Source organism: Streptomyces sp. NPDC051364 (genome assembly GCF_040682115.1).
Lineage (GTDB): Bacteria > Actinomycetota > Actinomycetes > Streptomycetales > Streptomycetaceae > Streptomyces.
Genome location: NZ_JBFBAH010000001.1, coordinates 506,795 through 563,215, shown reverse-complemented (window position 1 = coordinate 563,215; position 56,421 = coordinate 506,795). Strand labels below are relative to the sequence as shown.

Here is a 56,421-nt window from a genome sequence, read left to right as displayed (position 1 = left end):
TCGGGCGGCCTACCGGCAGCGGTGCCGACAGAGGCATGCCTGAGCGACACAGATCACCGCACGCTCACCTACATTGCGGCGCGGGGAATGGGTAACCTCAAGCCTTGACTCAATAAGTTACCGCTTAGTAAGTCCCGCCCGAGGAGCCCTCCCCATGCAACTCGCCGCGATCATCGTGTCGCTGGTCCTGACCGTGGTCGGCGTCGCGCTGCTCGCCCGAGCCGTGGCGCAGATCTACCGCTTCGTGAAGCTCGGACAACCCGTACCGGCAGGCAGCCGTACGGACGATCCGAAGGCACGAACGCTCACCCTGGTCCGGGAGTTCCTCGGCCACAGCCGGATGAACCGCTGGGGCATCGTCGGCTTCGCGCACTGGTTCGTCGCGATCGGCTTCCTGACGCTGCCGCCGACGCTGGTCCAGGCGTACGGACAGCTCTTCCAGGCCGACTGGACGCTGCCGATCATCGGCGGCTTCCTGCCGTTCGAGCTCTACATCGAGTTCATCGGCATCATGACGATCCTCGGCATCGCCGTGCTGATCGTCATCCGCCTGCTGTCGCTGCCGTCCCGGGCGGGCCGCAAGTCGCGCTTCACCGGCTCGAAGGCCTGGCAGGCGTACTTCGTCGAGTACGTGATCCTCACCATCGGCCTCGCGATCCTGACGCTGCGCGGGCTCGAGGGCGCGATCCACCACGTGGACTCGTACGAGCCGGCGTACTTCGCCTCGTACCCGCTGGTCCTGGCGTTCAAGAGCCTCTCGCTCGGCACCCTGCAGAACGCCATCTACTTCACCGCGATGATCAAGATCGGCGTCTCGCTGATCTGGATGATCGTCGTCTCGCTCAACACCAACATGGGTGTGGCGTGGCACCGCTTCCTCGGCTTCCCGAACATCTGGTTCAAGCGCAACGCCGACGGCGCGACCGCGCTGGGCGCGCTCCTGCCGATGACGAGCGGCGGCAAGGAGATCGACTTCGAGGAGCCGGGCGAGGACGACGTCTTCGGCGTCTCCCAGGTCGAGCAGTTCTCCTGGAAGGGCATCCTCGACTTCTCCACGTGTACGGAGTGCGGCCGCTGCCAGTCGCAGTGCCCGGCGTGGAACACCGGCAAGCCCCTGTCGCCGAAGCTCCTGATCATGTCGCTGCGCGACCACGCGCACGCCAAGGCCCCCTACCTGCTCGCCGGCGGCGGCAAGGACATGGAGGGCAACGAGAAGGCCACGGCGGAGCAGCTGGCGAACGTCCCGGCGGCGGCGCTGGCGGAGGCGGAGCGCCCGCTCATCGGCACGGCCGAGGAGAACGGCGTCATCGACCCGGACGTGCTGTGGTCCTGCACGACGTGCGGTGCCTGCGTCGAGCAGTGCCCGGTCGACATCGAGCACATCGACCACATCGTCGACATGCGCCGCTACCAGGTGATGATCGAGAGCGCGTTCCCGTCGGAGGCGGGCACGATGCTCAAGAACCTGGAGAAGAAGGGCAACCCCTGGGGTCTGGCCAAGAAGCAGCGCGTGGAGTGGACCAAGGAGGTCGACTTCGAGGTCCCGATCGTCGGCAAGGACGCCGAGGACCTCTCCGAGTACGACTACCTGTACTGGGTCGGCTGCGCGGGCGCTCTCGAGGACCGCGCGAAGAAGACCACGAAGGCCTTCGCGGAGCTGCTGAACATGGCGGGCGTCAAGTTCGCGATCATGGGCGGCGACGAGAAGTGCACCGGTGACTCCCCGCGCCGCCTGGGCAACGAGCCTCTGTTCCAGCAGCTGGCCCAGGAGAACGTGGCCATGCTGAACATGGCCTTCGGCGAGGACGACGACGACCCGTCGACGAAGAAGCCGAAGTCCGCGAAGCGGATCGTCTCCACCTGCCCGCACTGCTTCAACACCATCGCGAACGAGTACCCGCAGCTGGGCGGCGAGTACGAGGTCATCCACCACACGCAGCTGCTCCAGCACCTGATCGACGAGGGCCGGCTGACGCCGGTCACGCCGGTGGACGGCCTGATCACGTACCACGACCCCTGCTACCTGGGCCGGCACAACAAGGTCTACACGCCGCCGCGCGAGATCATGTCGGCCGTGCCGGGGCTGCGCCAGCAGGAGATGCACCGCCACAAGGAGCGGGGCTTCTGCTGCGGCGCCGGTGGCGCGCGGATGTGGATGGAGGAGCGGATCGGCAAGCGCATCAACAACGAGCGCGTCGACGAGGCCCTGTCCCTGAACCCGGACATCATCTCGACGGCCTGCCCGTTCTGCCTGGTGATGCTGACGGACTCGGTCAACGGCAAGAAGAACGACGGCCAGGCGAAGGAATCCGTCCAGGTCGTGGACGTGGCCCAGCTCCTCCTGGAGTCGGTGAAGGCCCCGGCCCCGACGGAGGCAGAACTGGCGGCCGAGGCCCTGGCCGCCGAACAGGCGGCGGAGGCCGAGGCCAAGGCGGAGGCAGAAGCCGCGGCGAAGGCCAAGGCGGAGGCTGCTGCCAAGGCCGAGGCCGAGGCCAAGGCTGAGGCCAAGGCTGAGGCTGCCGCGAAGGCCAAGGCTGAGACCGAGGCTGAGGCTGAGACCGAGCCGGCGACCGCCGCAGACGCTGAGGCTGCTGCCAAGGCCGAGACCGAGGCCACGGCAGACGCCGAAGCCAAGGCGGATACCGAAGCTGCGGCAAAGGCGGACACCGAGCCGGCGACTGCGGCCGCGGCCGAAACGGCCGCTGACGCCGCCGCAAAGCCTGAGGCCGAGGCGGACGCCGAGGCCGAGCCGAAGGCGTCGGCCGACGGCGGCAACGCCAAGTAGTCCGTCCGCAGAACGCGACGCCGGAACGGCCGGTCCCCGCTCAAGGGACCGGCCGTTCCGGCGTTCGGGGGCCCGGGGGCGCCAGCCCCCGGTTTCGGGAAGGGGCGGGGTGGGGGAGAAGGCCCCGCGCAGCGGCCGGCCCGGCCCCGGCCCGGCCCCGGCCCGGTCAGGACTGGTCGGCGCGGCCCCGCTTCAGCAGGGCGAAGCCCAGCCCCGCCGCCCCCACGGCAGCCAACCCCCCGCCGGCGGCAACGAGCATCGGCGTGTCACCCGTAGCGGCCCCCTCCGCCCCGGCCTTCACGCCGCCCTTCGGCACCACACGCTCCCCCGCCCCCGCCTTCTTGGCACCTGCACCTGCACCTGCACTTGCACCCGCGCCCGCCCCCTCGGCGGTGTACTTCTCGATCAGCTTCCCGTCGAAGTCGTACACCCAGCTGCTCCCGCCGCCCTTCCCGTCGATGACGACGAACTTCACGCGCTTCCCGTCCTGGACGATCCGGTACGTCCAGCCGTCGTTCAGCGCGCTCGGGTGCTTCAGGTCGACGGTCCCGAGCAGGTTCCCGTTCGGCATCGAGATCTCGACGCGCTTGCCCTTCGGGCCGTCGATCAGTTTCGCGATCCGACCGTCCGGCATGGTGATCCGGACCGAGCTCTCCTTCTTGACCTCCTCGACCTCGTGCTTCGGCTTCTCGACGGGCTTCGGCTTCTCCACCGGCTTCGGCCTCGGCTTCGGCTTCTGCTCCCCCTCCACCCACGAGGTCACGGTCCCGTTCGGCTGCAGGACGACGTGCAGGCCGTTGTTCTGCCCGTACGCCGGGTTGCCCCCCTTGCTGACCAGCGTGTCCAGCTTCGTCGACCCGGCGAAGATCTCGGCCTCGAAGTGGTTGCCGCTGATCTTGTAGACCTTGGCGATCGACCCGTCCGCGAGCTTGACCGTGGTCACAAAGGCCCGGGTCGGCTTCTCCGGCTTGACCGGCGGCGTGGTCGGGTCGACCGTCGGGTCCACCGCCGGCACGGCCGGATCCACCGGGGGCACAGGGTCGACCGGCCCAGCCGGATCCGTCGGGTCCGTCGCGGGCTGCTCAACCCCGGGCAGAACCTCCGGCCCCGGCACGGACGGCGAGTCCGCGAACGCGGACCCGACCGGGAGGGCCAGAACGGTGGCCGCGCCGGCGAAGACGGCGGCGGTGCGAAGGGTGGTGCGGCGAGTGCTGCGCATGTGGGGGCTCTTCTCGTAGCTCGGTGCTCGGTGCTCGGTGCTCATGGCTCGTCGGCGACAGACACGAAGCTACGGACCCGACATCTACGTAATCCGTAGGCAATGTAACGACCCCCCACAGACTCCACCGCAACCATGTAAACCCGACAATTCCCACCCCTCCTCCGTGGTGGGGACAGCCCCCGGGGTTCCCCTAGGGGATGTCACAGGTCAGCCGCAAAGGGTGCTTATTCCGGCGGCCCGCCCACCACCGCTCCCCGGACCAGGTACGTTCGATCACGTGGCTGGATTCAGGATCGGACGCGGCAGGGACAACAACCGCGCTCCCCAACAACCCCCGCGGCAGCAGCCGTACGGTCAGCAGCAACCGCAGCAGGCGCCGTACGGCCAGCAGCCCTACCCTCCCCAGCAGCAGTGGCCTCAGCAGCCCGCCGCCGGAGGCCATGGCGAGCCCGAGTACTTCGACCCGTACGGACAGCCGTACGGACAGCAGCAGCCGCCTCCCGAAGGGCAGCAGCAGCCCCCGTACGGCCAGGGAGGCGCGGGCGGCGGCTCGTACGCGAACGACAACCCGGGGCACACCCAGGTCTTCGCGTACGGCGAGGACCCGTACAACCAGGGCGCGACGTACCACGCGGGCGCCGCGGCGGCCGCGCCGACGGGCCCGCGGCTGCCGTGGAAGGAACTGCTCCGCGGCATCGTGATGCGGCCGGGGACGACGTTCCTTCAGATGCGTGACTATGCCGTCTGGGGCCCGGCGCTGATCGTGACGTTCCTGTACGGGCTGCTCGCGGTCTTCGGCCTCGACGACGCCCGCAAGGACGTCATGGGCGCCACCCTCGCCAACGCCGTCCCGATCGTCCTCAGCGCGGGCGTGGCCTTCGTCATCTGCGGGCTGATCCTGGGCGGCGTCACGCACACCCTGGCCCGCCAGCTGGGCGGCGACGGCGCGTGGCAGCCGACCGTGGGCCTGTCGATGCTGGTCATGTCCATCACGGACGCGCCGCGCCTGCTCTTCGCCGTGTTCCTGGGCGGCGACAACATGTTCGTGCAGGTGCTGGGCTGGGTGACCTGGCTGGCGGCCGGCGCCCTGTTCACCTCACTCGTCAGCAAGTCGCACGACCTGCCGTGGCCGAAGGCGCTGGGCGCGTCCGCGATCCAGCTGGTCGCACTGCTGTCGATCATCAAGCTGGGCACGCTGTAGGCAACTGGCTACGAGGGAGGGGCCCCGGCGCACAAGCGCCGGGGCCCCTCCCTCCATCCATCAACCCGGATCAGGCGTCGAGAACCTGACCCTCACGCTTCACGACGGGCGGCTCGACCGACCACGGGAAGTTGATCCACTCGTCGGTCTTCTTCCACACGTACTCGCACTTCACGAGCGAGTGCGACTTCTCGTAGATCACGGCGGACCGCACCTCGGCGACGTGGCCCAGGCAGAAGTCGTGGACGAGCTTCAGCGTCTTCCCGGTGTCGGCCACGTCATCGGCGATGAGGACCTTCTTGTCGGTGAAGTCGATCGCCTCGGGCACGGGCGCCAGCATGACCGGCATCTCCAGCGTGGTCCCGACACCCGTGTAGAACTCGACGTTCACGAGGTGGATGTTCTTGCAGTCGAGCGCGTACGCCAGACCGCCGGCGACGAAGACGCCGCCGCGGGCGATGCTCAGGATGATGTCGGGCTCGTAGCCGTCGTCGGCGATGGTCTGCGCGAGCTCGCGGACGGCGCGCCCGAAGCCCTCGTAGTTCAGGTTCTCGCGTACTGCGTCACTCATGCCTCGTGCCTCACCTGGGTGCGGTGGAAGTTCTGGAAGGAGCGCGAGGCCGTCGGGCCGCGCTGGCCCTGGTACCGCGATCCGTACCGCTCGCTCCCGTACGGGAACTCGGCGGGCGAGCTGAGCCGGAACATGCACAGCTGCCCGATCTTCATCCCGGGCCACAGCTTGATCGGGAGGGTGGCGAGGTTCGACAGCTCGAGCGTGACGTGCCCCGAGAACCCGGGGTCGATGAACCCGGCGGTCGAATGCGTCACCAGGCCCAGGCGGCCCAGGCTGGACTTCCCCTCCAGTCTGGAGGCGATGTCCTCGGGCAGCGAGATGACCTCGTACGTCGAGGCGAGTACGAACTCCCCCGGGTGCAGGATGAAGGGCTCGTCGCCCTCCGGCTCGACCATCCGGGTCAGGTCGGGCTGCTCGACCGCCGGATCGATGTGGGCGTAGCGGTGGTTCTCGAACACCCGGAAGAAGCGGTCGAGACGTACATCGATGCTGGAGGGCTGCACCATCGATTCCTCGAACGGGTCGATGCGAACCCGTCCGCTGTCGATCTCGGCCCGGATGTCTTTGTCTGAGAGAAGCACGTCCCGAGGATACGCAGTGCGCGCGGGCGTCCCGCAATCGAGAGCGGGCGCCCGCGCGCCTGTCGGACTATCGCTTGACGGCCGCACCGACGGGCACGGCATGCCTCAGCCGCGCACACCGCGGGCACCGCAGCAGCCGCCCGGGCCCGATCCGGCCGGCACCGAGGTGCTGCAGCGGGAATGAAGCGGTACTGAAAACGTGCCCTTCGGCACAACGGACGACGGTGTTCTCCATCGAGTCCCTTTCCCCAACCTGCTGTACTGCGACGAATCGCCACATTAGGGGATGATCGCGACCTGCTCCAGCCGCCACTCCAGCGGCCCTCGAGCACTACTGCGCACCCGCACGGTACGCCCCAACTCCCGTCCCCACGACCCTCCGTGTACCCCACACACGACGACGACCCCGCGGCCGATTCGCCGGGGGTCGATCATGGGGTAGAGTGTGCAACGCTACCGCTCCAGGCAACTGGAACGTTATGCGGATGTAGTTTAATGGTAGAACATGAGCTTCCCAAGCTTATAGCGCGGGTTCGATTCCCGTCATCCGCTCTTGCAAGAAGGCCCAGGTCAGCGACCTGGGCCTTTCTTCGTTGTCTAGACCTCTCAGGCCCTTCCGTGCCCTCCACGTGCCCCAACTCGCAGAAACGCCCTGCTCGGAGGGCTTTTCGTGCACCACCTGCACCACCCGGACGCGGAACCGTCTCGCATCGCGAGACGCATTTCATGTGACCCGCACCACATGGGCGCTCAGATTCGCCTGTTCGCAACCCTGAAGCAGCCCATCAACCACACCGCCCGCGCGGCCAAGTTGGCGACGGCGCGACACTCTCTCCTGCACCTCCGAATGCCGCCTAGGGCACTCCCCACCAAAGCGCAGGCAGGCCGGCCCCGGCTCAGCAGATGATCACGAATGGTGACAAGTAGGTGACGCGTTGTCAGTGGTGGGTGCTTTCATGGGTCCGGTGCGCAGGGAGGCGCATCGCGACTGGTGGGGGGATACAGCTGTGCCCTGGATCAATGACTACTTCCGGGCAGATGGCACTCGGGTCAAAGGCCACGTCCGGCTCCCTGCCGGGGCCCGGCGGGAGACCGCGCTGCTCGGCCTGATCGTCGCCGGAGTGATCGTCTTCGGGAACGGAACAACATCTGCGGGGGCCGGAGCAGGCTCGGGTCAGGAGTTACCCAGGCCGCAGTCGACGGTGATCTACCCGATCAAGTGGCCGGCGTGGGAAAACCGCCCAGCACCCCACCCCATACCGACGGTCTCCTATCCGATCGTCTTCCCCAGCACGGGGAAGGGCAGGTGAGCCCCCGCCCACCTGCGAAGAAGCGCAGGCGCACCACAGCAGCGCGGCGCCGGAAGGCCACCGGATCGGAGGAGTTGTGGCTCATCGGCCTGGTCGGCCTCGTGGCCCTCAGCCTCGTCGTGGCAGTGATGTCGTGGCTCGCTACCCATCCCTGGGTTCTGGTACTCGGCCTCCTCGCGGCCGGCGTCGCGGGCGCGCTGTGGCTGCGACGGCGCCAGGAGGCCGCCCGCTGGGACCAGATCCGGGCCCAGGGCCTGCGCTACGCCGTCGAACACCTCGACAGCCTCCACCACAACGACTTCGAATTCGCCGTACGGGACCTCATGCACCGCGACGGCTGCGCCGACGCCCAGAAGGTCGGCGGCCGGGGCGACAACGGCGCAGACGTCAAAGCCACCGACCCCTACGGCCGCCGCTGGGTCATCCAGTGCAAGCACCGCAAGGCCGGCTGGCAAGGGTCCGCGGTCGGCACCCCGGACCTCCAGGTCCTCAACGGCACCGGCCGCCAGATACACGGCGGCGACGTCCTCGTCATGCTCACCAACGGCCGCTTCTCCCGGCCCGCCCTCGACTTCGCCAAGTCCCAGCGCCTCCACCTCGTCGACCGCCACCTCCTCGCCCAGTGGGCCACCGGCTCCCGCCCCCTGTGGGAACTCCTCCACGCCGTCCCCCCACCCCGGAAACCGAGTTCGCTCTCGTGATATGCCTGGGCCACCTCACAGGACACCCGGGCCCGGGCCCGAGGTAGGCCCAAACACGCAGATGGGAAGAGCGCAGCATCCCGCTGCAGCCGCCCCGTCTGCTCTGGGGCCGAAGCGGATGTCGTTGAGGTCCGCCGGCCGCAGTTCGAGGTCGCGAGCGTCGTGGGATGGCGGCGATCTTCCAGCGCCACTTCGCCTGCTGGATCGAATGGGTGCTCGGGTTGCGGGAGGCGTACGCGAATACATTCGCAGCCGGCATCAGCAAGGCCGCTGCCAAGCGATGCGCTTCACCCTCAGCTTGTGGCCCGTGCAACACCGACTCTCGACTCCTCGGGTCGCATGCGTCACCCCGGCACGGTATGCCTGCGCCGAATCCCGTACCGGAATTCGTCACCCAAGGCTCCCGAGCACCGCCACCGCCCAATCGGGCATCACCCGGGCTGCCGAGCCTCACGACGATACGCGGCTCAAGCCCCCGTCGAGAGCTCGGGACGGGCATCGAGGGCTGTCCGACAGACGGCTTCTTGCACGTCCGTGTAGGCCAGCAGATAGACGATCCGGATGCGTGAGGCCGGATGAGCTTCGAAGTAGCTCACGGTGGCCGCCAGCAGGGTGTCTACGGTGCGGTGCAAATCACTGTTGCCCCCGCCGGTTCCCAGCAGCGGCAATACGACAGAGCGCAGTGGCTCCCCCGCCTCGGCGAGCCGGTCAATCTCAGCCAGGATGTTGCGGGCGCACCGCGCCAGGTCCATCACCTGGCGGTAGCCAGAGCCAGGTTCCCCCTCAACCGCGGCAACATGCACAATCTTTCGGACCTGATGGCTTTCCAGCAGCTCGCCTGGTCCGGTGACCATCACCTGGCCCGCCGACACGTGCTGCCGCCCATCCATCCGCTCGGCGAGTCCCTTGGCGATGACGTCGTCGACCATATGTCCAACGTCGTCCCGACGACCCCCGTGATAGCGGATCGCAGCGGAAACGGTCGGCTCGTCGACGCGGGACATCTCCATGCGGGTGTTCTCTGGATTGACCCACACGTCGACGCCGAGCACATCCGCGAGATTTCCCGTAACCACGCCGACCCGATGCCGCCTGCTGCCACGCAGGGGGACGTCGTACCGGGTGGACTGCGCGAGCGGACGCGGGCCTTCTCCCGTGGGGCGTTCGCCTGCCAGCTTCCTCCGCAAAGAAGTGTTCTCGCTCTGCGCCTTCTTCAACTGGGCAGCCACTTCATCTCGTCGGCGGGTCTTGGCGAGCCATGTGAAGGACATCAACATGAAGAAGGCGGCGAACCCCGCCGCACCGCTGAGGCCGAACCCCAACGCCCTGCCCTCCGTCAGCGAATCCGGGAAGATCGAGAACAGGAAGAGCGCCGCAGCGAGCGAGTACAGCAGAACAGAGGGGAGTTGGAGGGCGTACTGCCGCTCGGCCTGGTTCGGCGCGGACGACCAGATCTGCAGGGCGATCCCGGAAGCGGTGAGGATCACCGTGATGGCGAGCTGCAACGGACTCAACAGTGGGGTCCCCTCTACCTCGGGCCCAACACGGACCAATATGAGTATCGGCGACCTGTCAGAGATCAGCGAACTAGGACCGTTCAGAGGTGACTTAAAACAGTGGGTACGGCGGGAAGGCGCTACGGATGCTGTGCGCCTCCCCAGCCGCAGTGGTTGGATCGGTTCATGGGCCCTATCGACTTCGGTGACATCACCGACCTCAAGATCCGCCTCCAGGTCTTGGCCGAGGAGGCTGACCGACGCCTTGTCACCGTGTTCGGTTCGGGGATCAGCAGCGAGGTCCTCCCCAGTGTCCCCCAGCTAACGGACATCTTCCGGGACCATGTGCCGAGGGCCGGCCTGGCCAGGTTCGATGCGACTGTCGCAGATGCCTCAGACCCCGGAGTCAAATACCAAAGCGCGGCAGCAGTGCTGACCAAGCAAGCAGGTGAGCCCACGGTCATGCGGGCGATCCGGACAGCTGTGCTCCAGGCGTGCCCCGACGTGCCCGAGAGAGACGTGGCGGAGGTTGCCAGGGACGAGGAGCGCTGCCGTGAGTACGCGAGGACGGGAAACTGGATCGTTCCACGCGGGTACCAGCAGTTCGCACAGTTCTTCAAGTCGCTGAGCGGGCGGGTACGGGGCCCAATCATCACCACAAACTTCGACCCGCTGATCGAGATCGCCCTCGGTCAGGTCGGCATTCCAGCAGTCCCGATCCCCGTTCCCACCGACACTGCCCCGGCAATAGGGCAGCTGAACGAAACCATCGCCTACCCGGTACTGCATATCCACGGCTACTGGACCGGTCAGGCGACGAGCAACGTACCGACAAGGATCACCTCCGCCCGCCCTGGACTGGACGATCTACTGAGACGGCTACTCACCAACTCAGTTGTGCTGGTGGTGGGCTACAGCGGGTGGCTCGATAGCTTCATGAGGAGCCTGCGCAGCCAGATCCTCGACAACAAGGCCGACCTGCTGGAGGCCGAGGTGCTCTGGGCGGCGTATGAAACAGACGCCGCCTCTGTAGCGAGCGGCGCTCTCAGTGACTTCGTAGGTGCTCCCGGCTTCACCCTCTACCTCGGCGTCGACGGGCACGAGCTGTTCACCGACGAGTTGGAGCGAGACGAGACGGAGACCGAGCAGGCCTCTTCGTACTACGGGTACTCGCGGGTGCCGCGCACTTTGACTGACTCGGCCTCGTACCAGCCAGGGGCTTTCGCGGAGGGCAGCCAGCCTCTGTGGGCGGACGCCGCGCCGGGGTGCTGGCCCGTCCTCAGCTCGACGGTCTCCCTGGAGCAGAAGGTGGTCGAGTGCCTGCGGGTCGGCGGTGGTGGCGGTGCGGTGGCCATCGGTCCGCTCGGCGAGGGCAAGTCCCTGGCCCTGCGCCAGGTGGCCCACGCGGTGGCGGCCTCACGACCGGAGTGGAACGTGCTGTGGCGGGAACCGGGCGCGCCACGGTTGACCAAGGACTGGCTGAGCGACGTTCGCGCGGCCGGTAAGACCCTGATCTGCGTCGACGAGGCCGACCTGATCATGGACGACATGGTGTCCACGAAGGACGTCTGGGCAGCCGAGGGGTCGGGCATCGCCTTTCTGCTCGCCAGTCAAGACCGGCTGTGGTGGCAGGGCGCCGGCTCGACACTGCAACCGTGGATCGAGGACGTCCTGTTCCACGGCATCACTGATGACGATGCCAGGAACATCGCACTGACCTGGCAGGGGCTTGGACTGCTGCCGGACGGACCCCAAGAGATCGGCACCGTCGCGGAGCGCCTCGCGGCGTCGGCCGGCACCATGGCCGCCGAGAGCAACACGCTCTTCGGAGCGGTTCTCGACGTCCGGTACGGGGCGGGTCTGGGTGCGCGTGTGGAGGATCTGGTGCGCAAGCTGCACGAGATCAAGCTGACAGACTCCGTCGACCTCGGCGACATCTTCGGGGGCATCTGCGTAATGCAGCACGCGCTCGACAAGGACGGCAACCGCGGCAAGGGAGCCAGCAGGTCGGTCATCGCGGCCATGGTGGGGCTCGACCCGATCTTCGCCGACGGAAAGATCCTTCAAACGCTCGGCCGGGAGGCCGCAGTGACCTTCGCTGGCAATCGTGTCTACTGCCGGCATCCCTCCATCGCAGCAACAGTGGTCGACTACCTACACCGGGAAGGAACCGCCTCGAAGGTCTACGAACTCGTGGGGCAGGCTGGCGGGGAGCGCCTGGTGAAGAAGGCTTCAACCCTCGAGGGCTATCGCGACGCCTACCTGCTGTCCCGCTACCTGCCGGCACCCCAGGCAGTTTGGGCGGCAAAGGGGGCGGTGCAGGGCACCGGTCGCAAGATCCTCGAGTCACGGGTGTCCCTGCTGCGGGCCCTCCGTTTGGAAGGGGCGCAGAGAGCCGGTGCCTACGCTAGAAAGCTCGCGCCTGAACTTGCGATCTACGAGGACTACCACAGGGCGGTCAGGGCATTCCTGGTGGAGTTCTCGATCTCACTCCGGGACGAAGCGGAGGCCCAGACATCGGCCGGCCTGGCCGCTCTTGCGCTGGACGACCAGGTCGGCTTCACGCTTGACGAGGACCGGGCGGGCTACGCGCTGGTAAGCCTTGCCAAGTCAGCAGCGGCACTGAACGCCCAAACCCGCGACGCGGCCACCAAGGACGCCCCCGCCCTCTGCTCCATCCTGTTGGAGCGCGTCCGTGGAGAGGAGAACGCTTCGAAGTACCTGGGCCGCTACTGCCCCCCAGCGCACCACGAGTTGCGGCAGCTGTCGACCGTCAAGCTCTGTGGCCAGCTGGCAACGATGTTCAACAAAGCTGCTGCGCAGGCACTCCAGGCGACCGAGGTCGATCTAGAGCCGCGCGGCGTGCTGTCTTTCGGCACCCTGCGCCGCCTGGCTGACCGCCCTCGCTGGTCGGCCAGTCGATAACACGCACCCGCTGCTGAGCGGAGCAGGGTCTGGTTGCGTTCACCCCCGTCCCGGCAGGACCGCCCCGAGCGCTCCGCCGCGGGTCAGGACAGGCATGGCCTGCACCGACCCCCCGCACGAACGTTTGAAAGCGCGGGTTCGATTCCCGTCATCCGCTCTTGCAAGAAGGTCAGCGACCTGGGCCTTCTTCATTGTCTAGACCTCTCAGCCCTCGCCGCGCCCGCTGCGTGCCCCAAGCCCCGCGCATGCCCTTGCCAGATGACCATCCGCACACGTTCCGAAGCCCGGAACGGCCCGAGGTGTGAGCCCCGACCTCGTGGCCGGCGTCACTCCTGCGCCTGCCACCCGCCTCATCGCCACTGCAAAGGGCTTCCATGCATGGGACCCCACGCAGCAGGAAAGCGGTCGCCGCTCAAACCGCCAAACGCCTCACCCTCGATGCCGCCCCTGGCTAGCGTGTGACCTCATGACCGATGCCACACCTGGCGGGGTAGACCTGCTGTCGTGCCTGGACCGTCTGCAGTTGCGTTTTGATTCCGCAGCGCCTCTGGTCGCGACGGACGCCCATGATGACCCGGCGGTCCTGGAATGGAGCTGTCGCGCTGTCCTACCTCTGTGGGACCCGGACGATGACGAGGCCGCAGCCGAGAACTCACGATTGCTGACCCCAGGCGTTTCGCTCGCAGACAAGAACGAGGGTGACGGTCGGGAGCTAACGATCTTGGCCATGTCCGGCATCACGCTGGATCTCTGGCACATCGGCCGCATCTACGATTCGCTGGACTCGCGTGACGCCGACTACGAGCACTTCGCACCACTCTTCAACAAGTCCGGCGATCTTGGCCTCCACCCCGATCTGGAAGAGTGCCTGGTGAACGGCGCCCACGTCGTCATCATCGATCGGGCCCGGATCGCGCCGGCGTGGCGTGGCCTCGGTGGCGTAGGGCGGCTGCTGATCAGCCGCCTGCTCCGCTGGGTCGCCGGTCGGGCAGCGATCGTGGCAACACACCCCTACCCGATCGACATCCCCATCGACGAACGGGATGACGAGGCCAGGGAGGCTCGTGAGAAGGCGCCTGTCCAGCGCTGCTGGCAGTCCTTGGGCTTCGAGCCGTTTCGCGAAGACGTGTGGGTGATGCAGCCGCACCTTCGCGCGCACGAAGACGCAGTCAAGCGTCTCGAAGCAACGTTCTCCCCATACCTCTGAGCCCAGGCCTCACCAGCCGTGATGCCGATGAGAGGCGATCAGTACCCGATGAACGAGTTCACCAACCACAAGGCGCGGCAGCGGCTTGGCTTCCTGCAAGTCCTGCACTTGGAGACCCTGGACTTCTCGGGCATGAACCCCGAGGCAACACTCGCTGACTTCGAGCGCCACCTACGGAGGCGCGTCGAGGCCCTCGATGCCGAGCTGGAGGCCAACGAACAAGCGGCCAGGACAGCCGTGACGACCAAGCCTCTGTCAGGTCCGCTCGCTGATCCCGAACGCCTGCGAGCGTTCCTCGAAGACCAAGGGTCGGAACCACCGCGTGGTTCGGGCGACAACGATGGCTGGTGGAATCGGCGCAGAGACGTACTCGCCGAAATCAAGGCACAGGGACTACAGGACGCTCTGGACTGGGAGTGCCGGAGCTGTGGCTCCGCTGCCGGAATCGCCTGCCACACAGCAGGAGGCAGGACTCGCGAGCCTCATTTCCTGCGAGCCACCGATGCCGAGCTGCCCTATCGGCAGGCTTACGGCTTGGGGTGAGCGCAGAGCCCCCCGCCTAGGAAGCCGGTCGGCGAATGGGCCAGGGCAGCTAGCACGGCGCCCTGGCCCCAACACGTGTCCTCAGGCTTCCCGTGGCAGCCGAGGCACGTCGATCATCTTCTGCCTGGCCACGCGGACCCGCGCGTCGATGCCTCCGGCGACCTCCTGCTGGCGTTCGTCGTCGGAGTGCTGGTAGATCATCGCGGCCTTCTCCGAGGACTGGCCGGCGCGGACCATCGTGTCCTTGAGGGTCGCGCCGGACTGGGTGGAGAGGGTGTGGCCGGTGTGGCGCAGGTCGTAGAAGCGGAAGTCCTTCGGGAGGCCGACCTTCGCGCGGGCCTTGGCCCATTTCCGGCCGAAGGACGTGCGCCGGAACGGCGCTCCCTTCTCCCCCACGAACAGCAGCCCGTCGGGCTCCTTCTCCGCGAACCAGTCCAGGTGCCGCTTGACCTCCATGGAGAGGAAGGCCGGTAGGTGGATGGTGCGGACGCCCGCCGCAGACTTGGTGTCGCCCTCGACGCGGCGGCCGGTGTTCAGCTCCGGGGCCGCCTCCGTGATCCGTACGGCCAGAGGGTCCAGGGTGACCGAGGTCCGGCGCAGGGCCGCCTGCTCCTCCGGGCGCATCGGGCCGTAGGCGCAGAAGTACACCATCAGCCGCCAGCGCGGGCCCATGGCCTCGGCGAGGGCGTCGACCTGGGCGACGGTCGCGGTCGAGCGCTCCTTGGCCTGCTCGCTTCCCGCGCCCCTGATGCGGCACGGGTTCCGGCGGATCAGCTCGTCGTCGGTCGCCGTCTCCATGATGGCCTTCAGCAGCCGGTAGGACTTGGCCACCGTCGTGGCGCCGGTGGCGGCCAGGCGCTCGGCCCGCCAGGTCCGCACGACCGGCGGGGTGATCTCGTCCAGGTCGAGGTCACCGAAGCCGGGGAGGACGTGGAGGCGCAGGAGGCGGCGGTACAGCTCGTCCGTGGTGGCGGCGAGGCCCCGCTCGTCGACCCACTTGAGCGCGTACTCCTCGAAGTTGACCTTGCCCGCGTCGGGGTCGGTCCAGTGGTTGCGCTGGATGTCCGCCTTGGTGAGGGTGAGCCAGTCCTGCGCGTCGGTCCTCGTCGCGAAGGTCTCCGGGGCCTTGCGCCGGGTGCCGTCGGGAGCCCAGTAGCGCGCCTGCCAACGGCCGGACGGGAGCTGGCGGGTGGTGCCGAATTCGCGCCGCCGCTGCGGCTTGCGGGCCGCCATCAGGCCGCCTTCCCGAAGCGGGAACGGGCGTCGCGGAGCGTGGGGACGGTGCTCGCAGCGATGTACGCGGCCAGGACGCTGTCGGCGATGCGGACGTGCTTGCCGAACTTGGCGTAGCCGATGCGGCGTTCCTGGATGAGGCGCCGGATGAAACGGACGCCGGTGCCGAGGCGTTCGGCGGCCTGCTCCACGGTGAGGAAGGTGTCGGGGGTGGTCACCTCCTTCGCGGTGCGGAGTCGCTGGACGGAGGTGTGGGGTATCGCCTGGTGGCGCAAGCAGGGCTCCGGATTCTGGCCACAGCTGGAACGGGGGCGGCAACCCCCAGATCCGGGCCGGCGTGTCGTTCAGGGATGGGATGGGCGGTACGGCTGCCACCTGGGGGTTTGCGGGCCCAGGGCAGCGGGGTGGAGAAGTACGGCTACGCCTTGGGGGGCTGCCCGTACCGCTCCTCGTTGATCTTCATCACCTCGGCGGCGATGGCGTTGGAGACCATCACGTCGGCCTCGGTGCGGATCTCCGGGTGGTCGGCCAGGTAGGCGTCGAGCTCGTCCCGGGCCTTGGTGGCCTCGAAGCCGGCGCGCGCGGAGGCCCGGTAGGCGGCGACCACGTTGTCGATGAGCTCCATGGCGCGGCCCATGGCTGCCAGGCTCGGCGGCCCGACGAAGTTGCTGAGCGGGACGCCGAAGATCTCGGCGAAGCCGATGGCCTCGTCGAGGTTGATCCGGCGCTTGCGGTTCTCGATGCGCCAGACCGCGGACGGGTTCATGTCGAAGCCCGCCTCGTTGAGCAGGTCGGACAGCGCGGTGGTGCTCCAACCGCGCTTCTCCCGCTCCAGCTTGATCCGCACGGCGGCGTTCTCCTCGCCGCTGAGCAGCACCCCCTCGGGGGCGTCGCTCTCGTCCTCCGGCATCACCCCTCCCCTCTGTTGCTGTGGCGGCCACGGTTTTGCGGCATGCCAAAACCATACATCATCTTCTGCAGTTCGCATAGACCTCTGCCAACCGCATAATGTGTGGTACGGTTCGATCATCCCCAGAAGACCGCAGCGATCCCCTGGAGTCCGCGACCCCGTACCCAGACATGCAAAAAGCCCCCCGGTGGTCCAACACCGAGGGGCCCAAAGCGCAAACCTCACGCCGCCCATCCCTGAACGACTGACCTGCGAGGCCGGGATTGCCGTCCCATGTGGCCCGCACGTAGAGGAGCTTCTTGTCCAGTATGGACGACCCCCTGCCGAACCCGCCACACCTCGCCGCGATGGACATGACCGCCGTGCCGCCGTACGACGCGGACGCGGAGGCGGCCGTCCTGGGCGCCTGCATGCACGGCGTCGACGTCATCGACGCCGTCCGCAACCTGCTCGACGGGCCCGACTTCTATCGCCCGGCCCACGAGACGGTCTGGCGCACCATCCTCTCCCTGCGCAGCGAAGACCTGCCGACGGACCCCATCGTCCTCGGCAACCGACTCCAGGAACAGGGTGACCTGAACCGGGTCGGCGGCAAGGTCTACATGCACCAGCTGTACGGCGCCACACCATCGGTCGACGGTGCGCTCCACTACGCCGGCATCGTCCGCCAGAAGGCCGACCTACGTCGCCTGCTCGCCTCCGGCATCCGCACGGTGCAGCGCGCGATGGAGCCGGGCGCCGACCCCGACGCCATCCGCAGCGAGGTCGAGTCCGAGGTCCGGGCCGAGCGCGAGCGGGCCCTGGCCTCCGGTCAGGGGCGGCTGTCGCGCTACATCACCGACGGATGGCGGTTCATCACCGAGACCGGCGCCGACAAGGAACCGCTGTGGGGAACCCGGGAGCAGACGGCCTGGGCCTCCGGCGAGAGTCTGATGATCGTCGGAGCTCCGGGCGTCGGGAAGACGACGCTCGCGCATCAGCTGATCTTCGCCCGCCTCGGCCTGGCCGACAGTGTCCTCGACATGCCGGTCGCCCCAGGCAAGCGCGTGCTGTACCTGGCGATGGACCGGCCCAAGCAGATCGCGCACGCGATGGCCCGCCGGATCGGGCCTGAGCACGAGTCCCGCATGCGGGACGGGCTCGCCGTCTGGCAGGGCCCGCTGCCCGCGACTCTGGACAAGGAGCCCGACCTCCTCGCCGACCTCGCCGCCGCCCACCAGGCCGACACCATCGTGATCGACAGCCTGAAGGACGCGATGAGCACCCTGGTCGACGACGCCCTCGCGGTCGCGTACAACAACGCCCGCCAGCGGGCCATACGCAACGGCGTCGAGGTCATGGAGCTCCACCACCAACGCAAGGGCAGCGAGGGCATGCCGCGCGCCCAGCGGCCGTCGCTGGACCGCGTCTACGGCTCCACCTGGCTGACCTCCGGCGCGGGCACCGTCCTGTTCGTGTCCGGAGAGGCCGGCGACCTCGCCGTCACCATCCACCAGGTCAAGTGCTCCACGGGCGAGATCGGCCCCCTCCAGGTGATCCACGACCACGAGCGCGGCACCTCCCAGGTCGACCCCGCTCTGGATCCCGCCGAGATGCTCCGCAAGCGTCCCGACGGGCTGACCGTCCGCGAACTCGCCGTCATCCAGAGCGGCGAGAACAACCCGGACCGCGCCGCCACCGAGAAGGCCAGGCGGATCCTCGACCGCCTCGTGAAGAACGGCCTGGCGGCCAAGGCCGAGGGCGCGGCAGGCGGCAACGGGGGCGGCCAGCAGGCCCGCTACCGGACCTCCGTCCGCCACATCGGCGCCGTCTCCTAAGGCCGCCGTCCGGGCGCGCGTCCCGTACACGGGGGCGTACACGCGCCCTCGGGGCACAGCCCCAACCACGCTACCCCGCAGGCGTACACGCATCACAGAAAACCGCAGGTCAGGCGGTCACGCACCCGTACACGCCGTACACGTGCCGGAGCGTTCACGCGCGAGCCCCCCCTTTAGAAGGGGGCTCGCGTGTACGCCCCCTCCGTGAACGCCGTGATCGCCCCCTCCAACCCCCATCAGGAGCACCCCTCTGCACACCAACCCCATACCCCGACCCACCGCTGCGGAGGCAGCCGGGCGCTACGTCCTCGTCGCCGCCGGCGCCGTGATCATCGTCCTGACCGCCGCCGGGTTCTGGCTCTCGTACGCGCACCTGGCCGAGGTGGCCGGAGCCCACGGCCTGGCCGCCTCCCCCATCCGCCAGTGGGCGTGGCCGGCGACTCTGGACGCCTTCGTCGTCATCGGCGAACTCCTGATGCTGCACGCCGGGCTCCGCCGGGAGCCGGACGGGTGGGCCATCGCGCTGACCGCCACCGGCTCGGTCGGGTCCATCGTGCTCAACGTGGCCGGGGTCAGCGGCACCGGGGACGCCCCGGTCCCCGTCCTCGACTACGTGCTCGCCGCGGTCCCGCCGACTGCGGCACTGCTGGCCTTCGGGGTGCTGATGCGGCAGATACACCGCCTCGTCGCCACGCCCGCCACGTTCACGAACGCCACGGTGGCGGAGGCCCAGGAGCCTCGTTGGGCAGGCCCAGAGACTGTGGACAACCACAACGACGCCCAGACGGATCGAAGCGCCACGCCCGCGCCGGAGCCGCTCGTAGCCGAACCCCCTCCGGACCAGCTCGCCCGGCGGCCTGCCGTGAGCGCGGCGCCCGCCGACGAAGTGGCGATAGGCACCGAGAAGGTGGCGTCGCCCACGAAGCCGGCCAAGCGGGCCGACAGCCGGCTCCCCAAAGCTTCGATGGAGGAGGTTCTCGACATCGGCCGCACGGCCAAGCTCGGCCCGAAAGGCCGAATCTCCCGCCGCCATATCGAGGCAGCCGTCCGGGCCAAGGGATTCTCCATCAGCCGGGTCCGAGCACAGGACGCCCAGCTCCTTCTGCAGGCCGAACTCGACGGGACCAGCGAGACACCGTCCTGATCAGCCGCATCACGGCACCCCACCCCCGTACCGACTCACCCCACGCAGGAGCACCACATGCATGACCAGCAAGACCCTTCGCCCCTCAATCCGGAAGAGACCATCGCAGCTTCAGGCGGAGCAAGTTGGAGGTTCGGACACTCCCCCGTCGGGGATGCGTCCGAACCGAAGCCCGCCCCGGGGGTGGCGGACTCCGTCCCGCGCCAGGGGGCGCGGGACGGGGAGGCTGCTACCGAGGGCGGACCGCGGCCTGACGGGCACCGGGGCAAGCCCCGTATCCGCGCTGACACGCAGCGCTCCGCACGCAGCGTCCGCCTGAGCGAACCCGAGTACCTACGCATCGCCGCCGGCGCCAAGGCCGTCGGCATGAGCGTCGCCGGGTTCCTCGCCCACTCGGGTCTCGCGGCAGCCCGTGATCAACAACGAACGGCCGCCGCCATCGCCACCGAGCAGGACGTCCTCACCGCGCTTTTCGCACTCCGGCGCCAGCTCGGCCACGCCAACAACAACCTCAACCAGGCGACCCGCGCTCTGCACCTGGGGCTCGCCCCCGAAGACCTCGACGCGACCATCGCCGCCGTCCACCGCGCCGCCGATGGCGTCCGCCAGGTCACCGCCCGCATGACGAACCCCGACTAAGGAACCCAAGCCGCTTGATCCCCTCCATCCAGAAGCAGGGCACCAGCACCGCTGGTCTGCTCGCCTACCTCTTCGGCGCCGGCCGCAGTGAAGAGCACGTCGACCCGCACCTGGTCGCCTCCTTCGACGGCCTCGCCCCCGACCCCGGCCGCGACCCCGGCGCCACCGAGGAAGACCTCCAACAGCTCCTCGACGAACCGCTCCACCTCCTGCCCGCGGGCAGCCGCCCGGACAAGCACGTCTGGCACGCCTCCGTACGCTCCGCCCCCGGCGACCGGACGCTCACGGACGACGAGTGGGCGGACATCGCCCGCCGTGTCATCGCCGCCACCGGCATCGACCCCGGCGACGGGGCGGGCTGCCGCTGGGCCGCCGTTCGCCACGCCGACGACCACATCCACCTCATCGCCACGCTCGTCCGCGAGGACGGGCGCAAGCCCGACCACCACCGCTCCGGTCAGCGCGCCCAGGCCGAATGCCGCCGCATCGAGGCCGACTACGACCTGTACCGCGTGGCACCCGGAGACGGCACCGCCGCCAAGCGCCCCACCAGCGCGGAACGCCACAAAGCCCAGAGCCGAGGCCGGGACCGCACCGCTCGCGAGGAACTGCGCGAGAGCGTCCGCCAGGCTGCGGCGGGCACCGCCTCGGAGACGGAGTTCTTCGACCGCCTCGCCTCCGCCGGCCTCCTAGTCCGCCGCCGGCCCGCCCCCTCCGGCGACACCCTCGGCTACACCGTCGCCCTGCCCGGAGACCGCAACAAGGAAGGGGCGCCCGTCTACTACTCCGGGTCGAAGCTGGCCCCCGACCTCTCCCTGCCCCGCATCCGCGAACGCTGGACAGGCTCACCGACCCAGCCGACTCCCGCCCAGGCCAGCCGTCCCGCAGCCGCGCGCCGCCACGCCACCGGAGCCGTCTGGCAGGCCGTCCTGCTCATCGACCACGGCGACGACGGGACCGCGGCCGCCCAGATAGCCGCCGCCAGCGAGGTCCTCGACGCCCTCGTGGAGACCTCCCCCGCACGCACCCGCCACCAGCTGAGGCAAGCGGCCACGGCGTTCGAGCGGGCGGCCCGCTCCCACGTACGCGCCGAACGCGGCCACGACCGTGCCCTGCGCCAAGCCGCCCGCAACCTGATCCACGGCGGTCCGGCCCTGGGCCGAGGCGAAGACGGCGCCACAGCCGCGATGCTTATCGACATGGCGTTCTTCCTCGCCACCGCCGCCGCTAACTGGCACGCCAGGAAGAACCACGCCCAGCAGGCTGTCGCCGCCCTCCAGGCAGCCGAACACCTCCGCGCCGCCTACCGGACAGCCGCAGCCCAGCCCATGGCCGTCCTCCAGCAGCGCGGACGCCACATAGCCCAGCCCCTGCAGCGCCAGCACACAGCGGCCCTGCGCCACGCGATCCCAGACCTGGCGGAACAGATCCTGGCCGAGCCCGGCTGGCCGGCCCTAGCCGCCACCCTCGCCGACGCCCAGGCCGCCGGCCACAGCCCCGTCGACCTGCTCACCGAAGCGACCCAACGCAGGGAGTTGGGCAGCGCCACGTCCATCAGCGACGTCCTCGTCTGGCGGCTCCGACGCCTCGCGCAGCTCCCCGCCGACCCCGCGGCCGCACGCCCCCAGGCCGTTCGCGCCCACAAGGTCCCCGCGCCGCCGTCCACCACGCAGACGGCCATCAAGGCCGCCGGCGACAACGCCCGCCGCCGCTGAGCCGGCCAATCGTGGCGCCCCTTATATCCGACGATCCGGGATTATCGAATTCCGTGATCCTCCGGAGCATTGAAGGTGTCACCACTAATCGCCCCGCAAGGAATCCCCGCATGCCCAACCCGAATCCCGTACCGGAACCATCGCGCTCGATGTGCGTCACGAGCATCCAGGACCGCCCCGCCGCTCCCGCCTGGCCCGTCGGTGCAGAGCACCCGATCGCCCAGGCCACACGTGTTCCGCCACCGCTGACCGGAGCGCGCGGCGCAACATAGCCGACGATCCCCGGTCAGCCAAACCGGGGAATCTCCAGACACTTGAAATATCGCCCTTCCCGCACACCTTCGAGGAGCACTCGCATGCCCGAAACCGAAATTCGACCCGCCGTCGTCGCCCTGCTCTGCGACTCCGACTTCAAATTCCGGCGGGACGCCAACACCTGGTCCCACATAGACGGCCGCCCCTTCACCAAGGAGGAACAGGCCACCGCCCTGAATGGCACCCGCGCGGAGTTCGAAGACTTCGCTGCACAGCACACCCGCTACATGGAGTACCTGCGGACGAAGGAGCAGGCTCCGGAGGCCCTCCAGCAGTTCCTCGCACCGTTCATGGACCAGCTCAGCACCAAGACCCTCGGCAATGCCGTCGAGCTCATGACCGAGGCCGAAAGGGCCCAGTTGGACCAGCTGCTTGGCCGCATGATCGAGCCGCCTCGCCGCTTCACCGCGTACACCTTCTGACCAACACCGCCCACCGGGGCCAACGCGATTCCGCGTTGGCCCCGGTGGCATGTCCGCATGTCCGCATGTCGTACCGCTAGACCACGACCCCAGCCCCGAGCATGCCGGCGCCGATAGCGCCCCGCAGAACGTGGGCGATCTCCTCGGGCTTGAGGTCGATGCCGTCGAGCCCCTCCGCGGTCAGCGGGATCTCTTCCAGCGCGTACTCGCCACGGCCCTCTGCGCTGAACTCGGGACCGGTGCGGTCCTCGAAGGACCACGTAGCGATGCGGGCGAGGTAGAAGAGCTGACGCTCTTCGTCGGACTCCATCGTGTGCAGGAGGCGGACGATGTCGGCCTTCCCCGCGATCTCCTCGTGGATCTCCCGGTGGAGCGCGGCCTCCCGGGACGCGTCGCTCTCCTCGACCCCGCCGCCGGGCAGCACCCAGTACACGGGGATTCCGGGCTTGGTCCGGCGGATGACCAGCATCGTGTCGTCCGCGGTGACGAGGACGGCTCGGACTCGTTCGATCATTTCGCTCTGTCTCCTCACTTGTTGACGGTCTCAGTGCAGCAGCCAGCCGCCGTCGACGTGGACAGATGCCCAGTGATGAACGACGTTCAACGATGCGGGGGGGGCCGCCACGTGCCGATGCAGTAGAGCTCGCCCGGCGACGGGCCACTGAGGTCTGACACGCCGAACACAGAAGCAGTTGTGCAAGAAGTTCGACATCAACTAAAGTCAGGGCCGCACTGGAATGCTTCGATGCGTAGTCCGACCCTAGGAGTCGTCCGCATGAGTGTGCCTCCGTCGCCGTGGGCGACCGACGTGTTCGGCGATCAGGCCGCAGCTGTACGCCTCGGCGTCGGACAGGGCCTTCGCAACATGCAGGCCAACGCACAGGCCGCACAGGAACAAGGCGCAGCTCGCACCACTCGCGCCTACGGCACCAGCCGGTACGAGAACCAGTACGAGCGGCTGCAGGACGAACTCAAGGACCTGCCGGGCGCCCGTGCGGTCCAGCCCTTCGGGTTCCCCTACGAGCTGATGCTCATCGGCAACGGACTGATCTACCCGTTCCGGTACGCCAAGACCAAGTCCGACGTACGCAGCGCGCGCATCCCCAACGAGACGCAGCTGGTGAAGGAACTCTTCACCTTCGCGCCGACGCCGAAGCACACCCAGGACCCGTTCGACCTCGACTTCGGGGCGGCTGTCACGGTCGCTGAACCGCGTGGCGCCCTGGCCACGATCCCGCCGGACACCCAGCTGATCCTGGTGCCCTTCGCCTGCAACGCCTCCGAACTGCTGGAGGCGTACTGGGGCATCGCCGCTCTCGGGATGAACCAGCAGCTGGAGTGGACCACGGATCCCGAGGCGCTCCACCTGCCGCAGGCGGTCACCTCGTACACGTCGCGGCCGGTCATCATCCCGGGCCAGATCACGGCGCACACCAGCTTCGCCGACGGAACCGAACCCACCCTTACGCTGTCCTCTCGAACCGCCTCGGACCGGGCCCTGCACGTGCCCGCTCAGACCGAGGCAGAACCCGTCGAGGACCAGACCAGCGAAGACGATGCGACTCACTAAGCAAGACCTGATTCCCGGTACGGAAGAACGAGGCGCCACGCCGCGTGCCATCTCCGACGGCTTCGATCCCACCCGGCTGACGCAAGCCCGTCGGCTGGCGGAGATGACGAAGAAGGACGTGGCGGCGCAGCTCGGAGTGACACCTGCCGCGGTGGGTCAGTACGAGACGGGGGTCTCCAAGCCACGGCCTGACTTGATTCCCCGTCTCGCGGAGATCCTCGGAGTTCCGGTGACGTTCTTCCTGTTGGGAAGGCCGGCCAATCGGCTCGACGCCTCCATGGCGCACTTCCGAAGCCTGCGCAGTACGCCGAAGTCCCAGCGAGAGCGCGCTCTCGCCTTCGCCGAGCAGGTCTGGGAGCTCACCTACGCGCTTGAACAGCGGATCCAGTTGCCCCTCGTGGATCTGCCCGGCTTCGCAGGCGGGGAGGTCCACCCCGGCGAGGAGCTGTCCACCGATCCCGCGTCCGCCGCCCGCGAGCTCCGCAAGCGCTGGGGTCTCGGCGACGGCCCTGTCACGCACCTCGTGAGGCGGATGGAGTTCCACGGGATCGTGGTGGTGATGCCGCCTGCCAGTGATCCTTCCGCTGCAAGCGTGGACGCGTTCTCCACTCGGGCCGCGCGGCCGCTCGTCGTCCTGACCGCCAATCGGGCGGACGACATCTACCGCCACCGGTTCACCGCCGCCCACGAACTGGGCCACCTCGTCCTTCACAGCGACGCCACCGGTGACAGCCGCCAGGAGAAGGAGGCCGATGCCTTCGCGGCCGAGTTCCTAACGCCCCATTCCAGCATCCTGCCCCTGCTGCCCAGGCGGATGGATATCGCCCGGCTGGCTGAGCTGCGAGGTGTCTGGGGGGTCTCCCTCCAGTCGCTCGTCTACCGATGCCGTGAGCTGGGACTGATTTCCGACGCCACCGCCAGCAGGACGTACCAGCGCCTGCGCGCGCTCGACGGCCAGCCCGGCTTCACGCCGGAATCAGTCTCGAACTTCTCCGGTGAGCAACCTTCGCTGCTTGGTCAGGCCTTCGACCTGGCGGCCAAGGAAACGAATCTCTCGGTGTCCGAGCTGGCACATGAACTGGCCTGGACGAACAAGCGCGTTCGAGATCTACTCGGCGTCCAGGAGCAACGGCCGGTACTCCACCTCGTCCAGTAGCGCGAAGCCTCGTAGCCTCGGCGCGGTCCACCCCGCCTGCGCCGTACCTCAAGGACGTTCGGCCCCGGTACGGATTGCTGGGGCCAGGAGTTCGACCGCCTCCAGCCAGGGGAAGCGGTCGGCGCCTCCGCCCGACTTGGGAGGGTGAGGCTGGTAGCTGCTGACCAGAACGCCCATCTCGCGGAGCTCGGCCAGGCTTCTCTGGTACGCCCGGTGAGCGGCGAGGGCGCTGTTCACGTACGGAAGGACCACGGTCGGGACTCCCATGCCGGTGGCCTCGCACAGGATGCCGAGGGCGAGGTTGTCCGCGAAACCGGCCGCCCACTTATTGACCGTGTTGAAGGTGGCCGGTGCGACGGCAATGGCGTCGGCCGGCGGGAACGGCCTTGCCTCGCCAGGTGAGCGCCACGCCGAGCGGATCGGGTACCCGGTCTGGGCCTCGACAGCCGCGGCGTCCAGGAAGGTGAGCCCCTGGGGTGTCGCGACCACACCCACGTCCCAGCCCCGCTCCCGTGCGGCGCTGATCAGTCTGCCGACATCGTCAGCCACCCCGGCCGCGCACACGACGACGTACAGGAAGGGCTTGCGCTGCGGCTCGGTCACGCGGGTACTCCCAGTCGGCGGCTGAAGTGGTGGAGCTCTGGCAGCGTACGACGGCGGTCCCGGGCGGCCATGTCGGCGACCAGTTCGCGGACGGCAGGACGGCGCACGTCCTGGGCGGCGCAGGTCTCGGCGATCCGCAGGGCCTGATAGCCGTCGGCGAGACGACCCTGCTGGGCGTAGGCCCGGGCTGTCTCGATCCAAAGGGCGGCTCGGCGCTCGGGGACCGGGATGTGGCGGCGCATGAGCGGGCGGGCGGCGTCGAGGGCGATGCCGGCGTCACCGAAGGACACGGCGGCGCTGATCTGGTGCAGCGTGACGTTGGTCGGGCTGAAGTTGGCCCAGACGTCGGGCTGGTCCAGAGCGATGTACTGCGCGACCTCTTTCGCTTCGGCGACGAACTCGCTGGTCGCGGCTCGGTCGCCGGCGCGGCTCGCGGCCGTGACTCCGCGAAGCAGGAGCAGGCCGAGGACGGCGAGATGGTGCGGAGAGCGGCGGTCGTACGAGCCGGTGAGCTGGGAAGCGGTGTGCTGGATCAGCGTGACCGCCTGACGGGCGTGCTGCTCACGCACCAGGACGTGCGCCTGAAGCCGAACGCTGGCGGCGAGGACGAGCGGGTCACCGAAGCGCTCCGCTTCGGCCATGGCCCGGCCGACGGCGAGCCACGCCGTACCCGCGTCTCCCCGCTTGAGGAAGAGGCTGGCCGAGGTCTGGTAGGCGGTGGCCAGGAAGCGGGACACCTCCTCCGGCTGCCCTGAACTGCGGGCCGCGTGGCGCAGATCCGTGATCAGGCCGGGAAGCGTTCGCTCCAGCTCCGCGTAGTCGCATGTGGTCAGAAGCCGCCGCACGTTCATGGCTCGCTGCCGAAGCTGCTCCGCGGAGGGTGACTCGGTCGTCGAAGCCGGCAGCACGCCGGGAAGCAGAGCCTGGACCAGGGCCGGATGCGCCGCCACCGCGGGTACGGGGGTAGCGAGCATGGTGACACTGGCGGCAAGCAGGGTACGGCGGCGCAGCATGTCCTCGGTCTCCGGATCGTCGGGCTCGGCTTCCAGGGCGGTCTCCGCCAGCCCGAGGTGGGCCGGCGGGATCCGCAGGACGCGGGCGACTTCACGGAGGACTCGGATGTCCTCGGTTCCACGCCCGCCCTCCAGGCGGCTGATCTTCGACTGGTGGTAGCCCAGATCGGCGGCCACGTCCGCTTGTGAGCGGCCCCGTAAGACCCGCGCTTGGCGGAGCAGCTCACCGATGCGGTGTGCCTCGCCCTGTGTGTCGGCCATCTGCGCCACGGCCCCTTCTGCCGAGACCGATCCTGCCTGCTCAACCGAGCCTAGCGGCAGGGAACTTGCCCGCCATGCACAACCTGCATAAGCGATGCAGCGCCCGCACAGGACATCGCGGAGCCCGTCCACGAACCGGTTGCCTGGTGGAACCGCACCCCTCCAGGAGGAGTTGATCGTGGCACTCACCCAAGCCTCTACATCGAACCCTGAGGTGATCGCCGTACGCCCTGGGAGCCCTCTGTCCGGCTCCGTCAGCGTCGACGGTTCCAAGAACGCCGCCCTGCCGATGCTGGCCGCAGCGGCGGCCGTGCGACGGACGGTTCAGCTGGACAACGTCCCGGCCAGCGCCGACGTCCAGTCCATGCTGGCACTGCTCCAGGGGGCCGGCTGGCATGTCGCTCAGGCCGTCGGGCAGCAGGGCAGCCTGCTGGTCATGGCACCGGAGACCGCACCCACTACTCCCGATCTGGGCCGTGCCGCGGGTATCCGGGCCTCCTACTACCTGGTGCCCGCCCTTCTCGCCTTACAGGGCAGCGCCCGGCTGCCCTGGCCCGGTGGCTGCCGGATCGGGGAGCGTGGGATGGAGCTGCACTTCAAGGTGTACGAGGCGTTCGGTGACCACGTGACCGTCCAGGACGCCGGTTACATCGTCGAGGCCGGTGAACGGCGTACCGGCGTGGTCTCCCTCGCGCTGCCCTTCCGGTCGCGCGGCGCGACGATCGCCGCCGTGCTCCGTGCGGTCGTCGCCGGCCGGTCCTTGCGCCTGGGTCTGCCGAACCTGTCGCCGGAAGTCCTCGCTGTGTTGGACGCCCTGGGGTCGGCGGGTTGGGAGGCCCGGGTCAGTGAGCAGGTCCTCGACTTCAGGGCAGCAGCGATCCCCGCCGAGCTCCCCGCCTGGCGCGTACCGGGCGACAAGATCGAGGCGGGGACCCTGGCCTGTGCCGTGGCCGCCACCGGGGGCAACGCGCGGATCGAGGGCATCCGCGGGCGCGACCTCGTGCCGTTGCAGGCCGCGATCCAGCGTCTGGGCATCCCCACCTCAGTCCGAGGGGAGGCCCTCCTCGTTGACGGCGGAAACGCCCGGCCGACAGGTCAGCCCTTGCGGGCCATCGCCACCCTGTCGCCGGGCGGCCTGGACGCGGACTTCGAGCCCCCGCTGATGGCCCTCGCCCTGAGCCAGCCCGGCACACACCTGTTCGCCGACTCGATCAACCCGGGCCGACACGGCAACCTGCTTCCGCAGCTGGCCAGGCTCGGCGCCAAGATCGAGGAGATCTCGCCCACCGAGTGCCGGCTGACCGGGCCGCAGCGCCTGACCGGCGCCGGTGTCGAGGCCACGGACATCCGCACCGGATCCGCCCTGATGGTCGCCGCTCTGACCGCCCGCGGGATCACCACCCTCGGCGGCGTCGACCAGCTCCGCCGAGGCCACGCCGACCTGCCCGGCAAGCTCCTCCACCTCGGCGCCGACATCTGCGAGGTCACCCCATGACCGCGAGCCGTTCGGTGCGCCAGATCATGGCCACCACCGACGTCCACTCCGCCCTCGGCGCGGGCGACCTGCTGCTCGGCCACCTTCACCAGTCGCGAGCAGACAATCTCCTGGTCGACTGCGGTGACTTCTTCGAGGGCACCGGCTACTACCGGCTTGGCCAGGGCGCCCTGGAACGGGAGATCCTGCTCGGCCTGTACGACGTCATCGCGCCAGGGAACCACGGCTGGCCGCACTACTTCGAGCCGGTGCTCCACCGGCGGACCGTGTGCGCGAACACGGTCGACACTGCGAGCGGCAACTCCCTCTTCCAGCGCCTGCGCATCGTGGAGGTCGCAGGTCGGCGTACGGCCGTCACCGGGGTGATCGGTCTCCAGGCGTTCGACTCGATCCCCGTCGGCCAGCGGTCCGGACACCGGGCAACCGACCCGATGCAAGCGCTGCGCGAACTGATGCTCGCGCACCACCACGAGGTCGACTCCTGGGTGCTCCTCAGCCACTCCGGTTTCGAGGAAGACCTCAAGCTCGCCGAATCCTGCCCCTTCCTGGACGCGATCTTCGCGGGCCACTGCCACAGCCGGCACACGGGCCCTGCCCGCGTCGGCAACACCGTCGTCCTCAAGGGCCGCGAACTCGCCGTCGGCTACGCCATCGCGGCGCCCGGTTCCGTCGGCTGGGTCGGACGTACGGCCCTGTTCCCAGACTCCGCCGAGGCCGTAGCACCGGACCTGCCGCTCGAGCTGGCCTCCTTGCGGGACCGCATGGCCACGGTCGAGGCCCAGCTGGCAGAACCCCTCGGACGGATCGCGAAGCCCTACCGGAACCACCAGCTCGACCGCCGGGCCCTCCTCCAGGCCGTCGCCGACCGGCTCCACAGCGGACTGGCCAGGGAGGCGGTCGTCCTGAACGAGACCACCGTTCGCACGACACTGCTGGGCGAGGTCCTGACCACGGGTGACCTGCTGGCCATCGAGCCGTTCGCGAACACCCTGGTCGAGGCCCGCGTCGCGCCGGCCCACCGCCACGATCCCGAGGCCCTCGTCGCGCACCTCGCCGAACGGGTCGGCTCACTCGTCACCTCGCCCAACCCCCTTCCGGCCGGGATGACGAGCGTGCTGACCACCGACTACCTGGCCGACAGCTGCCTCGACGGCCGCACCCACCCCGCCGGCCTCGGCCTCGGCTCGGCGATCCGGAGCATGCTGACGAACGGAGACGACCAGTGATCCTGACCGGCCCCGAGATCACGTCCGCGTCACAGGACGGGCGGTTGCGCATCAATCCGTTCCTGCCCACCCAGGTCAACCCGAACAGCTACAACGTCCGCCTCGGACCGGTCCTTCTCACCTACACGGAGGAGGTCCTGGACTCCCATCGCCCCAATCCCACGCGCCGCATCCAGATCGGTGACGACGGGTACACGCTGCAGCCCGGCGAGCTGTACCTGGGGCACACCCAGGAGGAGGTGGGCTCCGACTGCTTCGTCCCGTTGCTGTTCGGCCGGTCCTCCGTCGGCCGCCTCGGCCTCTTCGTAGAGATCACCGCACCCATCGGTGACATCGGCTTCCACGGCCAATGGACGCTGATGCTCACCCCAACCCGCCCCGTGCGCGTCTACGCCGGGATGAAGATCGGGCAGATCATGTTCTTCGTCTCCGAAGGCGCGGTGGACCTGTACGCGGGCAAGTACCAGGCGGCCTCCGGTCCCCAGTCCTCCGCCTACTGGCGCGACCTCGACGCGTCGGAGGCGGCGTCGTGATCCTGACCGGACCGGCCATCGCCGCCGCCCGCGAGGCGGGCCGCATCACCATCGACCCGTACGACCCGAGGCGCCTCTCCCCCAACGCGTACGACTGGCGGCTGGGAAGCACCCTCCGCGTCTGCGAGGGGGACCTCGACGCCGCCGCTCCCACCGCCTTCCGCGAGCTCGCCCTCCCTGACGACGGATACGTCCTGGAGCCTGGCCACCTCTACCTCGGCCACACCCTGGAGCGCACAGGCTCCGAGACCTATGCCCAGCTCCTCAACGGCGACCGGACCACCGGCTCCCTCGGCATCTGGGTCCACGTATCGGCGCCGCTCGGGCACCAGGGCCACGCGATCCGCTGGACCCTGGAGATCCGAGCCACCCGCCCCGTACGCGTCCGGCCCGGCATGACCTTCGGCAAGCTCGTCTTCCTCCGCACCCACGGCTCCCCCGCCAGCTACCAGCAACACGGCCTCAAGTACCGCACCAGCGAGGGCATCGAGACGTCACGCCTCTACGAGGAGAACCCCGGAGGCCGTCGATGAACGCCCTCGTCGCCACCGCCCTCGACCTGCCGTACCCCAGCCCCGGCGGCAGCGTCGAACTCTTCCTCGACCTCTACACCGGCGCACAACCCGCCATCCCCGCCCGTGCCTTCATGCTCGCTCCCGACGGTCCCCAACCCCGCACGCCCGCCGGCCTCGACCTCCTCCACGCTTCGGGCAAGTCCATCAGCGGACCCGCCTTCAGCCGGTACATCACGAACCTGCGCCACGCCATGGCGACCGCCATCGACCCGCGTCAGATCGGCATCCTGCACCTGCACCACCTCGCCTTCGGCGCCACCCCCGCTCTCCTGCGGGCGCTGCCCGCCCACCCGCGGATCGCGTTCGTCCACGGAACCGACCTGCTTTATGCCGAGAACCACAGCACCCAGCTCCGCGTCCTGCGCGAGGCCGCCTCCGAAGCCGACGCGATCGTCGTCCCCACCGGTGCCATGGCCGACCGCCTCCTCAAGCTCACTCCCAAGACGGACAGGCGCAAGATCGAGAAGATCCCCTGGGGCGTCCCCGACCACCTCCTCACCAGCCCACCACCCCGGCCCGCCCGGCGCCCCGCCAGCCATCTGCGAGTGCTCTTCGCCGGGCGCCTGAGCTCCGAGAAGGGGCTCGAACCCCTCCTGCAAGCCATCTCGGCCACCCCCTCGGTCGAGCTGAGCATCGCCGCCCCGCGCGCCCAGTTCCACGACCTCACGCCGGTCATCCGCCAGCATGGCGTCCACGTCCGCTACCTCGGCTGGTTCCGCCGGCAACAGCTCTGGAAGGTCTTCGCCGACCACGACGTCCTTGCCGTGCCCTCCACTACCCTGGAGGCCATGGGGCTCGTCGCGCTCGAAGCCCAGGCCTGCGGACTCCCTGTCCTCTACCAACCGGTCCCCGGACTCAGCGAAGCCCTCTCCGGCAGCGGCCTGGCAACCGACTTCACCAACGCCACCACCGCAGCCCACGATCTCCACCGCCTGCGCACGACCCCCGGCCTGCTGGAGATGCTCCGGGCATCCGGCCGCACCAACGCCGCCCGCTTCCCTCTCAGCACCACCGTCGCAGCCATCTCCGACCTCGGCCGACGGCTCGCCTGACCCCGCCTGTGGCGCAGCGGGCACTGCCCTGGCCGCGTCACTAACCTGGCCAGTGGACCACCCGCGACCCACGACGATCGGGAGACCATGATCCACACCAGCGACCGGATCGAAGCCCTCCTGCAGACCGGAGTGCGAGACGAGGTCTACCCCGGCGCGGTGTGGGCGGTCGGGGACTCCGACGGCATCCAGGCCAGCGGAGCCGTCGGCCTCCTCGACCCCACCCAGCCGGACGAGCCGATGAGGCTGGACACCGTCTTCGACGTGGCCAGCCTCACCAAGATCCTTGCCGTCTGGTCCACGATCGGCACCCTCGTGGAAGAGGGGAAACTCCAGCTCCACGCTCCCCTGGGCGCCTTCTGGGAGGAAGTCACGGGTCACCCCCTGGCCGAGGCCACGACCCATCACCTGCTCACCCACACCGCCGGGCTGCCCCTGCGTGCCAACCTCAAGAACCTCTACGGCACCGACCCCCAGGACATCCGCGACGGGGTCCTCCACGAGGCCCTCCACCGCCCGCCCGGCGAAGCCGTCGAGTACACCGACCGAGCCGCCCTCATCCTCGGCTACCTCGCCGAGCACCTCGCGGGCCAGCCCCTGGACGAGCTCGCCGCCGACCGGATCTGGCGCCCACTAGGCATGACCGGGACCCGCTTCGGCCCACTCCCCGATGCTGAGGCGGCCCGCTGCGCCCCCACCGAGTACGACGACACCACCGGCACCCACCTCAAGGGAACCGCCCACGACTTCTCCGCCCGTCTCCTCGGCGGCGTCTGCGGCATCGCCGGCACCTTCTCCGTCCTCGACGACCTCGCGCTCTTCCTCCGCCACATGCTCGCCCCCGCCCAGGCCGCCTTCGGCCCGACCTGGATCGCGGACTCGCTCCACATCCACACCGGCGGGCTCACCCCTGCCCGCGGCCTCTTCTGGCACCCGGCCCCCGGCACCGCGCCTGAACAAGACATCTGGGTCCACTACGGCTTCACAGGCACCGGTATGTGGGTCAGCCCCGCGCAGCACCGCTGGGCGGTCCTCCTCACCAACAAGCTTCGCTTCAACCGAGATCGGGACCCCCTCACGGAAGTCCGCAACGCGTTTCGGACGGCTGCGATGCTTCCCGGCAGGCCCAACTCTCTCCACCCGAGTTGATGCGGTCCAAGCCGCGTTGATGTAGGACGGTCAGTGGCTGGCCGCTTCGGAGTGCAGCATGAGCAAGCCGGTGATGAGGTGGGCGAGACCGATGCCCAGCGGCGGGAGCCCGGCCACCCGGCCGGGGCCCGAAGTCGGCGTCGGCCGGAGCAGTGGGTGCGCCGAGGACCCCCATGCCGAGGCCGACGTGGAACTCCGTGACGCTGCGCAGCATCCGGGAGACGGTTCTTGCAGCGAGCATGGCGCTCGGCGCACCGTTCCAACGTCCGCTCCGATAGACAACAGCAAGATGGCTACGCCGCGTACCGCGTCGTAGCCATCGGGGTGCTCAAGGTACGTAGGGGCCCCAGGAGCTCAGGCGTTCACGTTGAACGCACGATAGAGCGCGTAGAGAATGGCCGGCAGTGCTCCGACCAGCCCCGAGACGGCCAGAATGACCGCGGGAAGCCGCCGGGTACTGCGCAGCGACCTGACCAAATAGCCCACCAGCGCGAAGTAAGCCAGCGTAACGATCACGCCGGCGAGCAACGCCACCGACGAAGTCGTGAAGTGCATGACAGTGCAACTCTCCTAACGTCCGATTGCCCAGTCCGGAAGTGCATCGGCACGTAGTAGACGTTGCTTCGACGAAGCCCTTGGCTAGAGGACCCCTCGGCACCTTCGACGTCGTGACGACGCTTCGACGGTAGCCCAAAGTCGGCCCTGGGCAATAGAGTTGAGGAAACTTAAACATGCCAAAGGCCCCGGGAGGCCATCCCGGGGTACCTTTGCGACGCTGGCAAGCCGGACTGGGCAGTCTGGTGTCGGACGTCAGTAGAACCATGCTGGCCTTCGGAGATATACGAACGCTGTACATCCTGCATACGCCGAGGAGATCGTTAGGGGGCGCGAGAACAGATGGCGGAAGAAGCAGCCCAAGCGAGGCCGCGCTTCGCCGTGCTCGGCCCGCTCCGAGCCTGGCGCGGTTCCGAGCCTCTGTCACTCGGCAGTCCCCAGCAGCGGGCACTGCTTGCAGTACTCCTACTGCACGCCGGGCGCACCGCCACTCCTGCGGAACTACTCGACGCGCTCTGGGGCGAGGACCCGCCACCACAGTCGTTGGCCGTTCTGCGCACCTATGCCTCCCGGCTCCGTAAGGCTCTAGACCCTGGGCTCCTCGTGAGCGAGTCCGGCGGCTACGCAATCCGACTGCCCCGCGAGGGGGAACTCGACCTCGACATTGCACGCAATCTCACCGCCGAAGCTGAACGGGCCCGTGACACCGGAGACCGGGTGCTCGCCCGCAAGCTGCTGGCCCGCGCCCTGGACCTGTGGGACGGCGAACCACTGGCCGGCGTACCGGGACCGCACGCCGAAACCGAGCGCACCCGGCTTGAGGAGTGGCGCCTCCAGCTGCTGGAGACCCGTCTCAACCTCGACCTGGAGCTCGGCCATCACGCCGAGGCCACCTCCGAGCTGACCGCGCTCGCCGCCGCGCACCCGCTGCGGGAGCGGCTGCGCGAACTGCTGATGCTCGCCCTCTACCGCAGCGGACGCCAGGCCGAGGCCCTCGCCGTCTACGCCGACACCCGCCGGCTCCTCACCGACGAGCTCGGCGTCGACCCGCGCCCCGAACTCTCCACCCTCCAGCAGCGCATCCTGCATGCCGACCCCGAACTCACCCGCATAGAGGACCCCGCTCCGGCGGCCGTGCCCGCACAAGTGAGGCCCGCCCAATTGCCCCTCACCGTCGCGGACTTCACGGGCCGCGCCGCTGTCGTGACAGAACTTGGCGAGATCCTTGCCGAGGGCCAGGTCATGGCCGTCTCCGCGCTCGCTGGCATCGGCGGTGTCGGCAAGACCACCCTCGCCGTGCACGTCGCGCACGCCGCGCGCCCGCACTTCCCCGACGGGCAGCTCTACGTCGACCTCCAGGGCACCGAGGCCCGCCCCGCCGAGCCCGTCGCCGTCCTCGGCGCCTTCCTGCGCGCCCTCGGCACCCCCGACACCGCGATCCCCGACTCCGCCACCGAGCGGGCTGCGCTCTACCGCTCGACGCTCGACGGCCGCCGCGTCCTAGTGCTCCTCGACAACGCCCACGACGCTATGCAGGTCCTCCCGCTACTGCCTGGCACTCCAGGCTGTGCCGCCCTGGTTACCAGCCGCGTACGCATGACCGACCTCCCTGGCGCCCACCTCGTGGACCTCGACGTCATGAGCCCCGAGGAGTCCCTGCAGCTGTTCACCCGCATCGTCGGCAAGGAAAGGGTGGACGCCGAGCGCCGGGCCGCCTTCGACGTGGTCGGCGCCTGCGGGTTCCTGCCGCTTGCCATCCGCATCGCCGCCTCCCGGCTCGCTGCCCGCCGCACCTGGACCGTCTCCGTCCTAGCCGCCAAGCTCGCCGACGAACACCGACGCCTCGACGAACTCCAGGCAGGGGCCCTCGCTGTCAAAGCCACCTTCGAACTGGGTTACGGCCAGCTGGAGCCGGCTCAGGCGCGCGCCTTCCGCCTCCTAGGCCTCGCCGACGGTCCCGATATCTCCCTGTCCGCCGCGGCTGCGGCCCTCGACCTGCCCGAGTACGACGCCGAGGAACTCCTGGAGACTTTGGTGGACTGCTCCCTGCTGGAGTCCGCCGCACCGGGCCGGTACCGCTTCCACAACCTCGTACGGCTCTACGCGCGGGCCTGCGCCGAGCGCGACGAGCAGCCCCCGACCGAGCGCGACGCCGCCCTCGACCGGCTCCTGGACTTCTACCTGGCCACCGCCGTCGCGTCGTACGCGATAGAGCGGCCTGGCGACCGGCTCGTAGCCCACTTGTCCGCCACCCGCTACCCCGGGCTGGTGTTCACCGAGTCACGCTCCGCCCAAGACTGGCTTTACGCCGAAGCGGACCCACTCCTCGCCTGCGTTCGACAGGCATCCGCACACACCGCCGACACTCCCGTGCTGCGCCGGGCCGTGGACTTGCTGTGCGCGGCGACAAACATTGCCGAGTCGGGGGCCAAGACCTACCAGTACGAGTCCGCCGCCGTGGCTGTGCGTGACGCTGCACAGCTAGCAGGCGACCTTTACGCCGAGGGCCGCGCCCGCACCACCCTCACCAACGTCCACCTCATTGCGGGCCGCTTCGCCGAGGCTGACGACGAGGCTCGCCAAGCCATCGCATTGGGCCACGAAGCCGGAGACCTCCTGCCCAACTGCTGGGCCACCAACGACCGCGGCATCATCGCCCTGTACCAGGGCCGTTACGCCGACGGCGAGCGGTATCTACAGCAGGCTATCGAGAACTTCCGCGAGGATGGCAACGAAGTAGGCGCGGCCAGCGCCCTGTGCAACCTTTCCCGGATTCACGTCGAGATAGGTCGCCTCGACAGCGCCATCGACCTGGCCCAGCAGGGCATCGCCATCTACGACCGAATGGGCCTCACCCTACGCGTGGCCAACGGCCGCTACGCTCTCGGGATTGCGCTCACCCGGGCAGGCCACCTCCGGGAAGCCCTCGACCAGCTCACCGAGGCTCTCAGGCTCTTCCACGACAACCGCCAGCTCCTCTGGGAGGGCGTCGTCCATTACCGCCTTGCCGAGACACACCTCGCCGCGGACCAACCCGTTCTGGCTGCCGCCCACTCCGAGCAGGCCCTCGGCTTGAAAGCGATGGGCGGTGAGTGGCGTCGGGCCACCATCCTCATAGTCCTCGGAAAGGCTCTGCGGGCGATGGGCCATCCGGTCCGAGCGAAAGCATGCTGGCTGGAGGCACTAGAGGTCCTCCAAAACCTTGGATCCCAAGAAGTAGATTCCGTGCGCGAGCTCCTTGCCACAGAGGCTTCTTCCGCTGTCTGACATGCCATCCAGCAGTATCCTCGCCTTGTCCCGCTGATCGCTTGCGGGAGCAACGCCCTGTCTCCACAGGTAACGGGAACCAGTACGCGCGGGCGGCGCAAGCAGTCCGCGATCTCTGCGAGGGGATCCCATGAAGGGCGTGCCCCCGCCGTGCCCTTAGGACAGGTCAACAGCGGTCAGAACCGGCTACTCAAGACCCTTCGGAAAGGGTCGACCGAACCCTGTTTATGCAGGTCAGGCATGGCCTGATGACCGTCCGCGCAGTAGATTCCCAAGCTTATAGCGCGGGTTCGATTCCCGTCATCCGCTCTTGAGAGAAGCCCCAGGTCAGCGACCTGGGGCTTCTTCATTGTCCAGACCTCTCGGGCCTCGCCGCGCCCTCCGCGTGCCCCAACTCGCCGGAATGCCCTGCTTGGAAGCGTCTTCGCGCACCACTTGCACCCCCACGAGCGCGATGCCGTCTCGAACCACGAGCAGCCCGTTCGCACCCTGAGATGCGGACGGTCAACCACCCCGCCCGCGCTACCCGGTTCGCGATGGCGCGACAGCCTCGCCAACCCCAGGCGCCCCGGCCGTCGGGAGCTGCCCGATCAAGCAGTTGCGCACGGGAGGACCGCGTAACCGCCGAGCCCGCGCCGGGCACCCCGACCGCCTCCACAACAACGACTTCGCGTTCGTTGCCGCACGGGACCTCACCACTGCGTGGACTGCCCCAGCGGTCCGCCACGTCGGCACCCGTCCCCCATACGTCCTCGACCAGCCAACTTCGCGACGACCTCGCTGCCGCATCCTGGAGCCGGGGCGAGCACTTGGAAACGCTGCACCCGGGGTGAATCAATATCTGTCACCGCGGCCTGAGAATTTAATGGATCCCGCGGGGAGAGTTTCTACCGCAACGCAGCAGACGGAAATATTCAGCGCACACAAGCCACTGCAGCGTGCTACTGTCGATCTCGGTTGCAGTTTTGGTACCCAAGAATTTCAAGCGCCTCCAGTTCGGACTTCATGCCACATGGAAGCGCTTTGTATTTCCCGGTCATTTTCCGGGCGGGGCATCATCGCGGCGACACGGCGTCCGTACAGTTCGGACGCTGCTGTATTGCCCCAAAGGAGATAAGACATGGCTGCTGGTACCGTTAAGTGGTTCAACGCGGAAAAGGGTTTCGGCTTCATCGAGCAGGACGGTGGCGGCCCTGACGTGTTCGCCCACTACTCGAACATCGCCACCCAGGGTTTCCGTGAGCTGCTCGAGGGCCAGAAGGTCACCTTCGACATCGCTCAGGGCCAGAAGGGCCCGACGGCCGAGAACATCGTTCCCGCCTGACGCTGACGCGCATTCTGCAGCTGGGGCCCGCATCCCTCGGGGTGCGGGCCCCAGCTGCATGCATTTCCCGCGGTGCGGTCACCCGCGGTATTGGGCATGGAGATCCGGCCGGCTGGCCCTCTCGAGGCCTGCACACAAGTTAATCACTTTGGTTGTCGCGTCCATATGACGCCACCTTATTTCAGCGTCTGAGCCGGTACAGATTCCCTGTCCGCCAGATCCGCTTCCGCATTCCATTCGGCCCGTTCTCGCAATTCCCTGCGCAGCTCCTACGTTGCGGGAATTCCTTGATACGCGCCGTATCAAGGAAGATTCCGAATGAACCCCACACGTAAAAACGAGCGCTCCTACCGCAGCCGTACCGGAGGCCCCGCTTTCGGTGCCGGCGCCGGTTCGGAGCGGGGCAGCCGTTTCGGCTCTTCGACCCCGAGCCGTTCCGGCGGTCCGAGCCGTTCCGGCGGTCCGAGCCGTTCCGGCGGTCCGAGCCGCTCGGGCGGATACGGCCGCCGGCCCGCCGCGGTCCAGGGCGAGTTCGCCCTGCCGAAGACGATCACCCCGGCACTGCCCGCCGTCGATGCCTTCGCCGACCTCGACATGCCGGCCCAGCTGCTGACCACACTCGGCCGCGAAGGCATGGCCACGCCGTTCCCGATCCAGGCCGCCACCCTGCCCAACACCCTCGCGGGCCGTGACGTCCTCGGCCGCGGCCGCACCGGCTCCGGAAAGACCCTGGCCTTCGGCCTCGCGCTGCTGGCCCGTACGGCCGGCCAGAGCTCCGAGCCGGGTCGGCCACTCGCGCTGATCCTCGTACCGACGCGTGAGCTCGCCCAGCAGGTCACGGCCGCGCTCACCCCCTACGCCCGGGCGGTCAAGCTGCGCCTGGCCACCGTGGTCGGCGGCATGCCGATCCACCGCCAGGCCGGTGCGCTGCGCGCCGGGGCCGAAGTGGTCGTCGCCACGCCCGGCCGGCTGAAGGACCTCATCGACCGCGGCGACTGCCGCCTGAACCAGGTCGCCATCACCGTCCTCGACGAAGCCGACCAGATGGCCGACATGGGCTTCATGCCGCAGGTCACCGCGCTCCTCGACCAGGTGCGCCCCGAAGGTCAGCGGATGCTGTTCTCCGCCACCCTGGACCGCAACGTCGACCTGCTGGTCCGCCGCTACCTGACCGACCCGGTCGTGCATTCCGTCGACCCCTCGCAGGGCGCGGTCACCACGATGGAGCACCACGTCCTGCACGTCCACGGCACCGACAAGCAGGCCACCGCCACCGAGATCGCCGCCCGCGACGGCCGCGTGATCATGTTCCTCGACACCAAGCACGCCGTGGACCGTCTCACACAGGACCTTCTCAACAGCGGGGTCCGCGCCGCCGCCCTGCACGGGGGCAAGTCCCAGCCCCAGCGGACCCGGACCCTGGCCCAGTTCAAGACCGGACACGTCACCGTCCTGGTCGCCACGAACGTCGCCGCCCGTGGCATCCACGTCGACAACCTCGACCTCGTCGTGAACGTGGACCCGCCGACCGACCCCAAGGACTACCTGCACCGCGGCGGCCGCACCGCCCGCGCCGGCGAGTCCGGCAGCGTCGTCACCCTGGTCACCCCCAACCAGCGCCGCGAGATGGCACGCCTCATGCAGGCCGCCGGGATCGTCCCGCAAACCACCCAGGTGCGCTCGGGCGACGAGGCCCTGAACCGCATCACCGGCGCCCAGGCGCCCTCCGGCATTCCGGTCACCATCACCGCACCGGTGTCCGAGCGACCCAAGCGCAGCACGGCCTCCCGCGGTCGCCGCGGGCCTGCTTCGGCCGCCCGGCGCGCGAGCGCGCGGCAGTCCGCCTTCGATGCGGCGGCCTGAGAACCACGTGATCCGGAAACTGGCCCATCTCTGCAGGAGGCACCTTTTGACGTTCGTCCAGATGCAGCCACGCTCCGCGCATGCCGACCTCGTCCACCGGACGGTGGACGAGGTCATGGAAGCGGCCGGTCTGCAGGTATGCGACGACATGACCGTCGAGGTGGCCCTGGCCGTCATGGCCGGCTCCCGCACGGATCACCTGCTCGTCTGCGACGAGGACGGCCTGTGCACCGGGCTGGTCACCCAGGCCCAGCTCACCGCCGTCCGCGAGGGCGCGGCGTACACGGACCAGCTCCGCGTACGCGATGTCCTCGGCGAACGCGGGCCGTTCACCTCGCCCATGACCGCGATGACCGAGGCCGAGCACGCGATGCACTACCGCAGGCTCACCGCCCTGCCCGTCGTAGACGAGCACGGAAGCGCCCTGGGCGTCCTCGCCCTCGCCCGCTGAACCGTCTCACCGCGGCACGACCGTCCCCTTCTCCCCCCTGTGAGGCATCATGCGCTGTGTCATCGCCCGCTTCCCGTTCGACCTGACCAAGAGCGGTGTCCTGGAGTCGATGAAGGGCATCAAGCCCGAGCAGGTTCTCGGCGAGTCCGTGATCATCGGCCGCCGCATCTATCCCGTCAAGCAGGTCGGCCAGGTCATCACCCGCCAGGACCGCCGCGACTTCAGCGTCGGCGAAGTCCTCCGCGCCATGACCCAGCTCGGCTTCACCTGCCGTGGCGGCCTTCCCCGGACAGCCGTGCCCACGCGCGTGCTCAGCCCGCTCCAGCGGGCCTCCGCGATGCTCGGCACCCCCGTGACCGCCTGACCGGCGGGCCCGGCGCATACCGCCGCCCGAACAGCGAAGAGGGCCCGACCGGCACGCCGGTCGGGCCCTCTTCGCGTACCCGCAGGGATGGGTGGGCCGGACCGGCCTTCAGCTACTCAACCCGACAGAACCCGATTACCTCAGCGACACGCACTCAAAAATCTATCCTGACTGAAGTAGACATTGGGCGGTGGCATGGTTATGGTTTCTCTCGTAGCCCAGAGAGACAGCAGGGCCGGGCAGAGATGAACTGCCAGGCAGCAGTCCACGCATTACCCGTAGTTGCAGTGCGCAGAACGGTGCGGTGGTGGAGTTCCGAAGCCAGGGCTGGTGCAGGACGGCGACGGTACTGACGACCGGACCGGGTGGCCCGCAGTAATCAGGGGCCACCACGAGCAGTACCCAGCAGTGAGTCAGTGAGCAGCACCTCGGTGAAGGCGTCGACTGCGGGCGCGCGCACCGGGAAGTTCGGCAGTGGGGTTCCAAGCCAGAGCAGACGCACGACGGGCGACGGGGCTGGCTGCCGGAGCGGCGCTAGGTCAGGCCACGAGCAGTACAAGCGGTTAGCAGTACGCAGTACCAGCAGTACCAGCAGTAAGCATCACCATCAGTACGCAGTTCCCGCTTGGTAAGTAGTTGATCACCGAGGGAAGAACGGAGGAGCTTAGCGCCATCAGGATCGCCCGGGCTGGCAGTTCGAAGCCCGGGTACCGCAGGACATCGTTAGTGAGGTGGTCTCCGGTCAAGCAACCGCGATCCCCGCACCCCGATCACGCATGAGTCGGGTCTGCGACCACAGAAGGCCGGCGCAGTATGAGGGCCGGCAGATGGTGTATTAGTTCCTTCGGGGCCCTGGTGCCATAGGCACCAGGGCCCCTCCACGCGTTCCAGAGAGAGGTTCAATGACAGCAGACGACTCGTTCGGCCGTCTCGACGACGACGACTACCCCGCCTACACCATGGGCCGGGCCGCAGCGATGGTAGGCACCACCCAAGGTTTTCTCCGCGCCCTGGGCGAGGCCCGCCTCATCACCCCGCTCCGCTCGGACGGCGGTCACCGCCGCTACTCCCGCTACCAGCTGCGCATCGCTGCCCGCGCCCGCGAACTCGTCGACCACGGCACCCCGATCGACGCCGCCTGCCGCATCATCATCCTCGAAGACCAACTCGAAGAAGCCCAACGCATCAACGCCGAATACCGCCGCGCCGGCGGATCTTCCGCTCCACCGGCTTCGACCTGAGGTAAGCGAGCCACCAGATGTGCGGTCCGTCGCAAACGGTCAACGACCACCCTGCGAGAGCCCCACCCGGATCAGGGACTACGTGCGGTCGGACGGCACGCCGGTCAGAGCCCATCTCCGGCTCCCGGCGGGTGCCCGGCGGGAGACCGCCTGGGGGGTCAGCGGCCCCAACGCAGTGCTGCCGTCTGCACCGGCGCGTCCCACAGCCGCAGCATTTCCTCGTCGGCCTGGCACAGTGTCACCGAGCACCCCGCCATGTCCAACGAGGTGACGTAGTTCCCCACGAGGGTGCGGGCCACCGGGACGCCCCGAGCCGCCAGCACCCGGGCCACCTCCGCGTGGAAGCCGTACAGCTCCAGCAGCGGCGTCGCGCCCATCCCGTTCACCAGGGCCAGTACCGGCCCGTCGACAGGGGCCGCGTTCGCCATGTCGTCCAGCACGGAACCCACCGCGACCTCCGCGATCTTCCCCGCCGGCATCATCGGGCGCCGCTCCCGGCCCGGCTCCCCGTGGATCCCGATGCCCAGCTCCAGCTCGCCGTCCGGCAGATCGAAGGTGGGACTGCCCTTGGCGGGGGTGGTGCAGGCGCTCAGCGCCACGCCGAAGCTGCCCGAGGCCTCGTTGACCCGCCGGGCGACTGCGGCGACCTGCTCCAGCGGCGCGCCCTCCTCCGCCGCCGCCCCGGCGATCTTCTCGACGAAGAGCGTGGCCCCCGTGCCGCGACGCCCGGCGGTGTAGAGGCTGTCGGTCACGGCGACGTCGTCGTTGACCAGCACCCGCTCGACCCGGATGCCGTCCTCCTCGGCGAGCTCGGCGGCCATGTCGAAGTTCAGTACGTCCCCGGTGTAATTCTTGACGACGAACAGCACCCCCTGGCCGGAGTCCACGGCCTTGGCCGCCCGCACCATCTGGTCGGGCACGGGGGAAGTGAACACCTCGCCCGGACAGGCGGCGGACAGCATTCCGTGTCCGACGAAGCCGGCGTGCAAGGGCTCATGTCCGGAGCCGCCACCGGATACGAGACCGACCCGCCCGCCCTGCCGCGCGTCCCGCCGTACGACGACCCGGGCGTCGGCGTCCACGTCCAGTTCCGGGTGGGCCGCGGCCAGCCCTCGCAGGGCGTCCGCGACCACGGTCTGCGGAGTGTTGATCAACATCTTCATCGTGTGCCTCCCGGTCGGAGCCGGCGGTTGAGCGGCCCGGCGCCGTCACGGAGCACCGAGCGCCGCGCGCCGGACAGGCGCGTCAGCGAGGGCACGCCATACGAACAGTGTGCTGCCACGCCGCGGACATCCGCGAGAACTCGGGCGACCGCCTCGGAGAAGGATCGAGGAACCCGAAGCGGGCACCGGCCTCCGCGGGACCGGACCGCCCTCGCCTTTCCGGTACGGGCGACTCGTCTTACGCTGAACCGGGGGGCTCGGGGCAGTCGAATGCCGGTCTTCGGACCGGCGGGAAGCGGGCACCCATGAAGGAGCGCCTCAAAGCATCAGGGCTGGTCGGCGAACTGTCGGCGGAATTCGCAGGCACCATGATCCTTATTCTCTTCGGCTGTGGTGTCGTGGCCCAGGTGGTAGCCGGCGGAGCCCTGACGGACCCGGCGGGCGGCCTCGGAAACCACGACAGCATCGCCTGGGCCTGGGGTCTCGGCGTGACCCTGGGCGTCTACGTTGCGGCAAGGCTGAGCGGCGCCCACCTCAATCCCGCGGTGACCGTCGCCCTGGCCACCTTCAAGGGCTTCCCGTGGAGCAGGGTGGCCCCCTACGCACTGGCCCAGCTCGCCGGAGCCTTCGTTGCCGCCCTGATCGTCCGCTGGAACTACACCGAGGCGCTGGCGAAGGCCGACCCCGGCCACACCATCAAGACGCAGGGTGTCTTCTCCACGCTCCCGGCCAACGGAAACCCGAACCTGCCGGTGACGGAGTGGGGCGCACTGCGCGACCAGATCATCGGCACCGCGATCCTGCTCCTGCTGATCTTCGCGGTCACGGACCTGCTCAGCACGCCTCCCGGCGCCAACCTGGCCCCGTTCATCGTCGGCCTGATCGTCGTGGCGATCGGTATGGCATGGGGCACCAACGCCGGGTACGCGATCAACCCGGCCCGTGACCTCGGCCCCCGTCTGGCCAGCTTCCTCACCGGATACGGCACGGCATGGAGAGATCAGTACGGCAACTTCTACTTCTGGGTGCCGATCATCGGCCCGTTCATCGGCGGTGTGCTGGGAGCGGGTATCTACAAGTTGCTCATCGGCCGGTTCCTGCCGACCGCCGAACCGGAGCCTCCCGGACGCGTCCCGGCACCGGACGAGAGCTGACCTGATCCTGGGCGGGCGGACACCGCCCGTCCCGTCCCGGACGACGGCCCCACACGGCATCCCAAGAGGAGGCGGCACCCCATGGCTGACTTCGTCGGCGCAGTGGACCAGGGGACCACGAGCACCCGTTTCATGATCTTCGACCACGCCGGCAACGAGGTGGCGCGGCACCAGCTGGAGCACTCCCAGATCCTCCCGCGCTCGGGGTGGGTCGAACACGACCCGGTGGAGATCTGGGAACGCACCAACTCGGTGATCCAGAACGCCCTCCGGCACGGAAACCTCGACGCCTCCGACCTGGCGGCCGTCGGCATCACCAACCAGCGCGAGACGACCGTCGTCTGGGACCCCCGCACCGGCCGCCCGTACTACAACGCCATCGTCTGGCAGGACACCCGTACCGACTCCATCGCCGCTGCACTGGAGCGCGGCGGCCAGGGCGACGTCATCCGCCGTAAAGCGGGGCTGCCACCGGCCACCTACTTCTCCGGCGGCAAGATCCAATGGATCCTGGAGAACGTCGACGGCGTGCGGGAGGCCGCCGAGCAGGGCCACGCCCTCTTCGGCAACACCGACTGCTGGGTGTTGTGGAACCTCACCGGTGGACCCGACGGCGGCGTCCACGCCACCGACGTCACCAACGCCAGCCGCACCATGCTCATGGACCTGGAGACCCTCGACTGGGACGACGAACTGCTCGGCTTCTTCGGCGTACCCCGGGCCATGCTGCCCACCATCAACCCTTCCTCCCACCCGGAGGCGTACGGACAGACCCGCACCTCCCGGCCGCTGCGCGAGGCCATTCCCATCACCGGTGTCCTCGGCGACCAGCAGGCGGCCACCGTCGGGCAGGTCTGCTACGCGCCCGGCGAGGCGAAGAACACGTACGGAACCGGCAACTTCCTGGTGCTCAACACCGGGACGGAGCTGGTCCGCTCGCAGCACGGCCTCCTGACCACCGTGGCGTACCAGTTCGGCGACACCCCCGCGATCTACGCCCTCGAAGGATCCATCGCGGTCACCGGATCCGCCGTGCAATGGCTGCGCGACCAGCTGAAGATCATCGGCGACGCCGCCGAGAGCGAGCGTCTGGCAAGGACCGTCGAGGACAGCGGCGGCATCTACTTCGTGCCCGCCTTCTCCGGCCTGTTCGCCCCGTACTGGCGCTCCGACGCCCGCGGCGCGATCGTCGGTCTGGCCCGCTACCACGACAACGGACACCTGGCGCGGGCCACCCTGGAGGCCATCTGCTACCAGAGCCGCGACGTGGTGGAAGCCATGGAGCAGGACTCCGGCGTCCACCTCGACGTGCTCAAGGTCGACGGCGGAGTCACGGCCAACGACCTGTGCATGCAGACCCAGGCCGATGTCCTCGGCGTACCGGTCAGCCGTCCCGTAGTCGCCGAGACCACAGCCCTCGGCGCCGCCTATGCGGCCGGGCTCGCCACCGGTTTCTGGCGCGACACGGACGAACTGCGCACCCACTGGCAGGAGTCCAAGCGCTGGATGCCCGAGTGGTCGGAGGAACGGCGCGCGGAAGGGTACGAGGGCTGGAAGCGGGCGGTGGAGCGCACGCTCGACTGGGCCAAGGTCGAATAGGTTCCGGCCGCGCGCGCCCGCAGCACTGAGGAGGAGACCATGGTCGATCCGGTGGCCCTCTCACCCCAAGCCCGCACACAGGCCCTCGCCGACATGGGACAGGGCGAACTCGACGTCCTCGTCGTCGGAGGCGGCGTCGTCGGCAGCGGGGCCGCCCTGGACGCTGCCACCCGGGGCCTGAGCGTCGGACTCGTCGAAGCCCGCGACTGGGCCTCGGGTACGTCCAGCCGCTCCAGCAAACTCATCCACGGCGGCCTGCGCTACCTGGAGATGCTCGACTTCCGCCTCGTCGCCGAAGCACTCAAGGAACGGGGCCTCCTGCTCCGGTTCCTCGCCCCCCACCTGGTACGTCCGGTGCCGTTCCTCTACCCCCTGCAACACCGCGTCACGGAGCGCCCGTACGTCGGCAGCGGCGTGCTGCTGTACGACGCGATGGCCCGGGCCTCCGGCACCTCCGGAGGCCTGCCCCACCACCGCCACCTGAGCAGGCACCGGGCCCTGCGCGAGGCGCCTGCCCTGCGCTCCGACGCCCTGGTGGGCGCCATCCAGTACTGGGACGCCCAGGTCGACGACGCCCGGCACACCCTGTTCCTCGCCCGTACGGCCGCCTCGTACGGGGCACTGACCGCCAACCGCACCCGCGTCAGCCGCTTCCTGCGACAGGGCGAGCGGGTGGTCGGCGCCGTCGTCACGGACCTGGAGAGCGGCGACGAGACGGAGGTGCGGGCCAAGCAGGTCATCAACGCGACCGGAGTGTGGACGGACGACACCCAGGCCATGGCCGGCACCCGCGGCCAGTTCCACGTCCGCGCCTCCAAGGGCGTCCACCTGCTCGTCCCCCGTGACCGCATCAACTCCCGCACCGGTCTGATCCTGCGCACCGAGAAGAGCGTGCTGTTCGTCATCCCCTGGGGCCGGCACTGGATCATCGGGACCACCGACACGGACTGGACACTCGACAAGGCCCACCCCGCCCTCAGCTCCAAGGACGTCACTTACCTGCTGGAACACGTCAACAGCGTCCTGGCCACCCCCCTGGTCCCCGAGGACGTCGAGGGCGTCTACGCCGGCCTGCGCCCCCTGCTGTCCGGCGAGGCTGCGGAGACCAGCAAGCTGTCCCGGGAGCACCTCGTCGCCCATCCTGTGCCCGGACTCGTCGTGGTGGCGGGCGGCAAGTACACCACGTACCGGGTGATGGCCAAGGACGCGGTCGACGAGGCCGCCCGCGCCCTGGACGAGAAGGTCCCCGACTGCGTCACGCACCGCGTTCCGCTGCTGGGCGCCGACGGCTACCCGGCGCTGTGGAACGCGCGGCACCGGCTTGCCGAACGCTCCGGGCTCCATGTCGCCCGCATCGAGCACCTCCTGAACCGCTACGGCTCCCTGGCGCCCGAACTGCTCGCCCTGGTGGCGGCCGACCCCGCGCTCGGCGAGGCACTGCCGAGCTCCGACGACTACCTGAGGGTCGAGGCCGTGTACGCGGTGACCCACGAGGGAGCCCGCCACCTGGAGGACGTCCTCGCCCGGCGCACCCGGATCTCCATCGAGTCCTGGGACCGCGGGGTGGACGCGGCGCCGACCGTGGCCCAGCTGATGGCGCCCCACCTGGGATGGGACCGGGCGCACCGGGACCGCGAGGTCGACCACTACCTCAAGCGCGTGGCCGCCGAACGCGAGGCCCAGCAGCAGCCGGACGACCGGACCGCCGACGCGGTGCGGCTCGGCGCCCCCGACATCATCCCGGTGAACTGAACGGCCGCACGCGGGGGCCCGCCACGGCGGACGCCGGCCCCTCGCGCCGGCGGACGCCTGCCACACGGCATCTGATCGATCCGCTTGCGGACGCAATCCCCTGCGATAGCCGCCTGCGGGTGGCCTCAACTCATCGGCCAAGCCCGACCTCGACGTCGTCGGCGAGGCCGCCGACGGCGCTGAGGTGCTTCCCATGGTCGAACGGCTACGCCCCGACGTCGTACTGATGGACGTGCGAATGCCTGATGTGGACGGCATCGAGGCGACCAGGCGACTGCGGTCCGCCCAGAGCCTCGTCCAGGTCAGTCTTCTCGGCGTGTGCCAGGGCGTGTGCCAGTAGGAACTGGTAAGCAGCGGCCGGCAAAGGGGAAGGGCGTCATCCGTGTGCCTCGCTTCGCGGTCGACATGATGCAGACCGCCGCTGTGCGTGTCAGCGTGATCCGAGAGGAATCCGTACCCCACGCATCAAGAGGAGTCGGCGTCATGGACGGTTCGCAGGAGAAGCGTCAGGAGCCGGGCAAGGGCCGCGAGGCGCAGGAACACCATCGCCGCCCCGGAGACCCCGCGCAGCCCCAGCCGGGCAGGCAGTCCCGCGAGAAGGGACAGAAGCCCGGCCAGAAGGAGGCCTCGCGCCGCCGCGAGGACGACCTGCTGCGCGAAGAGGACCTGCACGACGAGGGGCTCTGACCAGCGCACCACACACCCGGAGCCCGGCCGGTCCACCGTCACGATGAGGACGGTGTCGTCGCCGACCGGGTCGGAGTCGAGGTGCACGACCTGGCCGTCGATGACCGGGCGGGCCGGGAGGCCGTTCCAGGCGGACGCGTCCACGCCCACCCGGGTGATCGGCCCGCATCGCGCGAAAAGGCCCTGATGCCGGAGATACGCCACGGGCATACCATGGCAAGTAGGTCAATGCACTCTCACGTGCGGCGACCGGAAGGGCGGCCCCGGCGTGTGAATGTGCCGGGGTCGTTGTGGCACCGTCGCTCGTAGCAGTCGGGGCACCGCTCCGATTGCGAGGCCTCAACCCGAGATTCATGGAGGCCGCCCCAGTCAGCTCCGCCGGTCCGCGTGCGCGGCGCGTCGACCCGGGCTTCGGCAGTCGCGAGACTTGATCGCCAACCGCCACCCGGCGAGACTCTCGGCTGCATTCCGGCAGGAATTCCTGTCCCTGCTCTCCGGGTCCGGACCGACAGCGAAATGCCCGCGGCGCGGGGTGTCGCACCGCCCTCGTCCTCCAGAGATCGCGAGACTTGATCGCCGGCGACCGCCGGCCGTACGCGACCACCTGATGTAGGGGATGTTGTGGCAGGACAGGTCATTCCGCACGACGTACTGGGCACCGGCTCCGAACGATCCCTCCTACTGCACAACTGGTTCGGCGACCGGTCGAGCTTCGACCCGATGCGCGAGTACTTGAACGGGGACGCGTTCAGCTACGCGTTTGTGGACTGCCGCGGGTACGGCGAGGCGATCGACTCCGACGGCGCGTTCACGATGGACGAGGTCGCCGAGGACGCCTTGGCCGTAGCCGACCATCTGGGCTGGGAATCCTTCTCGGTCATCGGCCACTCCATGGGCGGCAAGGCGGCCCAGCTGATGCTGCTGGACGCCCCGTCGCGGATCCGCTCGATCATCGGCATCTCAGCGGTGCCCGCATCCGGCTTCCCGCTCGAAGGGGAGACCCGGGAGCTGTTCGCCGGTGCCGCGGAGAATCCGGGCAACCGCAGGGCGATCATCGACTACACCACCGGCGGGCTGCACGACGACGCCTGGCTGGATGCCATGGCCGGGCGCTCGGTGGCGCATTCGTCGGCGGCAGCCTTCCGCGCCTATCTGGACTCCTGGGCGGGCGTCGACTTCCACGAGCGGGTGAAGGACAACCCGGCCCGGGTCTTCCTCCTCGCCGGTGCGAACGACCCCGCGCTGGGGCCCGAGGCCATGCGGGCCACCTGGATGCAGTGGTACCCGAATGCCGAGCTCGAGGTGCTCCCGGACACAGGGCACTACGCGCCGGAGGAGTCCCCCGAGGCCGTCGCCGCGGCCGTCGAGCGGTACCTCGGCCGCTGAGGCTTCGGGATCAGGCCGCCGGGTCGGCGGAGCCGCCGTCCGTGGGTTCGGGTGTGGTGGCGATGAGGATCTGAGCGGCCTGGGTGATGTTGTCGGCGCGGACGGCACGGGCCATTGCTTCGCGGGCGGCTTCGGCGGTGGTGTCCGGGGGAACCACCAGCAGCGCGAAGTGGTCGTTGTGGCCGCGAGTGATGAGGACGGTGTCGTCGCCGACCGGGTCGGAGTCTAGGTGCACGACCTGACCGTCGATGACCAGGCGGGCCGGGAGGCCGTTCCAGGCGGACGCGTCCACGCCCACCCGGGTGATCGGCCCGAGATGCCCCGTCAACACGCTGATCAGCGCCGGCAGCTCGGTCTCGATGTCGCGGGTGCGCGGCCACCACGCACCGTCCAGAAGTCCCTCCCTGGACCGCGTGGTCTCCAGCCGCAGCAAGGCCGTACCCGGTTTGACCGCCTGGTGGATCTCATCCGGCAGGAGCAGCGGGGAAGGGCGGGGGATGTCGGAGTCGGCCATGTGGGTTCGCCCGCCCGTCTACGGGTGCGGCCGTACTGCGCCGCAGGTCGGCACCGGTGCCGGTGCCGGTGCCGGTCGGGCGACGTGTGCGGGCCTGTCGTCCTTTCACGGTACTCCCGCCGCCCGCTCCACCGTCCGCCGGAAAATACCTGGTCAGATCGACCATGGCCCGCCGAACAGGTGTACGGTGAGAGCACCGGGAGTACTTCGCACACCGGCTTTCATGCGGGTGTCATTTCCGGCGATCGCCTAAAAACCGGGCTGCCGACGGGCAGTCCGGGGGCAGGTCCGCATCATGACCAGCATCCTCGACCGGACCGCGCCCCGCGACCTCGCCGCAGAAGTCCCGGCTCGCTTGTCCCTCACCCCGAAGACCACGCTCGCCGGCCGGCTGGACGGGGCCTGGTGGCCCTACTCCCGCGACCTCGAAGCCGAGCTCCCACCGCTCGCCGCCGCCCTGGAGGAACCCTGGGGACGCGTCACCCGCGTCACCGTGAATCCCACCCGCTGGCCCGTCGTACCGCACACGGTTGCCGTGGACGGGCGCGTGCTGCACGTGGGCTGGTTCACCGAACAGGACCCCGACAAGCTGATCCTGCTCTCCTACACCGTCGGCCGCTGGGACCTCCTCGTCATCCCGCCCGAGACCGCACCCGCAGCTGCGGCCCGCCTGATGGCCGCCGCGGCGACCCCGGGCAGCGGCCTCACCGCTGCAGTCCTGATGGCCAATGAAACCGTCATCGGGCGCGGCATCCGCGACGCCCGCCGCCGGGAAGCCACCTGGGAGGGCGAGGGCGGGGCCTGCATGTCGCCCTTCGGAGAGCCGATGGGACGAGGCGCCCTCCCGCTGCCCGCGAAGGGCTGGAGGTGAGCTCCGTGGAGACCATCGTCCTCATCGCGGTGACCATCCTCGCGATCGCCATCGGAATGCGCTGGATCCACCTGCTCAACGCCCAGCACGACGCGCGGATCACGGCCTACCACTTCAGCGACCCCCTGCCGAGACCTCCCGGCCTGCCGGACGACACCAGTCGTCGAGCCCACCACACGGATGCCGACCGGTGAGGAACAGACCTTCCTCCGACCGGGGGCAGCGGTCGGGGCGCCACGGCGCCCCGACCCGTCGGCCTCACGCCCGCACCGAAGGGAACCACGCCCACGTGAAGTACATCGAGACCCAGACACTGCCATCGCTCGGGCACGCCGAGGTACGGATCATCGCGCACACGCCCGAAGCCGCCCGAACAGTCGCGGAGGCGCTTCGCCACTGCTTCGCGGGCACGGAACAGCGCAGCTATCCCGGCCTCGACGGCGACACCCGCCTCCATCTCACCGTGGACACTGCAACACCCGCCGGCCCCGCCCGCCCCTGGCTGGCCACCAGCAGGACCCCCGTCGGCACCGGCGCCCACTCCGACGAGGTCTGAGAGCCCCAACGGGCCCCGGAGCCCGCTCCCGCACACGAAAGGACGCGGTCATGGCCACACTGCGGGAACGCAAGACCTACCGCGAACAGGTGCTCCGGGTCCTGTACGAAGCCGTCGAAGGCAACCGGCTCCTCGGCATCACCGGAGCACAGCTGCGGCGCGACCTCCACGTACCGGAACAGGACCTGGCCGCCGCCTGCACCTACCTGGCGGGCGAAGGTCTGATCACCGTCGACTGGGAGCCTGGCAACACCCCCTCGATGGTCACCCTCACCCACGAGGGAATCCGGCGCATGGAGGCCGAGGAGGAAGAGCGCGGCTGAATCCCCTTGCACACGTGAAGGGCCTGGCACGTGGGTACCCAGTGCTTCAGTTCCGCGTCCTCCACATCGCTCTCGTGGCCGCCAGAGAGCGCAACACCTAGTGCGGTGCTCTACGGTCCGGTGCGGCGGGCCGGCGCAGGGCCAGGATCACCGTGGTGATGCCGGCGGCCAGGACGAGGATGCGGGGCATCGGCTGCATGTCGTGCGGCAGGGCACCGATGGCGACGACGGCGGCCAGGGTGAGGACCACGATCAGGGCGGCGGTGATCAGGGCGCGGGATTTCACTGTGGGGCTCCTTGGGAGGGGCGGTCCGTGAGCCGTGCGCCGGGTGAGGGCGCACGGCTCACGGAGCCGGGGGGGGTCGGTCAGGCGCGCGGAGGCTGAGGGGTGCGGGTCGGTCAGGCGCGGGAGAGGAGGCCCTCGCGCCACAGCAGGCGGACGACATCCTCGGCCACGGGCAGCTCGGCAAGGGTGAACCGGGGGCGGCCCAGGAGCTCGGCGAGAACCGGGGCGGCGGCCGCGGGGAGGGTCAGTACCCGGTCGGCCAGGTGGAGGAGGAGGTGCTTGCCGTCCTCGACGGCGCTGAGGACGATCTCGCGGTGGACCGTGAAAGCGGTGTCCGGGGTCAGGCGGTCGTCGGCCAGGCCCGCCGAGACCTGGCGCAGCGGCGCCGGGAACTCCCGGATCGCGGCCTTGCGCAGGACCGCGGCGAGCTCCTCGTCGGAGGACTCCGCGAACCAGTCGGCCAGCCCCCGGCGCAGGGCGGCCACCGCCTCGACGGCAGTCCCCGGATCGCGCACGAAGTCCGCGGGGAACGTCGTACGGCCGGGCACCTCGACGACGCGGGAGAGGAGCTCGCCCACCGCCCAGTGCTCGGTCCACGCCGTCAGGCTGAGGGTGAGGTGCAGGGAGGAGACGCCCTCGCTGCGCGCCGAGTGGACCCAGCCGCGCGGCAGCCACAGCACGTCGCCGGGCTCCAGGGTGAGGGCCTTCCACGGCTCGATGGCGTCCAGGCGCTCGGTGGTCCACTCGCCGCGCTCGCGCAGCCGGTCCCAGGACTCGTGGGCGAGGGGGGACGGGAGTACGGGCTCCCGGAGGGTCCAGACCTTCGTCCCCTCGACCTGCAGGATGAAGGAGTCGCGCGGGTCGAAGTGGGCGGCGAAGCCCTGGGACTTGGGCGGGGTGATGTACGCGTTGACGTGCACGGGGCGCGAGGTGTCGTGGGCCAGCTCGCGGGTGAAGCGGGCGAGGGGCTCGCTGTACTCCTGGAGGCCCTGCATCACCAGGGAGGCGCCTTCGGCGAGTTCGCCGGTCGTCTTGCGCACGTCCGGCGCGTCCGCGTACATGAGCGTGGCGCGGGTGTAGCGCTGGTCGGCGATCTGGGCGCCGTCGCGGATCACCCGGAAGTCGGGCAGCCGGCGGCCGGACGCCGCCAGCGAGGCGTCCAGGGCCTCCCAGCTGAACAGGTCCGCGAACCGGTCCGAGGCGCGGAACACCACTGGTTCGGCCGGGGGGTTGGCGCGGAAGGCCTCGGGATCGGCGGTCAGCCTGCCGAGCGCGCTGAAGGCCGGCCGGGAGAGGGGGGAGGTGCTGGGTGTGGTCATGCCGTCCTCGCTGCGGTCGGGAGGGGGGTGGGGACTTCGGGGCCGGCCTGGCGGGCCAGCAGGAGGTAGCTGCGCAGCTCGTCGAGCGTGCTCAGGCCGAGCCGGTTGTGGAGCATGTGGACGTGGGAGAAGACGATCCGGGCCGTGTACACCTGCTCCGGGCCGAGCTGGTGCAGAGCCGCCTCGGACAGGGCGGCCTGCCAGGCGCGCAGGGGGCCCGGCGCGGCGGCGACGCGGGCGATGAGGTCGTGGCCGTCGGCGGTGAGGCGGTCGGCCGCGAGGACGCACTCCGCCTCCAGCGCGCTCAGCGCCGCCGCCGGGTAGCCGGCCCGCCCCGCCCAGTCGTTCCAGGAGGTGGCCCCGAACGCGGTGAAAGCGGAGGCCTCGAGCACGGACGCCGCGACGGCGGTGGCCCGCAGGGCGAGCGCCGTACGCGCCCTGTCGGAGGGCCGGGTGCGCAGGAAGGCCAGGCACAGCTCGCTGGAGGTGCCGAAGAGGGCCTCGGAGACGGCGATGACGGAGGCGCCGCCGTAGCGCTCGTACTCGGGGACGTACGGGCTCTCGTACACGCCCGGCGGCATCAGGTCCCGCTCCTCCACGGGGACGCCGCCCTCCCCCGCCGTGGCCAGCCGCTGGGACTGCACGGCGAACCGGGCGGAGTCCAGGGGCTTCTCACCGGGCAGGAGCGTGTTCGCGGCGGCGAGCCGCTGCTCGACGGTGCGGGTCAGTGCGGCGGCGGCCCCGGCGGGCAGGTCGCGCACGCGCAGACGGATGTGCGGCCCGCCCTGCCAGTAACGCATGAAGAACCAGCTGCCGGACGGCACTTCGGCCATGGCCGGGCCCACCACGTCGGTGACGACCCGGTCGCCCAGCGACCGCTCGGCGGACGCGAGGTGCAGGTGCCAGGAGGTCCACGTCGTCATGTCACAACCTCAGATCCAGGGGGAGTCCGTTGAAGCGGGGGGTGCCGCTGATGACCGACAGCAGCACGGTCTCGTCGGGCGCGAGGCCCAGCGGCCGCTGGACGGCGAGCCCGTCGAAGGCGCGCGCCGGGCGGGCGTAGAGCCCGTGGGCGGCGGCGTTCAGGCACAGGCCCTGGGTGATCCAGCCCGCCACGTACTGGGCGAGGGTCCAGGCGGCCGGCCCGAGTTCGGCGACCAGCTCATGCTGGCGGACCGAGCAGAACCAGACGGCGGAGGCGTGGCGGACGTCGCAGCCGTTGCCGGGGGCCAGGTTGTAGCCGTAGTCCCGTTCCAGGGCGGCCAGGGCCCCGGGGCCGGGGCGGTGCGGCAGCAGCCGGTCTCCGGCGAGGCGGTGGACGCCGTCCTCGAAGCCGTCCGTCGCCTGGATGGCAACGGTGACGTTCACCTTCTCGGCCACCCGGCGCAGCAGTTCGCCCGGCGGCGGTACGGCAGCCCAGGCGGCGGCTCCGGTCAGGGAGCCCTCCGGGACCCGGCGCAGCCGGCCCGCCATGCCGGTGAGCCCGCGCGGCATCCGGCCGGAGCCGCGCTCCCACAGCACCTCGGCCCAGGACAGGTCCCGGGCGGCGGCGCCGCTGGCGATGGCGGGGCCCAGCGGGACGGAACCCGTGTCGCCTGCGGCGGCCTGGGCCCGGTTGACGGCCAGCAACTCGTCCAGGGACGGGTCGGGGTGGACCGGCCCTGCGGGCGGCCCGACGGCCGCGGCCGGGGCGAGCGGCTCCGCCGGGACGGGGACGCCCGCCCGGGCTGCGGAGTCCGCCAGGTCCACGGCGAGCGGCCAGCTCCACTCCCGGTCCGCGAGCCCGAGTTCGGCGAGGAGCTCGCCCGAGGCGGGCAGGGTGAGCCGCCCCTCCAGGCCGAACAGCTCCAGCGCCGCCGCCAGCGAGCGCAGCGAGATGCCCAGCTCGAGCTCGGTCAGGGTGCCGCGCAGCGGACCGTAGAAGGCCGGCAGCCGGGTGTACCGGCCGGCCAGCAGGATCCGCCGGGCGCCGCCCGTACCGGCAGAGACCGTACCGGCCAGTTCCGCCAGCGCGTGCCGGTGCACGTCGAGCACCCGGGGGCGGCCCGCGCCGGTGACGAAGGCGTGCACCGGGAAGAGGCTGCGTACGGAGGGCAGCGAGCGGTGCTCGAAGTACGGGTTGGTCAGCTCGGCCCGCTGGAGCCCGAACGCGGTGATCAGCGCCCGCTCCACCGCCCGGTCCGCCGCCTGCGGCACCCGCCCCGCCGGGAACGCGGCGAGTTCAAGCAGCTCGGTCGTGCCGTACGGCAGCGGGGCGGCGGCCCCGCTGTCCGCCCCGTCGGGGAGCGGGCCGGAGGCCTCGGCGACCTGGGCCGGGGTGGGGAACTGGGACCGGCCGGTGCCCTGCGCGTGGGCGTAGCGCAGCACGCGGCG

At 69.6% G+C, this 56,421-nt stretch carries 51 protein-coding genes, 1 tRNA gene and 2 pseudogenes (2 of these 54 only partly in view); 36 read left to right on the top strand and 18 right to left on the bottom strand.

What is annotated here, in order from left to right:
• A protein-coding gene (locus AB0M76_RS02730) for a sugar transferase (RefSeq protein WP_365951171.1) crosses the window boundary here: on the top strand, positions 1-43 show its final stretch. Its footprint begins 563 nt before the window's first position; the window shows 43 of its 606 coding nt (coding positions 564-606); the start codon falls outside the window, past its left edge; it ends in the stop codon at positions 41-43.
• 111 nt (positions 44-154) lie between these two features.
• A complete protein-coding gene (locus tag AB0M76_RS02725; RefSeq protein ID WP_365951170.1) occupies positions 155-2,785 on the top strand; it encodes a (Fe-S)-binding protein in 2,631 nt (876 codons plus the stop codon).
• A 166-nt stretch (positions 2,786-2,951) separates the two neighbouring features.
• Here AB0M76_RS02725 and AB0M76_RS02720 read toward each other — a convergent pair whose 3' ends face one another.
• Positions 2,952-4,004 carry a hypothetical protein gene (locus tag AB0M76_RS02720; protein ID WP_365951169.1) on the bottom strand — a complete coding sequence of 351 codons (1,053 nt, stop codon included), beginning with the start codon at positions 4,002-4,004 and terminating at the stop codon, positions 2,952-2,954.
• A gap of 280 nt (positions 4,005-4,284) precedes the next feature.
• Here AB0M76_RS02720 and AB0M76_RS02715 point away from each other — a divergent pair, with 280 nt between their 5' ends.
• Positions 4,285-5,208 (top strand): Yip1 family protein, encoded by a 924-nt coding sequence (locus AB0M76_RS02715; protein ID WP_365951168.1) that lies wholly within the window; start codon positions 4,285-4,287, stop codon positions 5,206-5,208.
• A gap of 70 nt (positions 5,209-5,278) precedes the next feature.
• Here the strand turns inward: AB0M76_RS02715 and AB0M76_RS02710 are convergent, their stop codons facing one another.
• Both AB0M76_RS02710 and dcd (AB0M76_RS02705) read right to left on the bottom strand, forming a co-directional pair.
• Entirely contained in the window at positions 5,279-5,779 is a 501-nt protein-coding gene (locus AB0M76_RS02710; protein ID WP_030304218.1) for a phosphoribosyltransferase, read from the bottom strand.
• Entirely contained in the window at positions 5,776-6,363 is a 588-nt protein-coding gene (gene dcd, locus AB0M76_RS02705) for a dCTP deaminase (protein WP_365951167.1), read from the bottom strand. The genes AB0M76_RS02710 and dcd (AB0M76_RS02705) overlap by 4 nt, the downstream gene beginning before the upstream one ends.
• A 481-nt stretch (positions 6,364-6,844) precedes the next feature.
• Between dcd (AB0M76_RS02705) and AB0M76_RS02700 the strand changes: the two genes are divergently transcribed.
• Both AB0M76_RS02700 and AB0M76_RS02695 read left to right on the top strand, forming a co-directional pair.
• Positions 6,845-6,915 (top strand) — tRNA-Gly (locus AB0M76_RS02700).
• 754 nt (positions 6,916-7,669) lie between these two features.
• Positions 7,670-8,374: a restriction endonuclease gene (locus tag AB0M76_RS02695; RefSeq protein WP_365951166.1), complete on the top strand. Its 705-nt coding sequence runs from the start codon at positions 7,670-7,672 to the stop codon at positions 8,372-8,374.
• A gap of 467 nt (positions 8,375-8,841) precedes the next feature.
• Here the strand turns inward: AB0M76_RS02695 and AB0M76_RS02690 are convergent, their stop codons facing one another.
• A complete protein-coding gene (locus AB0M76_RS02690; RefSeq protein WP_365951165.1) occupies positions 8,842-9,879 on the bottom strand; it encodes a hypothetical protein in 1,038 nt (345 codons plus the stop codon).
• A gap of 177 nt (positions 9,880-10,056) precedes the next feature.
• Between AB0M76_RS02690 and AB0M76_RS02685 the strand changes: the two genes are divergently transcribed.
• From AB0M76_RS02685 to AB0M76_RS02675, 3 genes are all read left to right on the top strand, one after another.
• Positions 10,057-12,795 carry an SIR2 family protein gene (locus AB0M76_RS02685; RefSeq protein WP_365951164.1) on the top strand — a complete coding sequence of 913 codons (2,739 nt, stop codon included), beginning with the start codon at positions 10,057-10,059 and terminating at the stop codon, positions 12,793-12,795.
• Between the two features lie 466 nt (positions 12,796-13,261).
• Positions 13,262-14,002, top strand: coding sequence for a hypothetical protein (locus AB0M76_RS02680; RefSeq protein ID WP_365951163.1), 741 nt, complete (start codon positions 13,262-13,264; stop codon positions 14,000-14,002).
• A 48-nt stretch (positions 14,003-14,050) separates the two neighbouring features.
• A complete protein-coding gene (locus AB0M76_RS02675) occupies positions 14,051-14,545 on the top strand; it encodes a hypothetical protein (RefSeq protein WP_365951162.1) in 495 nt (164 codons plus the stop codon).
• Positions 14,546-14,626: 81 nt separating this feature from the next.
• On the opposite strand, the gene AB0M76_RS02670 is transcribed toward AB0M76_RS02675, so the two are convergent.
• The 3 genes from AB0M76_RS02670 to AB0M76_RS02660 form a co-directional block, all read right to left on the bottom strand.
• Positions 14,627-15,778, bottom strand: coding sequence for a tyrosine-type recombinase/integrase (locus AB0M76_RS02670; RefSeq protein ID WP_365951161.1), 1,152 nt, complete (start codon positions 15,776-15,778; stop codon positions 14,627-14,629).
• Positions 15,778-15,996, bottom strand: coding sequence for an excisionase family DNA-binding protein (locus AB0M76_RS02665; RefSeq protein ID WP_324289260.1), 219 nt, complete (start codon positions 15,994-15,996; stop codon positions 15,778-15,780). The genes AB0M76_RS02670 and AB0M76_RS02665 overlap by 1 nt, the downstream gene beginning before the upstream one ends.
• A gap of 200 nt (positions 15,997-16,196) precedes the next feature.
• Positions 16,197-16,688, bottom strand: coding sequence for a helix-turn-helix transcriptional regulator (locus tag AB0M76_RS02660; RefSeq protein WP_267751719.1), 492 nt, complete (start codon positions 16,686-16,688; stop codon positions 16,197-16,199).
• A 308-nt stretch (positions 16,689-16,996) separates the two neighbouring features.
• On the opposite strand from AB0M76_RS02660, the gene AB0M76_RS02655 reads away from it, so the two are divergent.
• The 5 genes from AB0M76_RS02655 to AB0M76_RS02635 all read left to right on the top strand — a co-directional run bounded on the left by AB0M76_RS02655 (position 16,997) and on the right by AB0M76_RS02635 (position 22,740).
• Positions 16,997-18,505 carry a DnaB-like helicase N-terminal domain-containing protein gene (locus tag AB0M76_RS02655; RefSeq protein ID WP_365951383.1) on the top strand — a complete coding sequence of 503 codons (1,509 nt, stop codon included), beginning with the start codon at positions 16,997-16,999 and terminating at the stop codon, positions 18,503-18,505.
• 325 nt (positions 18,506-18,830) lie between these two features.
• A complete protein-coding gene (locus AB0M76_RS02650; RefSeq protein WP_365951160.1) occupies positions 18,831-19,649 on the top strand; it encodes a DUF2637 domain-containing protein in 819 nt (272 codons plus the stop codon).
• A gap of 366 nt (positions 19,650-20,015) precedes the next feature.
• Positions 20,016-20,288, top strand: coding sequence for a mobilization protein (locus tag AB0M76_RS02645; protein WP_365951159.1), 273 nt, complete (start codon positions 20,016-20,018; stop codon positions 20,286-20,288).
• A 14-nt stretch (positions 20,289-20,302) separates the two neighbouring features.
• The gene (locus tag AB0M76_RS02640) at positions 20,303-22,003 is read left to right on the top strand and encodes a relaxase/mobilization nuclease domain-containing protein (protein WP_365951158.1); all 1,701 of its coding nucleotides are present in this window, start codon (positions 20,303-20,305) and stop codon (positions 22,001-22,003) included.
• Positions 22,004-22,359: 356 nt separating this feature from the next.
• Positions 22,360-22,740: a hypothetical protein gene (locus tag AB0M76_RS02635; protein WP_365951157.1), complete on the top strand. Its 381-nt coding sequence runs from the start codon at positions 22,360-22,362 to the stop codon at positions 22,738-22,740.
• Positions 22,741-22,816: 76 nt separating this feature from the next.
• Here the strand turns inward: AB0M76_RS02635 and AB0M76_RS02630 are convergent, their stop codons facing one another.
• Entirely contained in the window at positions 22,817-23,254 is a 438-nt protein-coding gene (locus AB0M76_RS02630; protein ID WP_365951156.1) for an NUDIX domain-containing protein, read from the bottom strand.
• 261 nt (positions 23,255-23,515) lie between these two features.
• On the opposite strand from AB0M76_RS02630, the gene AB0M76_RS02625 reads away from it, so the two are divergent.
• Positions 23,516-24,310: a hypothetical protein gene (locus AB0M76_RS02625; protein ID WP_365951155.1), complete on the top strand. Its 795-nt coding sequence runs from the start codon at positions 23,516-23,518 to the stop codon at positions 24,308-24,310.
• On the top strand, positions 24,297-25,466 hold the full coding sequence (locus tag AB0M76_RS02620) for an XRE family transcriptional regulator (RefSeq protein ID WP_365951154.1): 1,170 nt from the start codon (positions 24,297-24,299) through the stop codon (positions 25,464-25,466). Before AB0M76_RS02625 ends, AB0M76_RS02620 begins: the two co-directional genes overlap by 14 nt.
• Positions 25,467-25,514: 48 nt before the next feature.
• On the opposite strand, the gene AB0M76_RS02615 is transcribed toward AB0M76_RS02620, so the two are convergent.
• Both AB0M76_RS02615 and AB0M76_RS02610 read right to left on the bottom strand, forming a co-directional pair.
• Positions 25,515-26,069 carry a flavoprotein gene (locus tag AB0M76_RS02615; RefSeq protein ID WP_365951153.1) on the bottom strand — a complete coding sequence of 185 codons (555 nt, stop codon included), beginning with the start codon at positions 26,067-26,069 and terminating at the stop codon, positions 25,515-25,517.
• Positions 26,066-27,343: a helix-turn-helix transcriptional regulator gene (locus AB0M76_RS02610; protein ID WP_365951152.1), complete on the bottom strand. Its 1,278-nt coding sequence runs from the start codon at positions 27,341-27,343 to the stop codon at positions 26,066-26,068. The genes AB0M76_RS02615 and AB0M76_RS02610 overlap by 4 nt, the downstream gene beginning before the upstream one ends.
• A gap of 214 nt (positions 27,344-27,557) precedes the next feature.
• On the opposite strand from AB0M76_RS02610, the gene AB0M76_RS02605 reads away from it, so the two are divergent.
• From AB0M76_RS02605 to AB0M76_RS02580, 6 genes are all read left to right on the top strand, one after another.
• Positions 27,558-28,838 (top strand): UDP-N-acetylglucosamine 1-carboxyvinyltransferase, encoded by a 1,281-nt coding sequence (locus AB0M76_RS02605; protein ID WP_365951382.1) that lies wholly within the window; start codon positions 27,558-27,560, stop codon positions 28,836-28,838.
• Entirely contained in the window at positions 28,835-30,064 is a 1,230-nt protein-coding gene (locus AB0M76_RS02600; protein WP_365951151.1) for a metallophosphoesterase, read from the top strand. The genes AB0M76_RS02605 and AB0M76_RS02600 overlap by 4 nt, the downstream gene beginning before the upstream one ends.
• Positions 30,061-30,597, top strand: a complete 537-nt coding sequence (gene dcd, locus AB0M76_RS02595; protein ID WP_365951150.1) for a dCTP deaminase — start codon at positions 30,061-30,063, stop codon at positions 30,595-30,597. The genes AB0M76_RS02600 and dcd (AB0M76_RS02595) overlap by 4 nt, the downstream gene beginning before the upstream one ends.
• Positions 30,594-31,130 carry a deoxycytidine triphosphate deaminase gene (locus tag AB0M76_RS02590; protein ID WP_365951149.1) on the top strand — a complete coding sequence of 179 codons (537 nt, stop codon included), beginning with the start codon at positions 30,594-30,596 and terminating at the stop codon, positions 31,128-31,130. Before dcd (AB0M76_RS02595) ends, AB0M76_RS02590 begins: the two co-directional genes overlap by 4 nt.
• A complete protein-coding gene (locus tag AB0M76_RS02585; protein ID WP_365951148.1) occupies positions 31,127-32,224 on the top strand; it encodes a glycosyltransferase family 4 protein in 1,098 nt (365 codons plus the stop codon). The genes AB0M76_RS02590 and AB0M76_RS02585 overlap by 4 nt, the downstream gene beginning before the upstream one ends.
• An 87-nt stretch (positions 32,225-32,311) precedes the next feature.
• On the top strand, positions 32,312-33,373 hold the full coding sequence (locus tag AB0M76_RS02580; RefSeq protein WP_365951147.1) for a serine hydrolase domain-containing protein: 1,062 nt from the start codon (positions 32,312-32,314) through the stop codon (positions 33,371-33,373).
• A gap of 354 nt (positions 33,374-33,727) precedes the next feature.
• Here the strand turns inward: AB0M76_RS02580 and AB0M76_RS02575 are convergent, their stop codons facing one another.
• Positions 33,728-33,928: a hypothetical protein gene (locus tag AB0M76_RS02575; protein ID WP_365951146.1), complete on the bottom strand. Its 201-nt coding sequence runs from the start codon at positions 33,926-33,928 to the stop codon at positions 33,728-33,730.
• Positions 33,929-34,270: 342 nt separating this feature from the next.
• On the opposite strand from AB0M76_RS02575, the gene AB0M76_RS02570 reads away from it, so the two are divergent.
• The 6 genes from AB0M76_RS02570 (at position 34,271) to AB0M76_RS02545 (ending at position 42,438) form a co-directional block, all read left to right on the top strand.
• Positions 34,271-37,195, top strand: a complete 2,925-nt coding sequence (locus AB0M76_RS02570; RefSeq protein ID WP_365951145.1) for a BTAD domain-containing putative transcriptional regulator — start codon at positions 34,271-34,273, stop codon at positions 37,193-37,195.
• A gap of 1,120 nt (positions 37,196-38,315) precedes the next feature.
• Positions 38,316-38,519 (top strand): cold-shock protein, encoded by a 204-nt coding sequence (locus tag AB0M76_RS02565; protein ID WP_030362120.1) that lies wholly within the window; start codon positions 38,316-38,318, stop codon positions 38,517-38,519.
• Positions 38,520-38,837: 318 nt separating this feature from the next.
• A complete protein-coding gene (locus tag AB0M76_RS02560) occupies positions 38,838-40,382 on the top strand; it encodes a DEAD/DEAH box helicase (RefSeq protein WP_365951144.1) in 1,545 nt (514 codons plus the stop codon).
• Positions 40,383-40,428: 46 nt separating this feature from the next.
• Positions 40,429-40,833, top strand: coding sequence for a CBS domain-containing protein (locus AB0M76_RS02555; protein WP_365951143.1), 405 nt, complete (start codon positions 40,429-40,431; stop codon positions 40,831-40,833).
• A gap of 49 nt (positions 40,834-40,882) precedes the next feature.
• Entirely contained in the window at positions 40,883-41,197 is a 315-nt protein-coding gene (locus AB0M76_RS02550; protein ID WP_365951142.1) for an SCO5918 family protein, read from the top strand.
• 902 nt (positions 41,198-42,099) lie between these two features.
• Positions 42,100-42,438 carry a MerR family transcriptional regulator gene (locus AB0M76_RS02545; protein ID WP_365951141.1) on the top strand — a complete coding sequence of 113 codons (339 nt, stop codon included), beginning with the start codon at positions 42,100-42,102 and terminating at the stop codon, positions 42,436-42,438.
• A 158-nt stretch (positions 42,439-42,596) separates the two neighbouring features.
• Here the strand turns inward: AB0M76_RS02545 and dhaK are convergent, their stop codons facing one another.
• Positions 42,597-43,601: a dihydroxyacetone kinase subunit DhaK gene (gene dhaK / locus AB0M76_RS02540; RefSeq protein ID WP_365951139.1), complete on the bottom strand. Its 1,005-nt coding sequence runs from the start codon at positions 43,599-43,601 to the stop codon at positions 42,597-42,599.
• Between the two features lie 305 nt (positions 43,602-43,906).
• On the opposite strand from dhaK, the gene AB0M76_RS02535 reads away from it, so the two are divergent.
• The 4 genes and pseudogenes from AB0M76_RS02535 to AB0M76_RS02520 form a co-directional block, all read left to right on the top strand.
• Positions 43,907-44,755: an MIP/aquaporin family protein gene (locus AB0M76_RS02535; protein ID WP_365951138.1), complete on the top strand. Its 849-nt coding sequence runs from the start codon at positions 43,907-43,909 to the stop codon at positions 44,753-44,755.
• Positions 44,756-44,836: 81 nt separating this feature from the next.
• Positions 44,837-46,354 (top strand): glycerol kinase GlpK, encoded by a 1,518-nt coding sequence (gene glpK, locus AB0M76_RS02530; RefSeq protein ID WP_365951137.1) that lies wholly within the window; start codon positions 44,837-44,839, stop codon positions 46,352-46,354.
• Between the two features lie 39 nt (positions 46,355-46,393).
• Positions 46,394-48,106, top strand: coding sequence for a glycerol-3-phosphate dehydrogenase/oxidase (locus tag AB0M76_RS02525; RefSeq protein WP_365951136.1), 1,713 nt, complete (start codon positions 46,394-46,396; stop codon positions 48,104-48,106).
• A 136-nt stretch (positions 48,107-48,242) separates the two neighbouring features.
• Positions 48,243-48,419: pseudogene (locus AB0M76_RS02520) on the top strand (response regulator transcription factor); the annotation flags it as partial.
• A gap of 416 nt (positions 48,420-48,835) precedes the next feature.
• Here AB0M76_RS02520 and AB0M76_RS02515 read toward each other — a convergent pair.
• Positions 48,836-49,003, bottom strand: a pseudogene (locus AB0M76_RS02515) (DUF5994 family protein); the annotation flags it as partial.
• Between the two features lie 411 nt (positions 49,004-49,414).
• Between AB0M76_RS02515 and AB0M76_RS02510 the strand changes: the two are divergent.
• A complete protein-coding gene (locus AB0M76_RS02510; RefSeq protein ID WP_365951135.1) occupies positions 49,415-50,179 on the top strand; it encodes an alpha/beta hydrolase in 765 nt (254 codons plus the stop codon).
• Between the two features lie 10 nt (positions 50,180-50,189).
• On the opposite strand, the gene AB0M76_RS02505 is transcribed toward AB0M76_RS02510, so the two are convergent.
• Complete coding sequence (locus tag AB0M76_RS02505; protein WP_365951134.1) at positions 50,190-50,693, bottom strand: DUF5994 family protein; 504 nt, start codon at positions 50,691-50,693, stop codon at positions 50,190-50,192.
• 295 nt (positions 50,694-50,988) lie between these two features.
• On the opposite strand from AB0M76_RS02505, the gene AB0M76_RS02500 reads away from it, so the two are divergent.
• From AB0M76_RS02500 to AB0M76_RS02485, 4 genes are all read left to right on the top strand, one after another.
• Complete coding sequence (locus AB0M76_RS02500) at positions 50,989-51,564, top strand: DUF5994 family protein (RefSeq protein WP_365951133.1); 576 nt, start codon at positions 50,989-50,991, stop codon at positions 51,562-51,564.
• A gap of 5 nt (positions 51,565-51,569) precedes the next feature.
• Positions 51,570-51,758, top strand: coding sequence for a hypothetical protein (locus AB0M76_RS02495; protein ID WP_362630987.1), 189 nt, complete (start codon positions 51,570-51,572; stop codon positions 51,756-51,758).
• 95 nt (positions 51,759-51,853) lie between these two features.
• Complete coding sequence (locus AB0M76_RS02490; protein ID WP_365951132.1) at positions 51,854-52,120, top strand: hypothetical protein; 267 nt, start codon at positions 51,854-51,856, stop codon at positions 52,118-52,120.
• Positions 52,121-52,170: 50 nt separating this feature from the next.
• A complete protein-coding gene (locus tag AB0M76_RS02485; RefSeq protein ID WP_365951131.1) occupies positions 52,171-52,443 on the top strand; it encodes a hypothetical protein in 273 nt (90 codons plus the stop codon).
• Between the two features lie 97 nt (positions 52,444-52,540).
• Here AB0M76_RS02485 and AB0M76_RS02480 read toward each other — a convergent pair whose 3' ends face one another.
• The 4 genes from AB0M76_RS02480 to AB0M76_RS02465 all read right to left on the bottom strand — a co-directional run.
• Positions 52,541-52,729: a hypothetical protein gene (locus AB0M76_RS02480; RefSeq protein WP_365951130.1), complete on the bottom strand. Its 189-nt coding sequence runs from the start codon at positions 52,727-52,729 to the stop codon at positions 52,541-52,543.
• Between the two features lie 113 nt (positions 52,730-52,842).
• Complete coding sequence (locus tag AB0M76_RS02475) at positions 52,843-54,048, bottom strand: cupin domain-containing protein (protein ID WP_365951129.1); 1,206 nt, start codon at positions 54,046-54,048, stop codon at positions 52,843-52,845.
• Positions 54,045-54,971, bottom strand: a complete 927-nt coding sequence (locus tag AB0M76_RS02470) for a thiopeptide-type bacteriocin biosynthesis protein (protein ID WP_365951128.1) — start codon at positions 54,969-54,971, stop codon at positions 54,045-54,047. Before AB0M76_RS02470 ends, AB0M76_RS02475 begins: the two co-directional genes overlap by 4 nt.
• A 1-nt stretch (position 54,972) precedes the next feature.
• On the bottom strand, positions 54,973-56,421 hold the 3' portion of the coding sequence (locus tag AB0M76_RS02465; protein WP_365951127.1) for a hypothetical protein. Its footprint extends 21 nt past the window's final position; only the last 1,449 of its 1,470 coding nucleotides appear in the window; the start codon falls outside the window, past its right edge; the stop codon is at positions 54,973-54,975.

Bases quoted from the DNA above. Each gene is read 5' to 3' on its own strand.
- AB0M76_RS02725 (WP_365951170.1), top strand. From the start codon at position 155: ATGCAACTCGCCGCGATCATCGTGTCGCTGGTCCTGACCGTGGTCGGC.
- AB0M76_RS02720 (WP_365951169.1), bottom strand. From the start codon at position 4,004: ATGCGCAGCACTCGCCGCACCACCCTTCGCACCGCCGCCGTCTTCGCC.
- AB0M76_RS02710 (WP_030304218.1), bottom strand. From the start codon at position 5,779: ATGAGTGACGCAGTACGCGAGAACCTGAACTACGAGGGCTTCGGGCGC.
- AB0M76_RS02685 (WP_365951164.1), top strand. From the start codon at position 10,057: ATGGGCCCTATCGACTTCGGTGACATCACCGACCTCAAGATCCGCCTC.
- AB0M76_RS02680 (WP_365951163.1), top strand. From the start codon at position 13,262: ATGACCGATGCCACACCTGGCGGGGTAGACCTGCTGTCGTGCCTGGAC.
- AB0M76_RS02675 (WP_365951162.1), top strand. From the start codon at position 14,051: ATGAACGAGTTCACCAACCACAAGGCGCGGCAGCGGCTTGGCTTCCTG.
- AB0M76_RS02670 (WP_365951161.1), bottom strand. From the start codon at position 15,778: ATGGCGGCCCGCAAGCCGCAGCGGCGGCGCGAATTCGGCACCACCCGC.
- AB0M76_RS02660 (WP_267751719.1), bottom strand. From the start codon at position 16,688: ATGCCGGAGGACGAGAGCGACGCCCCCGAGGGGGTGCTGCTCAGCGGC.
- AB0M76_RS02655 (WP_365951383.1), top strand. From the start codon at position 16,997: ATGGACGACCCCCTGCCGAACCCGCCACACCTCGCCGCGATGGACATG.
- AB0M76_RS02645 (WP_365951159.1), top strand. From the start codon at position 20,016: ATGAGCGTCGCCGGGTTCCTCGCCCACTCGGGTCTCGCGGCAGCCCGT.
- AB0M76_RS02635 (WP_365951157.1), top strand. From the start codon at position 22,360: ATGCCCGAAACCGAAATTCGACCCGCCGTCGTCGCCCTGCTCTGCGAC.
- AB0M76_RS02630 (WP_365951156.1), bottom strand. From the start codon at position 23,254: ATGATCGAACGAGTCCGAGCCGTCCTCGTCACCGCGGACGACACGATG.
- AB0M76_RS02625 (WP_365951155.1), top strand. From the start codon at position 23,516: ATGAGTGTGCCTCCGTCGCCGTGGGCGACCGACGTGTTCGGCGATCAG.
- AB0M76_RS02620 (WP_365951154.1), top strand. From the start codon at position 24,297: ATGCGACTCACTAAGCAAGACCTGATTCCCGGTACGGAAGAACGAGGC.
- AB0M76_RS02610 (WP_365951152.1), bottom strand. From the start codon at position 27,343: ATGGCCGACACACAGGGCGAGGCACACCGCATCGGTGAGCTGCTCCGC.
- AB0M76_RS02600 (WP_365951151.1), top strand. From the start codon at position 28,835: ATGACCGCGAGCCGTTCGGTGCGCCAGATCATGGCCACCACCGACGTC.
- AB0M76_RS02585 (WP_365951148.1), top strand. From the start codon at position 31,127: ATGAACGCCCTCGTCGCCACCGCCCTCGACCTGCCGTACCCCAGCCCC.
- AB0M76_RS02580 (WP_365951147.1), top strand. From the start codon at position 32,312: ATGATCCACACCAGCGACCGGATCGAAGCCCTCCTGCAGACCGGAGTG.
- AB0M76_RS02575 (WP_365951146.1), bottom strand. From the start codon at position 33,928: ATGCACTTCACGACTTCGTCGGTGGCGTTGCTCGCCGGCGTGATCGTT.
- AB0M76_RS02570 (WP_365951145.1), top strand. From the start codon at position 34,271: ATGGCGGAAGAAGCAGCCCAAGCGAGGCCGCGCTTCGCCGTGCTCGGC.
- AB0M76_RS02565 (WP_030362120.1), top strand. From the start codon at position 38,316: ATGGCTGCTGGTACCGTTAAGTGGTTCAACGCGGAAAAGGGTTTCGGC.
- AB0M76_RS02560 (WP_365951144.1), top strand. From the start codon at position 38,838: ATGAACCCCACACGTAAAAACGAGCGCTCCTACCGCAGCCGTACCGGA.
- AB0M76_RS02550 (WP_365951142.1), top strand. From the start codon at position 40,883: ATGCGCTGTGTCATCGCCCGCTTCCCGTTCGACCTGACCAAGAGCGGT.
- AB0M76_RS02545 (WP_365951141.1), top strand. From the start codon at position 42,100: ATGACAGCAGACGACTCGTTCGGCCGTCTCGACGACGACGACTACCCC.
- dhaK (WP_365951139.1), bottom strand. From the start codon at position 43,601: ATGAAGATGTTGATCAACACTCCGCAGACCGTGGTCGCGGACGCCCTG.
- AB0M76_RS02535 (WP_365951138.1), top strand. From the start codon at position 43,907: ATGAAGGAGCGCCTCAAAGCATCAGGGCTGGTCGGCGAACTGTCGGCG.
- glpK (WP_365951137.1), top strand. From the start codon at position 44,837: ATGGCTGACTTCGTCGGCGCAGTGGACCAGGGGACCACGAGCACCCGT.
- AB0M76_RS02525 (WP_365951136.1), top strand. From the start codon at position 46,394: ATGGTCGATCCGGTGGCCCTCTCACCCCAAGCCCGCACACAGGCCCTC.
- AB0M76_RS02505 (WP_365951134.1), bottom strand. From the start codon at position 50,693: ATGGCCGACTCCGACATCCCCCGCCCTTCCCCGCTGCTCCTGCCGGAT.
- AB0M76_RS02500 (WP_365951133.1), top strand. From the start codon at position 50,989: ATGACCAGCATCCTCGACCGGACCGCGCCCCGCGACCTCGCCGCAGAA.
- AB0M76_RS02485 (WP_365951131.1), top strand. From the start codon at position 52,171: ATGGCCACACTGCGGGAACGCAAGACCTACCGCGAACAGGTGCTCCGG.
- AB0M76_RS02475 (WP_365951129.1), bottom strand. From the start codon at position 54,048: ATGACCACACCCAGCACCTCCCCCCTCTCCCGGCCGGCCTTCAGCGCG.
- AB0M76_RS02470 (WP_365951128.1), bottom strand. From the start codon at position 54,971: ATGACGACGTGGACCTCCTGGCACCTGCACCTCGCGTCCGCCGAGCGG.